Annotated in this window: 47 protein-coding genes (1 of these 47 cut by a window edge); 14 read left to right on the top strand and 33 right to left on the bottom strand. The window is 56.6% G+C overall.

Annotated features, from left to right (window positions below; all coding sequences use genetic code 11):
• Positions 1-1,316 carry the 3' portion of an ATP-binding protein gene (locus tag IGS16_RS10370; RefSeq protein ID WP_297085288.1) on the top strand. The gene continues 400 nt to the left of window position 1, outside the view, so the window shows 1,316 of its 1,716 coding nt (coding positions 401-1,716); its start codon lies off the left edge, out of view; it ends in the stop codon at positions 1,314-1,316.
• Here IGS16_RS10370 and IGS16_RS10365 read toward each other — a convergent pair.
• On the bottom strand, positions 1,305-1,979 hold the full coding sequence (locus IGS16_RS10365) for a Uma2 family endonuclease (RefSeq protein ID WP_297085287.1): 675 nt from the start codon (positions 1,977-1,979) through the stop codon (positions 1,305-1,307). The genes IGS16_RS10370 and IGS16_RS10365 overlap by 12 nt on opposite strands.
• A 1,024-nt stretch (positions 1,980-3,003) precedes the next feature.
• Here IGS16_RS10365 and IGS16_RS10360 point away from each other — a divergent pair.
• Together IGS16_RS10360 and IGS16_RS10355 are read left to right on the top strand one after the other, a co-directional pair.
• Positions 3,004-3,987, top strand: a complete 984-nt coding sequence (locus IGS16_RS10360; protein ID WP_068509309.1) for an RNA polymerase sigma factor, RpoD/SigA family — start codon at positions 3,004-3,006, stop codon at positions 3,985-3,987.
• A gap of 672 nt (positions 3,988-4,659) precedes the next feature.
• Positions 4,660-5,220: a hypothetical protein gene (locus tag IGS16_RS10355; protein ID WP_297085286.1), complete on the top strand. Its 561-nt coding sequence runs from the start codon at positions 4,660-4,662 to the stop codon at positions 5,218-5,220.
• Between the two features lie 74 nt (positions 5,221-5,294).
• On the opposite strand, the gene IGS16_RS10350 is transcribed toward IGS16_RS10355, so the two are convergent.
• A complete protein-coding gene (locus IGS16_RS10350; RefSeq protein WP_297085285.1) occupies positions 5,295-6,515 on the bottom strand; it encodes a URC4/urg3 family protein in 1,221 nt (406 codons plus the stop codon).
• A gap of 152 nt (positions 6,516-6,667) precedes the next feature.
• On the opposite strand from IGS16_RS10350, the gene speB reads away from it, so the two are divergent.
• Both speB and purN read left to right on the top strand, forming a co-directional pair.
• Entirely contained in the window at positions 6,668-7,573 is a 906-nt protein-coding gene (gene speB, locus IGS16_RS10345; RefSeq protein ID WP_297085284.1) for an agmatinase, read from the top strand.
• A 6-nt stretch (positions 7,574-7,579) separates the two neighbouring features.
• The gene (gene purN / locus IGS16_RS10340; RefSeq protein ID WP_297085283.1) at positions 7,580-8,296 is read left to right on the top strand and encodes a phosphoribosylglycinamide formyltransferase; all 717 of its coding nucleotides are present in this window, start codon (positions 7,580-7,582) and stop codon (positions 8,294-8,296) included.
• 228 nt (positions 8,297-8,524) lie between these two features.
• Here the strand turns inward: purN and IGS16_RS10335 are convergent, their stop codons facing one another.
• Entirely contained in the window at positions 8,525-9,646 is a 1,122-nt protein-coding gene (locus tag IGS16_RS10335) for an ABC transporter ATP-binding protein (RefSeq protein WP_297085282.1), read from the bottom strand.
• Between the two features lie 126 nt (positions 9,647-9,772).
• Between IGS16_RS10335 and IGS16_RS10330 the strand changes: the two genes are divergently transcribed.
• The 4 genes from IGS16_RS10330 (at position 9,773) to IGS16_RS10315 (ending at position 15,009) form a co-directional block, all read left to right on the top strand.
• A complete protein-coding gene (locus IGS16_RS10330) occupies positions 9,773-11,467 on the top strand; it encodes an iron ABC transporter permease (RefSeq protein ID WP_297085281.1) in 1,695 nt (564 codons plus the stop codon).
• A gap of 308 nt (positions 11,468-11,775) precedes the next feature.
• The gene (gmd, locus tag IGS16_RS10325) at positions 11,776-12,858 is read left to right on the top strand and encodes a GDP-mannose 4,6-dehydratase (protein ID WP_297085280.1); all 1,083 of its coding nucleotides are present in this window, start codon (positions 11,776-11,778) and stop codon (positions 12,856-12,858) included.
• A 172-nt stretch (positions 12,859-13,030) separates the two neighbouring features.
• Positions 13,031-13,972: a GDP-L-fucose synthase gene (locus IGS16_RS10320; RefSeq protein ID WP_297085279.1), complete on the top strand. Its 942-nt coding sequence runs from the start codon at positions 13,031-13,033 to the stop codon at positions 13,970-13,972.
• A gap of 191 nt (positions 13,973-14,163) precedes the next feature.
• Positions 14,164-15,009, top strand: a complete 846-nt coding sequence (locus IGS16_RS10315; RefSeq protein WP_297085278.1) for a hypothetical protein — start codon at positions 14,164-14,166, stop codon at positions 15,007-15,009.
• Positions 15,010-15,109: 100 nt separating this feature from the next.
• Here the strand turns inward: IGS16_RS10315 and IGS16_RS10310 are convergent, their stop codons facing one another.
• The gene (locus tag IGS16_RS10310) at positions 15,110-15,931 is read right to left on the bottom strand and encodes a tetratricopeptide repeat protein (protein WP_297085277.1); all 822 of its coding nucleotides are present in this window, start codon (positions 15,929-15,931) and stop codon (positions 15,110-15,112) included.
• Positions 15,932-16,004: 73 nt separating this feature from the next.
• On the opposite strand from IGS16_RS10310, the gene IGS16_RS10305 reads away from it, so the two are divergent.
• Positions 16,005-16,733 carry an SDR family oxidoreductase gene (locus IGS16_RS10305; protein ID WP_297085276.1) on the top strand — a complete coding sequence of 243 codons (729 nt, stop codon included), beginning with the start codon at positions 16,005-16,007 and terminating at the stop codon, positions 16,731-16,733.
• A gap of 445 nt (positions 16,734-17,178) precedes the next feature.
• Complete coding sequence (locus IGS16_RS10300) at positions 17,179-19,128, top strand: TolC family protein (protein WP_297085275.1); 1,950 nt, start codon at positions 17,179-17,181, stop codon at positions 19,126-19,128.
• A gap of 25 nt (positions 19,129-19,153) precedes the next feature.
• On the opposite strand, the gene IGS16_RS10295 is transcribed toward IGS16_RS10300, so the two are convergent.
• From IGS16_RS10295 to IGS16_RS10270, 6 genes are all read right to left on the bottom strand, one after another.
• Entirely contained in the window at positions 19,154-20,902 is a 1,749-nt protein-coding gene (locus IGS16_RS10295; RefSeq protein ID WP_297085274.1) for a peptide ABC transporter substrate-binding protein, read from the bottom strand.
• An 85-nt stretch (positions 20,903-20,987) separates the two neighbouring features.
• Positions 20,988-22,562, bottom strand: coding sequence for a B12-binding domain-containing radical SAM protein (locus IGS16_RS10290; RefSeq protein WP_297085273.1), 1,575 nt, complete (start codon positions 22,560-22,562; stop codon positions 20,988-20,990).
• 214 nt (positions 22,563-22,776) lie between these two features.
• A complete protein-coding gene (locus IGS16_RS10285; RefSeq protein WP_297085272.1) occupies positions 22,777-23,562 on the bottom strand; it encodes a nitrate ABC transporter ATP-binding protein in 786 nt (261 codons plus the stop codon).
• 147 nt (positions 23,563-23,709) lie between these two features.
• A complete protein-coding gene (locus IGS16_RS10280) occupies positions 23,710-25,713 on the bottom strand; it encodes a nitrate ABC transporter ATP-binding protein (protein WP_297085271.1) in 2,004 nt (667 codons plus the stop codon).
• Positions 25,714-25,862: 149 nt separating this feature from the next.
• A complete protein-coding gene (gene ntrB / locus IGS16_RS10275; protein WP_367185773.1) occupies positions 25,863-26,654 on the bottom strand; it encodes a nitrate ABC transporter permease in 792 nt (263 codons plus the stop codon).
• A 283-nt stretch (positions 26,655-26,937) separates the two neighbouring features.
• On the bottom strand, positions 26,938-28,296 hold the full coding sequence (locus IGS16_RS10270) for a CmpA/NrtA family ABC transporter substrate-binding protein (RefSeq protein WP_297085269.1): 1,359 nt from the start codon (positions 28,294-28,296) through the stop codon (positions 26,938-26,940).
• 492 nt (positions 28,297-28,788) lie between these two features.
• Here IGS16_RS10270 and truB point away from each other — a divergent pair, with 492 nt between their 5' ends.
• Positions 28,789-29,688: a tRNA pseudouridine(55) synthase TruB gene (gene truB, locus IGS16_RS10265; protein ID WP_297085268.1), complete on the top strand. Its 900-nt coding sequence runs from the start codon at positions 28,789-28,791 to the stop codon at positions 29,686-29,688.
• Positions 29,689-29,693: 5 nt separating this feature from the next.
• Here the strand turns inward: truB and fabG are convergent, their stop codons facing one another.
• From fabG to IGS16_RS10250, 3 genes are all read right to left on the bottom strand, one after another.
• A complete protein-coding gene (gene fabG, locus IGS16_RS10260; protein WP_367185772.1) occupies positions 29,694-30,392 on the bottom strand; it encodes a 3-oxoacyl-ACP reductase FabG in 699 nt (232 codons plus the stop codon).
• Positions 30,393-30,489: 97 nt separating this feature from the next.
• Positions 30,490-31,032: a ComEA family DNA-binding protein gene (locus tag IGS16_RS10255; RefSeq protein WP_297085266.1), complete on the bottom strand. Its 543-nt coding sequence runs from the start codon at positions 31,030-31,032 to the stop codon at positions 30,490-30,492.
• Between the two features lie 31 nt (positions 31,033-31,063).
• Positions 31,064-31,453: an NINE protein gene (locus tag IGS16_RS10250; protein ID WP_068509339.1), complete on the bottom strand. Its 390-nt coding sequence runs from the start codon at positions 31,451-31,453 to the stop codon at positions 31,064-31,066.
• Between the two features lie 746 nt (positions 31,454-32,199).
• Between IGS16_RS10250 and IGS16_RS10245 the strand changes: the two genes are divergently transcribed.
• Entirely contained in the window at positions 32,200-33,114 is a 915-nt protein-coding gene (locus tag IGS16_RS10245; protein WP_297085265.1) for a J domain-containing protein, read from the top strand.
• A gap of 70 nt (positions 33,115-33,184) precedes the next feature.
• Here IGS16_RS10245 and IGS16_RS10240 read toward each other — a convergent pair whose 3' ends face one another.
• From IGS16_RS10240 to IGS16_RS10200, 9 genes are all read right to left on the bottom strand, one after another.
• The gene (locus IGS16_RS10240; protein WP_297085264.1) at positions 33,185-33,619 is read right to left on the bottom strand and encodes an SH3 domain-containing protein; all 435 of its coding nucleotides are present in this window, start codon (positions 33,617-33,619) and stop codon (positions 33,185-33,187) included.
• 165 nt (positions 33,620-33,784) lie between these two features.
• Positions 33,785-35,296 (bottom strand): AAA family ATPase, encoded by a 1,512-nt coding sequence (locus tag IGS16_RS10235; RefSeq protein WP_297085263.1) that lies wholly within the window; start codon positions 35,294-35,296, stop codon positions 33,785-33,787.
• Between the two features lie 40 nt (positions 35,297-35,336).
• Positions 35,337-35,852, bottom strand: a complete 516-nt coding sequence (locus IGS16_RS10230) for a YceD family protein (protein WP_297085262.1) — start codon at positions 35,850-35,852, stop codon at positions 35,337-35,339.
• A 155-nt stretch (positions 35,853-36,007) separates the two neighbouring features.
• Entirely contained in the window at positions 36,008-36,496 is a 489-nt protein-coding gene (locus IGS16_RS10225; protein ID WP_297085261.1) for a R3H domain-containing nucleic acid-binding protein, read from the bottom strand.
• A gap of 3 nt (positions 36,497-36,499) precedes the next feature.
• The gene (yidC, locus tag IGS16_RS10220) at positions 36,500-37,642 is read right to left on the bottom strand and encodes a membrane protein insertase YidC (protein WP_297085260.1); all 1,143 of its coding nucleotides are present in this window, start codon (positions 37,640-37,642) and stop codon (positions 36,500-36,502) included.
• A 316-nt stretch (positions 37,643-37,958) separates the two neighbouring features.
• On the bottom strand, positions 37,959-38,342 hold the full coding sequence (locus IGS16_RS10215) for a PH domain-containing protein (RefSeq protein WP_172357849.1): 384 nt from the start codon (positions 38,340-38,342) through the stop codon (positions 37,959-37,961).
• Positions 38,314-38,754, bottom strand: coding sequence for a ribonuclease P protein component (rnpA, locus tag IGS16_RS10210; protein WP_297085259.1), 441 nt, complete (start codon positions 38,752-38,754; stop codon positions 38,314-38,316). The genes IGS16_RS10215 and rnpA overlap by 29 nt, the downstream gene beginning before the upstream one ends.
• A 130-nt stretch (positions 38,755-38,884) precedes the next feature.
• Positions 38,885-39,025 (bottom strand): 50S ribosomal protein L34, encoded by a 141-nt coding sequence (gene rpmH, locus IGS16_RS10205; RefSeq protein WP_084782327.1) that lies wholly within the window; start codon positions 39,023-39,025, stop codon positions 38,885-38,887.
• A 325-nt stretch (positions 39,026-39,350) separates the two neighbouring features.
• Positions 39,351-40,787 (bottom strand): DUF2927 domain-containing protein, encoded by a 1,437-nt coding sequence (locus IGS16_RS10200; protein ID WP_297085258.1) that lies wholly within the window; start codon positions 40,785-40,787, stop codon positions 39,351-39,353.
• A gap of 695 nt (positions 40,788-41,482) precedes the next feature.
• On the opposite strand from IGS16_RS10200, the gene IGS16_RS10195 reads away from it, so the two are divergent.
• Entirely contained in the window at positions 41,483-42,670 is a 1,188-nt protein-coding gene (locus tag IGS16_RS10195; protein WP_367185771.1) for a tetratricopeptide repeat protein, read from the top strand.
• A 10-nt stretch (positions 42,671-42,680) separates the two neighbouring features.
• On the opposite strand, the gene IGS16_RS10190 is transcribed toward IGS16_RS10195, so the two are convergent.
• The 11 genes from IGS16_RS10190 to IGS16_RS10140 form a co-directional block, all read right to left on the bottom strand.
• Positions 42,681-43,883 (bottom strand): sugar MFS transporter, encoded by a 1,203-nt coding sequence (locus IGS16_RS10190; protein ID WP_297085256.1) that lies wholly within the window; start codon positions 43,881-43,883, stop codon positions 42,681-42,683.
• Between the two features lie 20 nt (positions 43,884-43,903).
• On the bottom strand, positions 43,904-45,046 hold the full coding sequence (gene carA / locus IGS16_RS10185) for a glutamine-hydrolyzing carbamoyl-phosphate synthase small subunit (protein ID WP_297085255.1): 1,143 nt from the start codon (positions 45,044-45,046) through the stop codon (positions 43,904-43,906).
• A 206-nt stretch (positions 45,047-45,252) separates the two neighbouring features.
• Complete coding sequence (locus tag IGS16_RS10180; protein WP_297085254.1) at positions 45,253-45,531, bottom strand: hypothetical protein; 279 nt, start codon at positions 45,529-45,531, stop codon at positions 45,253-45,255.
• 197 nt (positions 45,532-45,728) lie between these two features.
• Entirely contained in the window at positions 45,729-47,147 is a 1,419-nt protein-coding gene (locus IGS16_RS10175; protein WP_297085253.1) for an O-antigen ligase domain-containing protein, read from the bottom strand.
• A gap of 122 nt (positions 47,148-47,269) precedes the next feature.
• Positions 47,270-48,247, bottom strand: coding sequence for a glycosyltransferase family 2 protein (locus IGS16_RS10170; RefSeq protein ID WP_297085252.1), 978 nt, complete (start codon positions 48,245-48,247; stop codon positions 47,270-47,272).
• The gene (locus tag IGS16_RS10165) at positions 48,204-49,427 is read right to left on the bottom strand and encodes a glycosyltransferase family 4 protein (RefSeq protein ID WP_297085251.1); all 1,224 of its coding nucleotides are present in this window, start codon (positions 49,425-49,427) and stop codon (positions 48,204-48,206) included. Before IGS16_RS10165 ends, IGS16_RS10170 begins: the two co-directional genes overlap by 44 nt.
• Before the next feature lie 20 nt (positions 49,428-49,447).
• On the bottom strand, positions 49,448-50,308 hold the full coding sequence (locus IGS16_RS10160; RefSeq protein ID WP_297085250.1) for a glycosyltransferase: 861 nt from the start codon (positions 50,306-50,308) through the stop codon (positions 49,448-49,450).
• Positions 50,309-50,385: 77 nt separating this feature from the next.
• Positions 50,386-51,450, bottom strand: coding sequence for a glycosyltransferase family 2 protein (locus IGS16_RS10155; protein WP_297085249.1), 1,065 nt, complete (start codon positions 51,448-51,450; stop codon positions 50,386-50,388).
• Positions 51,451-51,505: 55 nt separating this feature from the next.
• Positions 51,506-53,332, bottom strand: a complete 1,827-nt coding sequence (gene hepA / locus IGS16_RS10150; protein WP_367185768.1) for a heterocyst formation ABC transporter subunit HepA — start codon at positions 53,330-53,332, stop codon at positions 51,506-51,508.
• A 73-nt stretch (positions 53,333-53,405) separates the two neighbouring features.
• Positions 53,406-55,652: a polysaccharide biosynthesis tyrosine autokinase gene (locus tag IGS16_RS10145; protein ID WP_297085247.1), complete on the bottom strand. Its 2,247-nt coding sequence runs from the start codon at positions 55,650-55,652 to the stop codon at positions 53,406-53,408.
• 180 nt (positions 55,653-55,832) lie between these two features.
• The gene (locus IGS16_RS10140; RefSeq protein ID WP_297085246.1) at positions 55,833-56,954 is read right to left on the bottom strand and encodes a glycosyltransferase; all 1,122 of its coding nucleotides are present in this window, start codon (positions 56,952-56,954) and stop codon (positions 55,833-55,835) included.
• Positions 56,955-57,671 lie beyond the last annotated feature (717 nt).

Raw genomic sequence — 57,671 nt, 5'->3', positions numbered from 1 at the left:
CCAGCCACTTTAGCCAGGTGTTCGACGCGAGCGAGCGCGACTTTCGCGCCGTCTTTGGCTGGGAAGACGATCCGCATCGGCGCAACTTTTCCGTGGGGCAGCCCATTGATATGGACGTGCCCATTTGCATTGACCTGGATCGGTTTGTGGAGCGCAGCAACGGCGTGTTTGGCAAGTCGGGCACGGGCAAATCCTTCCTGACGCGGCTGCTGCTGTCGGGCATCATCCGCAAGCGGGCAGCGGTGAACCTGATTTTCGACATGCACTCGGAATATGGCTGGGAGGCGACCAGTGAAGGCGGTTCCAAATCTCGCGTGTCGATGGTGAAGGGGCTGCGGCAGTTGTTTCCCGGTCAGGTAAAAATCTTCACGCTTGATCCCCAATCGACCCAGCGGCGGGGCGTGCGCGATGCCCAGGAGCTATTCATCAGCTATGACCAGATCGAGGTGGAAGACCTGGCGCTGGTGCGCGGCGAACTGAACGTGTCGGAGGCGGCGCTGGAAAACGCGATTATTCTCCGCAATGAGTTTGGCAAGGCCTGGATTTCTCGGCTGTTGTCGATGAGCAATGAGGAAATTCAAGAGTTTTGCCAGGTGAAAATGGGCAGCCCAGCATCGATCATGGCGCTCCAGCGCAAGCTGACCCGGCTGGATGATTTGAAATATCTGCGCCCCGTCTGTCCGCATAACTATGTGGGGCAGGTGCTAGAGGCGCTGGAGTCGGGCAAGCATGTGGTGGTGGAGTTTGGCTCCCAGTCCAATATGCTGTCCTATATGCTGGCGACGAATATTATTGCGCGGCGGATTCATGCCAGCTACGTGCTGAAGGCGGAGCGCTTCTTGCAGACGAAGAATCCGGGCGATCGCCCCCACCAGCTCGTCATCACCATCGAAGAGGCGCACCGGTTTCTCGACCCGGCCACGGTGCGGCAGACCATCTTTGGCACGATCGCCCGTGAAATGCGGAAGTATTTCGTGACGCTGCTGGTGGTGGATCAGCGCCCGTCGGGTATCGACAACGAGGTGATGTCGCAGATCGGCACGCGCATCACGGCCCTCTTGAATGACGAAAAAGACATCGACGCAATCTTTACGGGCGTGTCTGGCGGGCAGGCGCTGCGGTCTGTCCTGGCGAAGCTCGATTCCAAACAGCAGGCGCTCATCCTGGGTCACGCCGTGCCGATGCCCGTCGTGGTTCGCACTCGTCCCTACGACGAAACTTTCTACGCCGAAATTGGCGAAACCGCCTGGGAGGAGATGCCCGATGCCGCCGTGTTCCGCGTTTCCGAAGCGGCCAAGGCCGATCTAGGCTTCTGATCGCAGCGCAGCCACCTTCTCCCTCGCCCAGGCCCGCAGCGCCAATTCTGCCTCCACTTCGTCCTGCTGTGCCTGTTCCAAAAAGCGGTAGAGGTCATCTTTTTCCACCCAGCCAAAGGTAGGGCTGTGGCTCTGCTCGACATACTCGCCCGCTTGCAGTTGATAAATCCGCCACTCGCGCCCGTTATATCGCCAAAACTCTGGCACGCCGAGGCTGGCATAGAAGCGATTCTTGTTGATGTCGGTGTGGGTGATATCGACTTCCACCACGAGGTCGGGCGGTGGGTCGGTGGCGAAGTCTACGTTGCGGCCGGCGACCTGCGGCTGATGCTGAATGTAGTAGGCGCAGTCGGGTTCTGATCCACGATTCAGATCTTCCCGATTCATAGTGGTGGAACCCATGGTCTTGATCTTCATGCCCAGTTCCACCACCAAGATTCTTATAAACAGTTCAATCAGCCTTAGCGCAAATTCGTGATCTTCCAGCGGCATCGTGATTTCGAGGGTTCCCTGATCATAGGTAAGACGGGCGGCGCGGCTCTGGGGCAGGGCATCCAGAATTTTCAGATAGCCGTCCCACGTTAGCCCGCGCAAGGTGACGCGCTTTTCGCCCAGGACGGGTGGGCGGGCGATCGCCGTTTCTGCACTGCTCACGGTCTGCATCTCACCCTCCTGAACCCATACCTCGACCATCAAAATCACCCCGTTGAAACTAGCCTGTTTGGTCTGCCTCTTTAACCCATTGATCTGTTTGATCTACTTGATCTACTGATGATTATGATCTACCGATCTACGCTGCCTTGCTCCAATCCAGACCCATCCAAGGAGTTCGGTTTTCCCCCCGTACTAGCCGAACCTGATCCTTCTGTAAATCGCTAGATGATAGGGAGACACGGTGAACATTTGTTTTGATTTCTTCGTCCTTTGTTAATGTCAAAGGTTTGATGTCAAGGGTTCTTACGAAAGCCGCTCACGATTCTTCACCTGAAAGCGCCACGCCATCCTCTCACCGTTCACCTGCAAAGTTCACCCGTTTGGATGAATGCTCAGCCCTTTACGGAAGCCTAAACTTGTATTATAGTCTTCCTACAAGAGTGAACTCATAACGACTTCGCTTTTGTGGCATGCCTGTCGTCTACTTCGTACTCTGGTTTCGCTTTTTGGCTTTCCGTCTTGGGCTTTCAGCGCCACGCCTAATCTGTCAGCGCTTTGACCATTGGTTTGACTGCCAGTTTTGACCGCCAAGAGTATTGGTCTTAAGAAAGGGTTACTACTTTCCTGAAGAATGCCGCTAGTCGTAGTAATATCTACATTCAACTCGCGTTTAAGCTGTTTTTAAGCTGCCCTGGGTTGGTTAAGAGGGAGTCGTCCAGAGAGACGCACCCAGGCAAGGGTTTAGAGATTTCACCTGTTTTTGCCTCACCTGTTTTCGTCTGAGCGTCGCTTCTTTCGTTCGGATTTTCAATTCCTACTTCGGACTTGTTCGCCAGCCCCAACATCGCTCCACTGGTTTCCTCAGTGGGTATAGTCAAGCCTCTTCATAAGGCGGTTTCCTGACCTAGAAACTGCACTGGAAGCTGGCTTATAAGTTAGTCTCTCTATTCTTTGCCAGGGCTGGTAGAGCGTCTGACCCATCCAGTTTACGTTTCCTGTTCGATTCAAGATTGTTCAACGGAGTCTCGCATTCATGGCAACCGCAAACACCACAGCTAAAACGACGAAACCGCTGTTTACCGCAGATATGGTGCGAACCTATCTGCACGAAATTGGTCGGGTGCCGCTGCTGACCCATGAGCAGGAGATTGTCTATGGAAAGCAGGTGCAGCAGATGATGGCACTCCTGGAGGCGAAAGAGGCTCTGGCCAACAAGCTGGAGCGGGAGCCTTCGCTGGCAGAGTGGGCAGCCGAGGTCAACCTGACGGAAGCCGAGTTGAGCCAAGCCCTGCGCGTGGGTCAGCGGGCAAAGCAAAAGATGATCGAGGCGAACCTGCGCCTAGTGGTGGCGATCGCCAAGAAGTATCAGAAGCGCAACCTGGAATTCCTGGATCTGATCCAGGAGGGCACGTTGGGTCTGGAGCGCGGCGTGGAGAAATTTGACCCCACGCGGGGCTACAAGTTCTCGACCTACGCCTACTGGTGGATTCGCCAGGCCATTACGCGGGCGATCGCCCAGCAGGCCCGCACCATCCGCCTGCCCATCCACATCACCGAAAAGCTCAACAAGATCAAAAAGGTGCAGCGCGAACTGACGCAGGAATTGGGCCGTGCGCCCACGCCTGCGGACATCGCCGAAGCGCTGGAGCTAGAGCCAGGACAAATCCGCGAGTTCTTGCTGATGGCGCGTCAGCCCGTGTCGCTGGATCTCAAAGTCGGCGACAACCAAGACACCGAACTGCAAGACCTGCTGGAAGACGACGGCGCATCGCCCGAAACCTTCACGGTGCAGGAATCCCTGCGGCAAGATATCCAAAACCTGTTGGCGGAGCTAACGCCTCAGCAGCGGGAAGTGCTGGTGCTGCGGTTTGGGCTGGAAGACGGCAACGAGCTATCGCTGGCAAAAGTGGGGCAGCGGATGAACATTAGCCGTGAGCGCGTGCGTCAGCTTGAGCGGCAGGCATTGGATCACCTGCGTCGCCGCAAAGTCAACGTTCGTGGATATTTGGCCAGTTAATTCCAGCCAGTTCGTCAAACTGTCCTTTCTTCCCGTTTGTTTAACGGAATGCATGGGATGAATAGAGGTGGAGCGGTGCATAACCCTTCCACCTCTATTTGATAGGTGATGATGTGAGGGTCAGACGAGGAGGTTATTTTTCTAAGCCTTCTGCGCCGCCTCAGGGTCATCACTTTTTGCTGCATGGATGCCCCAGCAAGCGGTGATTAAGATCACCTACTTGGGTGAGCGAATCGGGTGATTTGCCTCCTACTCTCGCTCTATAAAGTAAGGCCATAGCGGTTCAGATTCTCTCGCAGGGTTACGCACAGCTTCCGTCATCTCATTCCCAGGCTGGATCTCATCATCCTGTGGACTGGGCTAGGCTTCACTCAAAGCTTCTGGCGCAGCTTCTAAAAATGTTCAGCGGTGAACTTTTCTAAAAAGTTTTGCAATTTTTTGAAGCGAAATCTGGAATTTGAATCCTTGGCGGTGTAGCTCTTCGGAGAGACGGTGGACGTTTCAAACTCTCGAAATTAGCCCCCTTTTCTTCAAGAGTTGTGAAGCCCACCCAAAGCGTTAAATCGAAGCTCGTAAGCTCTATATAGGCAGCAAAATAGGCAGCGAACTATAGAGCGAATTTCTAACTGTAAATCTTCTATGTAATCTTTAGTTTTGTGAAGGAGGACTGCAATGCTGAGCTTGACCAACCGTTTCCCCCAAACGTCGCAGTCCCTTTGGAATCGTTTTGAAAAGCCCTTTACGGCGCTGTTTCTAACATTAGGACTGGCGGCTGCGGCACTGGCTCCAGCACATGGTCTCGAAGCATCCCGGTTGACGCAAGCAAGCGCCGCAACGGTTGCCCGCTTGGAAGGTGCAATTAGCCAGCGGTTTCCCAATGGCGTTTATTTGTATGGACAGTCTCAGCAGCCGGATCAGATTGGCTCTGCCTACATGGTGTTTGAAGTCACCGAGAATCAAGTCGTGGGTGCGTTCTATATGCCCCATTCCTCCTTTGATTGCTTTTATGGCGAGGTGCAAGCCCAGGAATTAGCGCTGAATGTGATTGATTCCTACGAGCAAACCGTGCATCCTTACTCGGTGGCGCTGCAAACGAATGCGTCGGTCGCGGCGACGGGCGGAGAGGCGATCGCCCCTCTGAACCTGGAAGGATTTCACCAGCTTTCCGCGCTGAGCGAAAACGACCAGCGCATTCTCAACACCTGCAAGATTGGCTCTGAGCGGGTGAATTAGAAGAGAGAAGAAAGAAAAAAGAAGAACGAAGAGTGAAGAATGTTTTTTTCGTTCTTCGTTCTTCTCTCTTCTTTTTAAAAGACCGTTCCATCACTTTGAATCGAGATTGGAGGATCGCCGCCCGGACGCAGTTCGGCGGCGATTTTTCGTCCGGCTGCCCAGGTTCCGCCTTCCAGGACTTTCACGAGCGGCAGTTCAGTGGCGCTGAGGCCGAGTTTGGCGCGGATGGCATCGGCGATTTGGTCGAGCAGAACCAGCGTGAGCGATCGCCATTCCACAATCACCTCGGAACTGGGCAGGTGCGGCCCGCGCAGCACATCGTCGTGCTTTGGCTCCAGTAGCCCCAGGTCTACGCAGAGGCCGCCGTTGCGATATTCTGCCAGGCCGGTGAGTTGGTCGAGATGGGTAATTTCTAGCCCCAAGTCTTGCAACGGTTCTAGTAAGGAATAGGTGAGCCACTGCGACAGCTTGTGTAACGGCACGAGGTTTGACCCCGGCTCGGTGTCGGGGAGGGCGGGATGGGGCCAGACATCGCCCAGATTCACGCCATCGAGCGTGATGCGGCCGGGCCAGATGTCGCCGAGTCCTTGCAGCACGGCCGTTAACACGGTGGGCGCGGGCAACTGGCGATCCTCGGCTTGCGTTAGCAGGTAGTCCACCAGGTTGCCCGGTCGGGGCGTTTCAGCGCCAAAGAAGCCTGGCTTTTGGGCGAGGGTGTGGCCCAACTGTTGCAATAGGGCCACGCGCCCCGCCAGCCCGATTAGCGGATTGTCTGGGCTGACCTGGAACGCTTGAGCCAGATCGGACTCGGTGATCTGCTGGAGGGCAGCGGCGGTTGCCTGGAGGGGGGCAGCGCGATCGCCCGAAAATGCGCCCTCGCAGCACATGCAGAAGCTCGCCACCGCCAGCCCTTCTGACCGCTGAAACACCTGACCGCTACTGGCTTCGCGATAGCGCCACACCGCACCCGCACCCGCATCCAGCAGCACGCTGAGAATCACCAGATCGAACTTGGCCCGCGCTTGGGCCACCGGATCAAGCCCAGCCAGCCGCGTTTGCAACTCGGCCGCCCGATCGACCTTGCCCACGCCAAAATGTCGCCAGCGGCTATGAAACGGCACGTTTAGGTCGGGATAGTTTTCTCGCATCACCTGAAGCACGTAGTCGGCCGTGGGCTGGAGGCGATCGCCCCGATAGCGAAAGTGCGTTAGCTTGTCGGCGCGGGCCAGTTCAAAAAGCTGCTGAGTGCGATCGCGAATCGCCTGGGGACTCTGGAGATAGATAGCGATGGACATGATGGAACCCGTGGAGGCAAATGCAGATAAGCGTTTAGCCCCCTCAGCTTAACTGTTATCGCAGCCCAAGAAATACCCAGCCAGCAAGAACACCTCCTCGCCGCTGTAAGTGTGTCAGAATTTATAACTGCTGCTGTTCTGGATTTTTGCCCATGTTGACCACTACGCCGATTGCCGAGATGCCCTTTTTGGGCGAAGAGGTCGCCGCCGACTATGACACGGCGCGGGTCGTGATTTTGCCGATCCCCTACGAGGCGACGACGACCTATCGCAAGGGCTGTGAGCATGGCCCGGCAGCGATTTTGGAAGCATCGCATCAGGTGGAATATTATGACGAGGAGCTAGAGCGGGAGATGTGGCCCGTCGGCGTGTATACCCACGGGGCGATCGCCGACACGCGCAGCGGCCCGGTGCCCGCCGAAGCCATGCTGAAGGTCGTCGAGGACACCACCGCCAAGCTAATCGCCGACGGCAAGTTCGTCATTGGGCTAGGCGGCGAACACAGCATCACGACGGGTCTGGTGCGGGCTTATCGAGCCGCGTCTACGGAGCCGTTTACGGTGGTGCAGATCGATGCCCACGGCGACCTCCGCCACGAATACGAAGGCTCGATCCACAACCACGCCTGCATCATGCGCCGAGTCGTGGACATGGGCATTCCCACGGTGCAGATCGGCATCCGCAGCATTTGCAAAGAAGAGGCGGATTTAATTAAAGAAAAAAATCTGACCGTATTTCGGGCGCGAGAAATTGCCACCCAGCCCGACTGGGCCGAGCGGGCACTGGCTGCCATCCCCACCCGCAACGTCTTTCTCACCATCGACCTAGACGGCATTGACCCGACGCTGATCCCCGGCGTGGGCACGCCCGAACCCGGCGGGCTGAACTGGTATTCCCTACTGGGCTACTTGCGGTCGGTGTTTGAGCATCACCACGTCCTCGGCGCAGACATTATGGAGCTTGCGCCCGTCAGCGAGTCGGTGGTGTCGGAATTTACTGCCGCCAAGCTAGCCTACAAGCTGATTGGCTATCAGGCGATCGCCCAGGGCTGGAGCTAGTTCAGAATGCAGTCTCCTGACCCGTCGCCCCTTTCCCCAAGCGAACCCGCGATCGCCCAGAACGTTGCCGCGCCGGGGTTTATTTCACCAGAAGTTCCCCCCGAAGTATGGCAGCGCCACCTCGCAGGCGCACCGCTGCGGCTGGGCGTGCTGGCCTCTGGCAGCGGGTCAAATTTTGAGGCGATCGCCCAGTCCATCGCCCAGCGCCAGCTCAACGCCCAAATCCAGGTGATGATCTACAACAATCCCCAGGCAAAGGCGGCGACGCGGGCCGAGCGGCTGGGCATTCCAGCAGAACTGCTGAATCATCGCCAGTTTTCCAGCCGCGAGGCGCTGGATCAAGCCATCATCGACCAACTCAAGCGCTACGACGTGGAATGGGTGATCATGGCGGGCTGGATGCGTGTGGTAACGGACGTGCTGATCGCCGCCTTTCCCGACCGCATTTTGAACCTGCACCCCAGCCTGCTACCCAGCTTTCCGGGGGCCCGCGCCGTCGAACAGGCCCTCGCCGCCGGGGTCAAGGTGACGGGCTGCACCGTCCACTACGTCCGTTTGGAAGTAGACCGCGGCCCGATTATCATGCAAGCCGCCGTGCCCATCCTGCCCGACGACACACCTGACACGCTGCACCAGCGAATTCAGGCGCAGGAGCATCGTATCTTTCCGAGGGCGATCGTGCTGGCTAGCGGCGGCGAAGAGAAAAACGAAGAACGAAGATAGAAAAACGAAGAAGGAAGAGGGAAGAACGAAGAATAGAAGAACGAAGAGGGAAGAGGGAAGAACGAAGAGGGAAGAACGAAGAGGGAAGAGGGAAAAGGGAAGAACGGGTTTTCGGTTTTTCTTTACGAGAGAAGAACGGATTTTTCGGTTTTCTGTGCGAGGGAAAAGCAATTTTTCGTTTTTCGTTCTTCGTTCTTCGTTTTTCGTTCTTCGTTCTTGTTTTTTCCTCTAGATGACGGGCAGCGATCGCCCCTTTGCCCCATTTACCGCCTCCTCTGTCGTAGGAAAAAGTCGCAGGGCAGTGGGGTGGATGGTGAGATGAACGGGGGTTCCGGGGGGGAGGGGCGCGGCCCCGTTGGCGGCCGAGGTTCGGTCGGCGGGGATGCGGGCGTAGAGCTTTTTGCCGCTGGGGGTGAGCAGCGTGTAGCGATAGTCGCGACCGAGAAACTGGCGATCGCCCACCGTCACGTGGCCCGACGCGCTGGGCTGAAGCTGGATATCTTCGGGACGAATCATCAAATCGGCGGTGTCGCTTCCATCTACCAGGCGGGCGGGGGACGGTTCTGGCGCAAAGCTGCCGATTTCTGTTTCCCAGACCTGCCCATTCCAGCGGGCAGGCAGCACGTTCGCCTGGGTGACAAACTCCGCCACAAACCGGGAGGCGGGCGACTGATAGAGCGCCTCCGGCGGCCCCTGCTGCTCGATATGCCCCTGCCGCATGACGGCGACCTGATCGGCGATCGCCATTGCTTCTTCCTGGTCGTGGGTCACAAATACTGCCGTCGTGCCCGTGGCTTTCAAGATTTCCCGCACCTCTTGCCGCAAATAGAGCCGTACCTGCACGTCTAGATTGCTCAGCGGCTCGTCTAGCAGCACCAGCGACGGGCGCGGGGCCAGGGCGCGGGCTAGAGCGACGCGCTGCTGCTGTCCACCCGACAGTTCGTGCGGATAGGCGCGTTCATATCCGGTCAGTCCGACGAGGGCGATCGCCTCGGCCACCTGGCCCCGCGAGTCGCCCTTTCCCAGCCCAAAGGCAATATTTTCCTGCACCGTCAGATGGGGAAACAGGGCAAAGTCTTGAAACACCATGCCCACCGAGCGCTGTTCCGGCGGCACCATGCCGTCTGCATTGGCGACTATTCGGCCAGCGATCGCCACTTCCCCCTGCTGGGGCTGCTCAAAGCCCGCAATCAGCCGCAGCAGCGTCGTTTTGCCACAGCCCGACGGCCCCAGCAGCGCCAAAATTTCACCCGGACTGAGGCTAAGGCTGACGCTATCCACCGTAGGGACAGGGCGATTGGGAAACTGGTGCGTCACCTGCTGAAGCTGCAAAACGGGTGAGGAATTCATGCTGGCGCTCATAGAAAGTCCACTACAAGGGCATTATTGAGACTTAGAATCAATTAATATCTTCTCAACAACTCGGCGATTCGAGCGAGCAATGCTGAGAAATTCGGGTCGATTCCTTATCATGCCATGAGCTTTGTTGCAAAACCGGCGGACATCGCCGTCTCCAAAAAATTGCATCTTTCTCGCAGTAAGTCTGGGCTAGACCTGTGGACGCTGGCGGTGGGGGCGATCGCCCTGCTAATTGCTGCGCCCGTGCTGGTGGTGGCCGCTAGCCTGTTCACGCCCGCCTGGGATGTCTGGCAACACCTCGCCTCCACGGTGCTGGGGCGCTACGTGGCAAATTCTCTGGCGCTGCTGCTGGGCGTGGGCGCGGGGGTAGTTGTGCTAGGCACGGGCACGGCCTGGCTGGTGACGATGACGCAGTTTCCAGGACGCGGCATTTTCAGTTGGGCACTGCTGCTGCCGCTGGCCTTTCCGGCCTATCTCCTGGCTTACACTTATACCGAACTGCTGGACTATTACGGCCCGGTGCAAACGGGGCTGCGATCGCTCTTCGGGTTCCAGTCGGCGCAGGACTACTGGTTTCCGCCAATTCGCTCCCTGGGCGGGGCGATCGCGCTGCTGGTGCTGACGCTCTATCCCTACGTCTACCTGCTGGCGCGGGTGGCCTTTGGGGAACAGTCGGTCTGCACGCTAGAAGCCAGCCGTAGCCTGGGCTGCGACCCCTGGCAGAGCTTTTGGCGGGTGGCGCTGCCGCTGGCCCGGCCGGCGATCGCGGCGGGCACCGCGCTGGCGCTGATGGAAACCCTGGGCGACTTTGGCACGGTGCAATATTTCAGCGTAGACACCTTTACCACAGGCATCTATCGCACCTGGTTTGGCATGGGCGAACGGGCGGCTGCGTCGCAACTGGCGGCGCTGCTGATGCTGTTTGTGCTGGCGCTGATTGTGCTAGAGCAGTGGTTTCGCCGGCAGGGGCGATATTACCAAAAACGCGGCAAATCCCAGAGCCAGAGCCGCTTCCGGCTAAGGGGCTGGCGCAGCGGACTGGCGATCGCCGCCTGCGTGGTTCCCCTGCTGCTGGGCTTTCTGGTTCCCGCCGGATTGCTGCTGCACATGACCCTGCGAAATTTGAACCAGCTCACTGACCCGCGCCTCTGGGGATTTGCCAAAAACAGCTTCTTGGCGGCAGCACTGACGGCAGCACTGGCAGGGGCGATCGCCCTCCTGCTGGCCTACGGCGTGCGGCTGCGGCCCAACGGGTGGATGAACCTGTCGCTGCGAACGTCGGCCCTGGGCTACGCCATTCCCGGCTCGGTGATTGCGGTCGGCGTGCTGGTGCCCCTGGGTGCGTTTGATAATTCCGTCGATGCCTGGATGCAGCGCACCTTTGGCATTTCCACCGGGCTGCTGCTGAGCGGCACGATCGCGGCGCTGGTGTTTGCCTATCTGGTGCGGTTCCTGGCCGTGGCGCTGAATTCGGTTGAGTCGGGTCTAGAGCGAATCAAGCCCAGTCTGGACAATGCCGCGCGATCGCTCGGCGAAAATTCCCTTGGCGTGCTGCGGCGAGTCCACGCGCCCCTGATGGGCGGCAGTCTGCTCAGTGCAGCGCTGCTGGTGTTTGTGGACGTGATGAAGGAGCTGCCCGCCACGCTGATCGTGCGCCCGTTTAACTTCGACACGCTGGCGGTGCGGGTCTACCAGCTTGCGTCCGACGAGCGGCTGGCAGAATCTTCGGCAGCGGCGCTGGTGATTGTGGCAGTGGGGCTGGTGCCAGTGATTTTGCTGAGTCGGCAGATTGCAGGGGGCGATCGTGATTAGTAAAGCTCAACTCAAGAGGGGCGATCGCCCCCAGCACATTTGCAAAAAACCTGCTGTGACCCAATCTCAGACGGCTCTATTTCATTGCACTCGCTGAATACGGTACGCTGTAACAGATATTTACACGAATATTTACATAGACATTCGGCAGCAGGCTTGGCGGCAGCGCAGGTCATCCACTTGCGGTAAAATCAGCCGACAGCGCGATCCTTGCCATCTAGCTCAATCCAGGCAAAAGCGTTGAGGGCGATCGCCCACTGAATCGCCCACTCCTGTCATCCATCACCTTAGTAAGGCGTTAGAGTACTATGTCAGAGCGGAAACGGGCACTGATCACCGGCATCACAGGACAAGACGGGTCATACCTAAGCGAGTTGCTACTCGAAAAAGGCTACGAAGTCCACGGCATCATCCGCCGCACCTCCACCTTCAACACCGACCGCATCGACCATATTTACGAAGACCCGCACAACGAAAACGCCCGCCTGTTTCTGCACTACGGCGACCTGACCGACGGCACCACCCTGCGTCGCATCCTCGAACAAGTGCAGCCCCACGAAATCTACAACCTGGGTGCCCAATCCCACGTCCGCGTCAGCTTCGATGCCCCCGAATACACCGCCGATGCCGTCGGCATGGGCACCCTGCGAATCCTAGAAGCCCTGCGCGACTACCAGCAGCGCACCGGCAACGAAGTCCGCTTCTACCAAGCTGGCTCCTCCGAAATGTACGGCAAAGTGCAAGCCGTGCCCCAAAGCGAAAGCACCCCCTTCTACCCTAGAAGCCCCTACGCCTGCGCCAAAGTCTACGCCCACTGGCAAACCGTCAACTACCGCGAATCCTACGGCTTGTTCGCCTGCAACGGCATCCTGTTCAACCACGAATCTCCCCGCCGGGGCGAAACCTTCGTCACCCGCAAAATCACCCGCGCCGTCGCCCGCATCGTCGCCGGTCAGCAAAAGAAACTCTACATGGGCAACCTGGATGCCAAACGCGACTGGGGCTACGCCAAAGACTACGTGCAAGCCATGTGGCTGATGCTGCAACAAGAACAGCCCGACGACTACGTGGTTGCCACTGGCGAAACCCACGAAGTGCGCGAATTCCTGGAACTCGCCTTTGGTTACGTCAACCTCAACTGGCAAGACTACGTCGAGTTCGACGAACGCTACCTGCGCCCCGCCGAAGTTGACCTGCTGATTGGCGACCCCACCAAAGCCAAGACCCAACTCGGCTGGCAGCCCAGCGTCAGCTTCGAGCAGTTGGTCTACCTGATGGTGGAAGCCGACCTCAAAGCCCTGGGTCTCATCCCGCTCAACGGCAACAGCGCTCAGCCCGTGCTCGACCACGCCACCATTCGGCAAACCGCAGGCAGCAGCACGTCGCTGTAAAGAAAGAAAAACGAAAAACGAAGAACGAAAAACGAAAAACGAAAACCCGCTCTTCCCTCTTCGTTCTTCCCTCTTCCCTCTTCGTTCTTCCTTCTTCCCTCTTCCTTCTTCGTTCTTCCCTCTTCCTTCTTCGTTCTTCCCTCTTCCTTTTTCCCTCTTCCCTCTTCCCCCCATGCCCCTCTCCTTCTCTAACCAACGAATTCTCGTCACGGGCGGTGCCGGATTCCTCGGCAAGCAAGTGGTTGACCAACTGGTCAAAGCTGGTGCAGACCCCGCCAAGATTACCGTGCCCCGCTCTCGCGACTATGACCTGACGCAGATGGAGGCGTGCCGTCGCGCCGTTGACCAGCAGGACATTGTGATTCATCTGGCAGCCCATGTCGGCGGCATCGGACTGAATCGGGAAAAGCCTGCACAACTGTTCTACGACAACCTGATGATGGGGGCGCAACTGATTCACGCCGCCTATGAAGCGGGGGTCAAAAAGTTTACCTGCGTGGGCACGATTTGTGCCTATCCCAAGTTCACGCCAGTGCCGTTCAAAGAAGATGATCTGTGGAATGGCTATCCCGAAGAAACCAATGCCCCCTATGGCGTGGCCAAGAAGGCGCTGCTGGTGCAGCTTCAGGCGTATCGACAGCAGTATGGCTTTGATGGCATCTATCTGCTGCCAGTGAATCTATATGGGCCAGAGGATAATTTTGACCCGCGCAGTTCTCATGTGATTCCGGCGCTGATTCGCAAGGTGCATGAGGCGCAGTTGCGGGGGGATAGGACGATTCCGGTGTGGGGGGATGGTTCGCCGACGCGGGAGTTTCTCTATTCCACCGATGCGGCGCGGGGAATTGTCATGGGGACGCAGTTCTATGCGGAGAGTGAGCCTGTGAATTTGGGGACGGGCTATGAGATTTCTATCAAGGACCTGATTACGCTGATTTGTGAACTGATGGACTATGACGGGGAACTGGTCTGGGAGACCGATAAGCCCAATGGGCAGCCCCGCAGGTGTCTCGATACGCAGCGGGCGAAGGATAAGTTTGGCTTTACTGCGGAGGTGGAGTTCCGCCAAGGCTTGAAAAATACAATCGAGTGGTATCGGCAGCACGCGGCGTAGATAGGGAACCTTGAGGCCGGCAGCCGACACCCCTTTGCGTGAAGACTAGGAAGCGAGGGGCGATCGCCCTCTGAAATCTCCCGTAATTTCACAGAACCGCTGATTCGGCTTGCTGGGCTAGGGTCTGAACTGGAAGCTCATAGTGGGTGCGTCTGCCCCTCCCACTCCTTCCAATCAGTCACCCCAGTTTTATGCCAACCGATCATCAGCACGTCCCTAAGCACGCTCTCCATTGCCCTGGTGTGGCGATCGCCCCTTGTCCGTCGTCTGAGAAGCGTTTCCCGCAGTCTTTTCCGCTTGCCCCATTTACCCGCTGTGCTGCCCGCGTTGCCAGTCTGACCGTCGGACTGTTGCCCCTGTGGTGGGCGATCGCCCTGCCTGCCCAGGCCACCGTCTCGGCCTCTGTGGGGGAGTCCGTCGAGTTTTCCTGCCAGGACTCAGAATCCGTTGTGCGGCAAAAGGGCGGCCCCGTGGTCACGATCGGGCGATCGCGCATCTACATTGGCTATCGCCAGGTGTCTGCCAACAACAAAAACCCAATCGTCGTCCGGTTTAACCGGGGGCAGCGAGCTTGGTGCCGTGCAGATTACGAAATCACAGCCGACGATGGCGAAGGCTACGGGCTACTGTGGGACGGCAGCAGTGCGCTCTATGCCGTGTTTAGCGCTACTGGAACCCAGGGCACGCCCAGCCAGGACTATCGCCGCTTTACCAGCCAGGGCTGGCTGACCAGCTACGGCAATGGCGGCGGCCCCAAGGTCGCAGTGTTGGCGCGGCTCAACCCCAGCAACGGCGCACCCACCGCCGGGACGTTTCTGACCGCTCAACTCAGCACCGGTCGCAGCAACTCGCTAGAAGTCACCGGCCTTTCCTGGACAGGCTCGCGGCTCGTCGTCACCGCCAACTCCTGGTTTTCGCCCCGCCGCGCCAATCGCCAGCCCATGAGCTGCAACGGCTCGTCGCCCTTTTTCTATCGAGTCGTGTTTTCGGGAGATCTGCGCCAGGTCTTTCGCGCCCAGAGCGATCGCTGCTCGTAGGGCTTCCGGTTCAGGTTGTGCGCGTCGCCCATGACCTGAACCGTTTCTCGATACGCCATTTCTCAATACGCCGTTTCTTAATATCTTAATACGCCGTTTCTTAATACATGGTTTGCATCAACTGTTTGCGATAGCTGCGGGTCAGCGGGTGGTCGTCGCCCAGCAGGTCGAATAGCACGATCATCGCCTTGCGGGCCCCATCCTGCCGAAACTTGCGATCGCTCGCCACGATTTCCAGAAAGCCCGCAAGCGCCGCTTCGTAATTGCCTTCCAGGGCGTGCTGCTCTGCTTGCCGATATTTCGTCTCCAGTTCGCCCGGTTCCGCAGGACTAGCCAAGTCTCGATGAAACGCGATCAGCCCGCGCACCGCCTGCGCCCGCCGAAACAGGTCTTTATCCCGCTCAGGAATCGGCGACAGCAGCTTCTCTGCCGACTCGATTTGCCCCTGGCTGACCAAAAATTCTGCCGCCTCCAGCATCAGCCGCGCATCGGTCGGATAAGCCTGAATCAGGTCTGCGAACCGTTGCTTCACCTGGTTTACATCGCCCGCAGCCCTCGCCGCCCGAATCTCTGCCAGCCCTTGCTCCAGCGTCGAGTGCAAATTCAGCTTGCCCAATAGCTCGCGCAACTGCGGTTCTGGCAGCACGCCGACAAAACCATTCTGCATTGCGCCATCCACCACAATCCGCACGTCCGGCACGCCTTCTACACCGTAGGCATTGGCCAGGTCAGGATTTTGGTCAATATCCACCTTTGCCAGCACGAAATCGTACTCTTGCGACAGCTTTTCTAGCATTGGCTTGAGCAACTGGCAGGGCCCGCACCAGGTTGCAAAAAAGTCCACCAGAACGGGTTTTTCGTAAGATTTTTGCACGACTTCATCAGCGAAGTTTGCAGCGGTAATTTCAACAGAAGTGCCCATAAGCAAGCAGTTAAGAGAGTGGTAGGGTGTTGAGGGTGCGTGTTCTCGCCCTATCATGCCTGAGAATGAAGCCATGACCGAGCAACCTTATGTTTTTTTAGCAGGTGCCAGCCGGGGCGTTGGGTTTGAGCTGGCGTGCTGGCTCTTGCAGCGGGGCATTTCCACCCGGACGTTGCTGCGGCTGCCGCCGGATACGGATGGAACACCTTCGCCCGCGCAGGCAGAGTTGGAGTCTCTGGGCGCGGCGATCGCCATTGGGGATGCGCTGGATGCCGAGGCGGTCAACCGTGCTATGCAGGGGCCACCCTTCAACGCGCCACCCTGGGCAGTGGTCAGCACCATTGGCGGCATCGGGCCGGACGGGCGGCGGGCCGATTTTTTGGGCAATAAGGTACTGATCGACGCGGCCGTGCAGGCGGGGGTGCAGAAATTTGTGCTGGTGTCGTCCATTGGCGCGGGCAAAAGCGCGATCGCCCTGCCGCCGCAAGTGCTGCAAACGCTGGGGCCGGTTTTGGCAGAGAAGGAGCAGGCGGAGCAATACCTGATGGCCAGCGGGCTGCCCTATACTATTGTGCGGCCGGGTGGACTGAAGTCGGAACCCGCCACGGGAAACGCCGTGCTAACGCCAGATGTGGCGATCGCCGGGAGCATTCACCGGGCCGACGTGGCGGATCTGGTGGGGCGCTGCCTATTCTCCGATCGGGTCAACTGCTGCATCTTGTCGGCCGTCGATCGCGGGCTGCTGTATGGCACAGCGGAGTTTGAAATGGTGCCGCTAGAAGACTTTAACCCCAACGGCTGAGTTGCCTCCGTAGTTTTTGCAAAACTCGTTTTTACGGCCTTTCAAATACCTAAAGCGGGAGATTGATCAAGCCCCTTTCGGGTGAATCTCAAGGCTATTACAAGGCTATTGTTTAAGGGATTTAAACTTACGGATCAGCAGGCATTAGTTATTTTGTCGATTTTAGAGATTTCCGTTAATCTATCTGGGAGGCTGCCGATTATTTTCAAACAAACCTTGAAAAAGCTTGGGATAGCCTGCTGGATGCGTCTTGCAAAGATCAAGTTTTTGGGTCAAAGATTGCCCTGTTATTACCCGCAATGATCTTTTCAAAAAGTCCGATCTTTTCAAAAAGTTTAGAAATTAAGGTGTTTGGGTGATGCAGAAAGGGTTTGCACTGCCCAGAATTCTTATTTGAAGATATTCTCTATATTGGTCTAGGCTGTTTCCCATTTGTGAGAAGGTTATGCGATCGCTCTCAATTTTTTTGTCTGCTACCGTTAGCGTTACCGCGACCCTGTTCTCTGCCGAAGCCATCCGCGCTGAGGCCCAGCTTCCATCCCAGGTATCCCCAGAGACTTCATCGGGGAGTGCGCCCGATGGCGGCGAAACCTCCCAGGCCCTAGCCCCGTCCCTCTCGGTTCGACCCGCGCTAGCACGACGCCGGCAGCAGGCAGACCGAGCTGCCGACTGGGAAATCCTGGCGGAACAGGTGGGGGGGCGACGAGGTGCTTCGGGCAACAGAGACGCGAGCGAAATCAACGGAACGATGGCGGTTGCCCAGCCCGCTGAACCCCAAAAGGCGATCGCCCGGCTGGCTGCTGGTAATCGACTCGATGACGAGGGGCGATCGCCAGCCGCAACCACATCTGAAACGCCTCTACAGGTTGCCCAGACCGAGCCAGTTCCCTTTCCCCCCGCCGCAGATCCTGAGCCTGCTCCGGCTCAACCCATCGCTCCTGCTGAAGTTCCAGCAACTCCAGCAGAACCAGACACTGAAGCGCGACCCCTCCAGCCCATTACAAATACTTTTACAGATGGCTTCCCAGAGAACCTGGAACCCCGTCCCAATCCTCTGCTGTTTCCCACTCGCCCCGAAGAAGTCCGCACTGGCGAACCGCAGCCGATTACCCTCCAGCAGGCGATTGAGCTAGCCCGACGCAACAACCGCCAGCTTCAAATTGCCGAACTGGAGCTAGAACAGGCCCGGGCGCAACTTCAAGAAGCCCGCGCTGCCAACTTGCCGACTGCTCAGCTCGGAGCCGACTTGACGTTTACAGAGAACACCGATCGCCCTCAGCCCTCTATCTTTAACCCCAATCCACCCCAGGAATCGGATATCACCACCAGCTTGGGAGGGAGCGTTCGGATTGACTACGACCTGTTTACCTCTGGGCAGCGCTCTGCGACGATTCGGGCAGCCGAAGGTCAGGTGCGACTGCGAGAGCTAGAGGTCGAGCGCCTGTCTGAGCAACTGCGCCTAGATGTGAGCAATGACTTTTACGATGTGCAGGAGGCGGATGAAAACGTCCGGATTGCTCAGGATACGGTGCGGCAGGCAGAGCAAAGCCTGCGGGATGCGCTGGCGCTTGAGCAGGCTGGTGTAGGGACTCGGTTTGATGTCTTGCAGGCACAGGTTGAGCTGGCCAATGCTCAGCAAGAACTGGTGCAGGCGCTGAGCGATCAGCAGACCAATCGACGGCGACTAGTACGCCGACTTGACCTGTCCCAAACGGTGAATCTGGTGGCGGCCGATGCGGTGGCTCCAGCCGAGGACTGGACGCTATCTCTGGAGGAGAGTATTGTCCTGGCCTACAAAAATCGAGCAGAACTGGAGCAGCAGTTAGTTCAGCGCGATATTGCCCAGCGGCAACGGCGGGCGGCTTTGGCTACGTTGGGGCCTCAGGTGGCGCTGTTTGGTCAATATCAGTTTGAAAATCCCACCAACGATCAAAACTCAGACTTTAGAGATATTTACCAATTTGGGGTACGGGCTTCGATGACGCTGTTTGATGGCGGCCGGGCCAGGGCGCAGGCTCGTCAGCAGGAACTGAATATGGCGATCGCCGAAGCGTCTTTTGCCGACAACCGCGATGCCATCCGGCTGGAAGTAGAGCAATCTTTTTACTCGCTTCAGGCCAACAGAACCAACATCAGTACCGCCGAAGCGGGTGTGGAACAGGCGCGAGAATCGCTGCGACTGGCGCGTCTCCGGTTTCAGGCAGGCGTGGGCACTCAGACTGAGGTGCTGCAAGCCCAAACTGATCTGACGCGGGCAGAGGCAAACCTGGTGCGGGCAGTGTTGGGCTACAACCGCTCTTTGGTCGCGCTCCAGCGGGCGATTAGCAACCTGCCCGACGGCTACCTGGCCGAAGATCCCCTGGGGCGGGGCGATCGCATTCGGAATACCCGATGATCGCTTCGCAATACCCGGTGATCGCCTATTTCCGCTGCCATTCGGCAATGTTCCAGGTGTTCAGATCCCACGGGGTCAGGTTTACCCCAGCAAGGCGATCGCCCACCCCGGCAGTTTCCGCCCGATGCACTAGGGGAATGACCGCGATATCGTTGACCAGCAGATCGTTCATCTGGACAAAAATCTGCCGTCGCGCGTCTGGGTCGAGTTCGCTAGCCACCTGCTGCCACAGGGCATCGTAGGCGGGGTTGCAGTAGCGCGAAACGTTGTCTTTGGACCAATTATTGGCTTTTTGGGCGATTTCGCTGCAAAGGTAGGTTTTCATGTAGGAGCCGGGGTCGGGGTTGGTGTTGCCCGTGGTGTACATTTGCAGGTCGGCATAAAAGTGGCCGGTATTGTCGGGGTTGGTGGGGCTGCTGTCAAAGAAAATGCTGGCATCAATGCTTTTTAGCTCCACCCGAAAACCAATGGATTCCCACGCCTGCTTCAGGATTTCCTGGGTCTTTTGGCGCAGCGGGTTGACGGAGGTCTGAAACAGCAGTTGGAGGGGCACGCCGTCTTTGTCGCGGATGCCGTCGCCATTGGTGTCTGTCCAGCCTGCGCTATCTAGGGTCTGCTGAGCGGCTGCCAAGTCAAACTGGTAGGCAGTGTTGGGGGAACTGAAGGATTCTGGAGCCACCAGGAAATTGGCCGTGGGCTTGCCGGTGCGGCCATAAAGCTGGGTGGCGATCGCCTCTCGATCAATTGCTAAGCTCAGCGCTCGCCGCACTGCGGGGTCCGTGAGAAACGGGTGGGGACGGCTGGCGTGCGATCGCTCTCCGTCTACCTCCACATTGGGATCAGAGAAGTTAATCAAAATTCGCTCCATCAAGGAGCCAAAATTCGCCACCACTTCGCCCCGCCCTGCCCCGGCCAACTGCTCCAAGATCGGCGCTTCCACTTGCAGGTTATAGGCAAAGTCCACATCGCCCGTTTGCAGCACCGCCCGCGCCGCCGACACCGCATCGCCGCCGCCCTTCAGTTCAACACGAGAAAACCCCAGCGAGTCTGCCCCGCGATAGTTGGGGTTTGGCTCATAAATCACGACGTCACCGGGTTTGAACTCCACCACGCGATAGGGGCCCGTACCCACAGGCATCAGGTTGGCCGGAGCCTCCCGCGACTGTGCGCCCAGATACTCGGCAAACGAATGCTGGGGCAGCACCATCCCCTCTGTGCCTACAAACACATTGCTCCAGGCAGGATTCGGCTCTTTGAAGGTGATTTTGACCGTCGTCTCGTCCAGCGCCTCTACGGACTCGATGATTTCGTAGGTCGCCGCCGAAATCGCCGCCACCTCTGGATTGGTCACAAACTGGTGCGTAAACACCACATCCGCCGCTGAAAACGGCTCCCCGTCCGACCATTTCAGCCCCGGCTTCAGCTTCCAGGTGACGGATCGGCCGTCTGCTGCTACACCGCCGTTTTCTAGCGTGGGCACCTCTGCCGCCAAGATCGGAATCAGATTGCCCTCAGCATCGTAGCTAGCCAGCGGCTCCAGGGTAATGCGGCTGGCTTCCGAGTCTTTGAACCCGTTAGACAGGTGCGGGTTCAAAATCGTTGGCGCTTGCCAATAGAGCAGCTTGAGCGTGGTCGCAGAGGTATCCGCCGCTGGGCTGGCCGTTGGGCCTTGGGAGGCGGGTGGAGAAGAGTCGCAGGCGATCGCCAGCACCAGGCACAGCAGGGCGCTGCAAAGAAACGGCAACAGGCGGCGCTGCCAACGGTTTGGGAACATGGAGCGGGGGATAGGAAATCGAAGTTTCTACTAGGGAAGCACGGTTTCTGGAGCGCTGTGGTTAAGGCGAATACGCTCTGGGCGCTCAGGCAGAGGCAGGCAGCGCGGTCTGCTTTAGCTCGACCGGTGAATAGGTCGCCAGTTGTGCTTCGATTTCGTCACGCACGATCGCCCGATAATCCAAGAAATGCTCCAGGTGGGCGCAGTTGATCAGGTAGTGGTCATATACACGGGGGTTGTGGCGCAGGATAGAGAAGAGTTGTCGCCAAAACTGCCAGCGGGTGCTGCGCTTGATGCCCTGCCGCCAGAATAGGATGAACATGGCGCGGATCTCAATCGGCGTGAGCATGGTCGGCTTTTTCTTGCGGTTGGGGCTGGGGCGCATTTCGATGAAATGGCGATAGACCCGCGCCAAGTAGCGATGCGGGTCATACAGTTCCCAAAAACAGCGGATATATTCCTGCGCGATGTCTTCGATGGGGCGCGTGGGCACGAAGTTGATCAGCGTGGACTGGTGGATGCCAGCAGCTTCGTCGGGATTAATCAGCCGCCCTTCTTTTTCGAGCCGCTGAGACAGGGCCGTGTTGGGCAAAGCTTGCAACATGCTGAATAGCGCCTGGGGAATGGCAGTGGCTTCGACGAAATTAATGATGCGATCGCCCGCCCCCGGTTTCTCCCCATCAAAGCCGATAATGAACCCCGCCATCACCCGCAGCCCAGAGCGGTTAATCGTCTTGACAGCATCAATCAGCGGGTTGCGGGTATTTTGAAACTTCTGCGTCAGCGAGAGGCTGTCGGTATCTGGTGTTTCAATGCCCAAAAACACCGCATTGAAATTCGCTGCAATCATCAGATCCAGCAACTCCTGATCCTGTGCCAGATCTACCGATGCCTCGGTGACAAAGCTGAAGGGATAGTCGCGCTCCTGCATCCAGGGCACCAGTTCTTTCAGCAGCAGCTTTACATTGCGCTTATTGCCGATAAAGTTGTCATCCACGATAAAGATGGATCGCCGCCAGCCCTGGTCATATAGCGCTTGCAGCTCTGCCAAAAGCTGGGCAGGCGTTTTGGTGCGCGGCTTGCGCCCGTACAACACGATGATGTCGCAGAACTCGCACTGGTAGGGGCATCCGCGCGAAAACTGAATCGACATCTCGCTATAGTCGTCCAGATTGAGCAGGTCAAAGCGCGGAATCGGTGTAGTCGTAACATCGGGCTTTTCACCGTTTGCACGAAAAATGCCGGACGGCTCGCCTCGCTCCAGCGCCTCCACAAACATGGGCAGCGTGATCTCCCCTTCGTCTAGCACTAGGTAATCTGCGCCCGCTTCCAGTGCAGGTTCAGGAACCGAGGTGACGTAGGGCCCACCCACAGCCACGGGCTTGCCGCGCCGTTTAGCCTCCCGGACTCGATCCAGCAGGTCGTCTTTTTGCACGATCATCCCAGAGATGATCACCAAATCCGCCCAGTCCCAATCCGCCTCCGTTTCGGGGCCCGCGTTGCGGTCTATCAGGCGAAATTCCCAGGTTTGGGGCAAAATCGCTGCCACGGTGATCAAGCTGAGCGGTGGTAAAGACACCTTGCGTCCAATCAGTTCCAGCGCCTTGTCGTAGGACCAGAAAGATTTGGGAAAGAGCGGATAGAGCAATAAAGCACGCATAGCGGTCGGGTTAGGGTGACAGTGCTAGCAAACTGGGAAACCTCAGTTTCCAAAGCTTCCGACCTGGGATAGGTCGAAAACCTAGTCGCAGCATACCCCACCTTCTAAACAGGGGACAACCGCATCTGAGACAGCCCTGATAGGAACCGCCGCAGCATGAAAAACTGACCGCTCTCTCGATTCCTTCTGTATCCTCTTCTGCTGCTCCTATCAGCTACACCTCGTCGTGGGCGAAGCGGTTGTAAAGGAAATCCAGCGCATAGTTTCGCAGCTTGTAATATTCCGGATCTTCCATAATCAGCTCCCGATCTCTGGGACGCGCAAAGGGAATGGTCAGAATTTCGCCGATATTCGCAGCCGGGCCGTTGGTCATCATCACCAGGCGATCGGCTAGAAACAGCGCCTCGTCAATGTCGTGGGTGATCATCAGCACCGTGCAGCGATGCTCGTTCCAGATGGTCAGCAGTTCTTCCTGCAATTCCTCTTTGGTGATGGCATCCAATGCGCCAAAGGGTTCATCCAGAATCAGCACTTCAGGGCGCGTGGCCAGGGCGCGGGCGATCGCCACTCGCTGCTTCATTCCCCCAGAGAGTTGGGGTGGCTTCTTATCCATCGCGTCGGCCAGACCCACCAGCGCCAGGTGGTCACGGGCGATCGCCCGTTTCTGAGCCTCCGGCTTCTCAGGATAGACAGCATCCACCGCCAGATAGACATTTTCAAACGCCGTCAGCCAGGGCAGCAGGGAATAGTTCTGAAACACGACCATCCGATCGGGCCCCGGTTTCACGATGGGCACACCCTTCAGCAACACATTACCCGTCGTCGGCGTGCTGAAACCCGACACCATATTCAGTAGAGTCGATTTTCCACAGCCAGAATGCCCAATCACACAGATAAATTCACCAGCCTGAATCGACAGATTCACGTCTTCAAGAACTGTGTAGGGCCCGTTAGGTGTAGGGTAGACCTTGCTGATGTTTTCAAGGGAGAGAAGCGGCATATCTCTTGCAATGGAATGAACTTTGGAAAGCGGTGAAGCACTAGCGATAACTTGCATAGGAAGCCTGGCAGGAATACTAGAAGGATAAGGAAGGAACTCGTTTGGAAGTCCCCTCAACAAGATGACGGGAAGACGAGCTACCAATCTCTAAGCCGCAACAAGCGGGCGCGAATCGATTGCGACTTCGGCAACGCTGAAATCACGCTTGATGTCGAGACTGTTCAGATAAGCAATCGGATCTTCGGCATCAAATGTTATGCCATCAAATAGGGTGATTGGCCCGCGATGATACTTGATATCCAAAATGCCCAGTTCGCGGGCGGCAGTGCTGAATACACTCACGCGACAGACGCGCTCCAGAATTTCCATCCAGTTGCGGGGAAAGGGAATTTCGCCCCAGCGGGCCATTTGCGTCATCATCCACAGATGCTCCGTCCGGCTGGGACGATTCACCCCGTCGCCAAAAAACAGGTGATGGGCATACTCGCGCATGGGCCGATCCAGGTTGCACACAAATGTATTGGGATCGCCCAGATGGATGTAATCGATATTCGTGCTGATGTATTCTCGCCGGGCCAAGAGCGATCGCACTTCGGGTTCATTTTCTGGATCGGCGCAATACCGACAGGCTTCCAAAAGCGCTTTCGCCAGCGCGATGTGTGTGTTCGGATGGGTATTCGCCCAGTCTTCGCGCACACCCAGCACTTTACCGGGATGTCCCTGCCAAATTTCCAGGTCGGTTGCAACGGTGAAGCCTGCGTCTTCGATGGCAGCCCGCAGATTCCAGGGTTCGCCGACACAATAGCCGTCAATCGTTCCGGCTTTCAAATCCGCAATCATCTGCGCCGGTGGAATTGTCTTCAGCGACACGTCGCAATCCGGATCGATGCCACCGGATGCCAGCCAGTAGCGCAAAAGTAAGTTATGCATCGAGGACGGATGCACCATGCCCAGAGTATGCTGCTGCTCGGTTGATTCCAGCAGCATCCGCTTAAAGTCTGTGGCGGTATACACGCCCTGTTCGTAGAACTTTTTGGCAAGGGTGATGGCGTTGCCGTTGCGGGTCATGGTGAGCGACGACACAATCGGCAATGGCGTGTCCTGATGTCCGCCAACTGTCAGCCAGACAGGCATTCCCGCAGGCATTTGGGCTGCATCCAGATAGCTGCCTGCGATGCCGTCTACAATGCCGCGCCAGCTACTTTCGCGCACCAGCGACACCTCGTCCAGTCCGTGCTTGGCAAAGAATCCTTTTTCCTTGGCCACCACCAGCGGTGCACAGGCCGTCAGCGGCACAAAGCCCACTTCCAGGTTGACCTTTTCTAAACCATGACGGGCGATCGCCGTCGTTTTCTTAGCCCGCAGTTTCTTAATCCGCTTCTGCTGATTCAGGAAGTAGATAATCTCCGAGCGCAGGCTGTAATAGCTGGGATGGTTCACGACTTCCATACGGCGACGCGGACGGGGAATATCTACCTCCAGGATGCCGCCAATTTTCGAGGCAGGGCCGTTGGTCAACATGACAATGCGATCGCTCAGCAGCACCGCCTCGTCTACGTCGTGCGTCACCATCACTGCCGTCACCTGGTTTTCCTCGCAGATCTTCATCAACTGCTCTTGCAGATTGCCGCGAGTCAGGGCATCCAGCGCCCCAAAGGGTTCATCCAGCAGCAGCAGCTTAGGGCGAATGGCCAGGGCACGGGCGATCGCCACTCGCTGCTTCATTCCACCCGAAAGCTGCGCTGGAGGCTTGTCGGCTGCGTGCTGCAACCCCACTAGATGGATATGCTGTTCAACAATCTCCCGCCGCTCTGCCTTGGGCAGATCCGTCAGCACCTCATCCACCGCCAGCGCAATGTTTTCGCGCACGGTCAGCCACGGCAACAGCGAATAGTTTTGAAACACCACCATGCGATCGGGGCCAGGACGCGATACCTTCTGCCCCTCCAGCGTCACCACACCATCCGTCGGCAAATCCAGCCCCGCAATCATATTCAGCAGCGTAGACTTGCCACAGCCAGAGTGACCAATCAGCGAAACAAACTCACCTTTTTTGATTTCTAGATCAATGCCCTTCAGCGCGACATATTGCCCGCCACCAGAAAGCGAAAAGACCTTTTCGACCTGATCAACCGCAACAAAGAGAGACATAGGACATTTTGAGAAATAAGTGTTGGCGTGTTGGGAGGTCGAAGGAAGGAAGTGTTGGCGTTGGAGTGAGACGACTCCATCCCTCCATCCCTCCGTCCCTGCAACCTAGAACCCGATACTCGAAACCTGAAACCTGTCGTCTGAACCCTCTAAGCGTTCGGCACAATCTTGCGCTGAATAAAGGCCATCAGGCGATCGAGCGCCAGACCAACCGCGCCGATATAGATCACCGCCACGATAATTTCAGTCACGTAGTTCTGCTGATACGCATCCCAAATAAAGAAGCCAATTCCCGCCACACCCGACATCACAATCTCCGCCGCAATAATCGCCAGCCAGGCCAGACCGATGGCAATCCGCAGTCCAGTAAAGATATAGGGCAGTGCCGAAGGCAGCAGCACCTTAAAGAAATACTTTTGCTTGGAAATTTGCAGCACGCGGGCCACGTTTTTATAGTCTTGGGGAATTTCCCGCACGCCGACTGCGGTGTTGATCAAAATCGGCCAGATCGCCGTAATGAAAATCACGAACAGCGCCGCCGGTTCGTTTTGCCGCAGCGCAGCCAGCGCAATGGGAACCCAGGCCAGCGGCGCAACCATCCGCAAAAACTGGAAGAGGGGATCGAGCGACTTGTCAATTACCTTGTTGCTGCCCACGATGATTCCCAGTGTGATTCCGACAATCGCCGCTGCGATGTATCCCCTTGCCACACGACCCAAGCTAATCATCGTCTGCCGAAACAAGCCCTGATCCAGGTCGCTGTTGTAATAAAACGGATGCGTGATCAGATAACGACTGCGCTCATCCGTGATCACCTGAAGCGGCCCCGGTAGGGCAATCAAGCCAGCGCTGGACAGAATCTGCCAAACTGTCAGAAATGCCAAAATGCCCAGAACAGGTAAGACAAAGTTCGACGCAGAACCTTTCATAAAAGACTGCATCGTTCTTTGCCAGCCCGTAGCACGAGAACGAGAATGAATACCAACTGCCATAAAACCTCCCGAATGAAACGCTAGATTGACGGAATTAGATGGACGGAATTAGCCCGGATCTGCCGTTGATCAAAGCCAGCGGAAATACATAGTTAGAATGCTTAAGCAAAGATAGGCGTGAACATAGGAGAAACAGGGCGTTTTGAATCAGGGGTCAGGGCTGCGCTTTTCGCTCTTCGCCCTTCGCTTTTCGTGCTTCCAATCTTCCACCCTAACCCCCAACTCCTAACCCCTAAGCAGCCTTGATCTTGAGGCTCTTGAGGTAAGCTTCAGGATTCTCCGGATCGAATTTCACGCCGTCAAAGAAGGTTTCTACGCCCCGGCTGGTTCCACTGGGCACGTCCGCAGTGAATCCGGCTTCCTGAGCCGCTTCACGCCACAGGTCTTCCCGGTTCACCTCGTCGATGATGCGCTTAGCCACATCCAGATCCGTCAGCGCGTTCTTATGGAAGCCCCAGCGCAGCGATTCCGTCAGGAACCACAGATCATGGCTCTTGTAGGGGTAGGAAATGCTGTCGCCGTTGGGGTCTTTCCAGTAGAGCGGGCCAGCATTGAAGTCGTTGAAATCTGACTTTCCATCGCCCATCTTGTACGTGCCCTTGAAAGGCGGCGTAAGAATTTCGTTCGTGGTGTTGAAGAACTCGCGGCCAGCGCAGATGGTCACCAGTTCCTCGCGGTTGGCGGGGTCATCACACCACTGCTGCGCCTCCATCACCGCTTTGAGAATTGCCTTGGTGGCTTTCGGGTGTTTTTCGACCCAATCAGCCCGTATGGCCAGATATTCTTCTGGGTGATACTTCCACATTTCGTGGGTCAGCGTCGCCATGAAGCCGATGCCATCGTTGACAATGCGATAGGGCCAGGGGTCGCCTGTGCTGAAGGCATCCATCGTGCCGTTCCGCATTCCCTGCACGGTTTCTGCTGGGGGCACGGCCAGTAGCTCAATATCTTTATCTGGATCTACGCCGCTTGCCGCAAACCAGTAGCGAATCCAGAAATCCTGGTTGGCATTGGGGAAGGTGTAGGCTGCTTTGAACTTGCGCCCGTTCTTGGACTGGAAGCTCTTGACGTAATCCAGGTCGTTGATCTTGAGGCCCATGCCTTTGCCCTGATGCAGACCCGCAACAGCAATGCCGTTTCCTTGGGTATTTAGCTGACACAGCACCGCCATCGGCACCTTTTGATTGTTCAGCGTGATAATCCCTTCATGAATTAGATGAGGCATGGGCATTTGCCACTGCCCTCCGTCGATGCCGCCTGCTTCGGAACCAATGGTGACGTTATCCCGCGCACCGGCCCAGTTGGCTTGCTTGGCGACGGTCACGTCGGTCATGCCGTACTTGTCGAAAAAGCCCTTCTGCTTGGCAATGATCAGTGGTGCAGATTCAACGATTGGGAGATAGCCCAGAACAGCTTTGGTAACTTCGGGCGTATCGTTGGCTGCGACTGGGCTAGCCGCTGGCGATGCGCCAGATCCTGTAGCAGGGCCGGAAGAAGATGTGGTGCAGCCTTTGAGGAGAACTGCACCAGCCGCCGATGCCCCAGCGGTGAGCAGAAACTTCCGACGAGACAAGCCAGAGAAATGAGACATAGATCCTCCTAAGACGATTTTGAAGATCGTCACTTTGTGAACGTTGAGTTGAACTTTGGGTTGAACGTTAAACCGAAGGAAGATAGCACAACCTTAGCCACTCTGTGTCAGAGTAGGGAGATTGGGCGATCGCCTGGGTGATGAATCGAGCGATAGCGAAAGTTCGTACCGTTCCTTAGCTCCATCTTCCTGAGAAGCAGGGCTTGCCACACTTGCAGAAAGCAAGCATTAGGCTGAATCGACAAAGCTGCGGAATACTAATCGAAACCAGATAAGACAAGTAAGAACTGATATAGCCATCGGTATAGCCATGCATCTCTGGTCGAAGCCAGTAACGCCTGTGCAACTTTCGATGTTGAATTGAGTGTACTCTGTTTTCGCGATAATCATATATATAAACTTATGATTCTGGATATAACGATAGTCTTATGGCTATGATTACCCAATGCTCTGCCTTTCCCCGAAAGCCCTCTAAAGTGAGCGAATTCCTTGATGGACGGTTTTTTGAACCTGCATAAGCCTGCCGGACTGACTTCCCACGACTGCGTGGCGTGGGTGCGGCGATCGCTCAAGATGAAGCGCGTCGGGCATGGCGGTACGCTCGACCCGGCGGCAACGGGCGTATTGCCGATCGCTCTCGGTCGGGCCACCCGCTTGCTGCAATTTTTGCAGCAGGACAAGGTGTATTGGGCGATCGCCCGCTTTGGCATCACCACGACCACAGACGACCTGGAGGGCGACATCCGCACCCAAGCCCCCGCTGCCCATCTCACCCGCGATCAGGTCGAGGCGCTTTTGCCCAAATTTCTGGGCACAATTCAGCAGTTGCCGCCTGCCTATAGCGCTATTCAGGTCGGCGGCCAGCGGCTCTATGACCTGGCGCGGGCGGGCGTTGCCGTAGACGTGCCCGTGCGAACCGTAACGATTTACCAGATTGACCTCCTGGACTGGCGGCCAGGTGACTTTCCCGAAGCGGAACTGGCGATCGCCTGCGGAGCCGGAACCTATATTCGCTCCATCGCCCGCGACCTGGGAAACCTGCTGGGCACAGGCGGCACGCTGGCTAGCCTGATTCGCACCCAGAGCCACGGGTTTGACCTGGCAGCCAGCCTCACACTAGAAGATCTGGCGGCACAGGCCGAAGCGGGAACTTTTGAACCCATTCCGGCGGCGATCGCCCTGGCTCACCTGCCTGCCCTCACGCTAGCTCCACCTGACGCACTTCGCTGGACGCAGGGCCAGCCCATCGCCACAGACCCCGTGACCGACCTCGACGCACCGCTGCGAGTTCACGATAGCTGCAACAAGTTTCTGGGCATTGGCAAATTTCGCGCCACCCAGCAAGGCATTTGCCTGGTGCCGTGGGTGGTGCTGGCAGGACAGATGGACTAGCGCCGCTACACGTTGCCGTAGACTGGGACCACTGCCCCCCGCAAATCCCGCGCCGCTTCCGAAGCCAAAAAGCAGATCACCTGCCCCAGCGATTCTGGTTTCACCCACTGGGCAGCGTTTTCTGCCCCCATCGCGGCTCGGTTTCCGGGCGTGTCGATGATGCTGGGTAGCACGATATTTGCTGTAATGCCCGTGCCTCGCGTCTCGTCGGCGATCGCCCGCGTCAGCGCCAGCACGCCCGCTTTGGAGGCGCAATAGGCCGCAAGCTGTGCGCCTGGCTCCACTGCACCCCGCGACCCCACCGTGACAATCCGCCCGTAATCTTGCTCCAGCATTCGTCGCAGACTGTGCTTACACACCAAAAACGTCGTGCCCAGGTTCAGGTCAAAATCTTTTTGCCACTGATCATAGGCATATTCATGGGTCGGCCCCATCGAAAAGCCACCAACGAGATGAATCGCCGCATCCACCCGCTGCATTCCGTCTATCAACTGCTGCACCGACTGCTCATCGTTCAGGTTCGCCGACACAAACCGAATCCGCACCAAATCTGCCGGAGACAACAGCCCCTTCATCCGCTCCACTTCGCGGGCGTTCATATAGGGAATGGTGATCGACGCTGCCCCCTGGGCCAGCAGAACAGGCGTTACGCCCTGTCCCAAACCGCCTGTGCCACCCGTTAACAGCACTTCCTTACCCGTCAAATTCATAGACGCTTCTCGCTTAATGTTTATTAATGTTTCTTCCTTGATAATTTCCGAAACCTGCTGAAAAGCGTAGCGCCTCAAGATGACAGCAGGATTAAAATCGGAGATAGTGCATTAGCTCGGCAACCAGGCCCGGCGGCAAAGCAAGTCGCTGCTGAAAATCTGCCAAGTTTCGATAGGGGCCGTAGCGCTGGCGGTGGTGCAAAATTGCCCGTGCCAGAAATAGGTCTATGGCAGGAACGCGGATCAGGGCCTCTAGCGATGCAGTGTTGGGGTTGGTGGGCTGGATGGCGCAAAGACTTTCGGGGTCATAGTAGCAAAATTGCAGCACGGGTTCTAGCGGGCGGAGGCGCTGCACAGGCAGGCTGAGGGCGGCAGCGATGTCTTCTAGGCAGTGAAGCTGAACGCCAGACTGGGTGAGGGCTGAGAGCGATCGCGCTTGGTGAATCGATAGCCCTGGTAGCCGCAGCCAGTCATCTACACTCGCCTGGTTCACGTCAATCGCTACGCCGAGCCGCGCCGCAAGCTGCAATTCCTCTACGGACTGAAAGCGGTAGTAGGGGTCTTTGGCCAGGCGCGATCGCAGCGCTTCCTGAGCGCTATTCCTCAAGCCCATCGACCACCAGTTTCCGCTCATTCGCTGCCTGCTGTCGGGTATTAGTCGGGTATTAGTCAATTTGATCGAGCAGCCGCCGCCGCTTTTGCTCAAATTCGTATTCAGAAATTAAGCCGTCCTGCCGCAGCCTGTCGAGCTGGCGCAGCGCATCGGCGATCGCCCCCACTTGGGCCGGGTCAATCCGGGGCGCAGCGGGCTGGGGTGGCAGCGGAGTGCCCCCGTTAAACGCGGCATCAAACGCAGTTTGCCCCTGCACCAGAAACCAGATTCCTTCAAAAAGGCTGGCGATTCTGGGAATGCCGCTCCAAAAGAACAAAAGATAGGCAATGCCCCAGCCGCGCTGCCCCAGATAAAACTTGTGTAGTCCTGGAACGACGATACCAGCAAGGGCAAGCAGGATGGCAGTGCGGCGATTTCGGGGGGGATAGGTTTGGCTGAGCATTGCTGGGATTTGGGCGATCGCAGAGAACTCGCGAATTCCTAAAACCTCTCCATGATATCGATTCTGGCAGGCAGCGGACACGATTTCTGCCCACCTGCCTTCATCAAGTCTTTGCGGAATGCTCAAAAAGACTCTATAGGACTCCCGCGTTTTGGCCTATGCCGCGCCTGCGGAAATCGCCATAATATTGAATAATTGAATAGCCCCCAACTCAATAGCCCCGGACGGCTGAATTTTTTTGAGTTCTGTGCAAATTTTTTGGCTGTGTATCGCGTCTACTGCTGTTCATTCACGATTCCAGGATTTTTCTCGTCTGTCGATAGACAGTCTATTTCCAGCGCCTGACCAACTTGTAAGAACAAGATCAGTATCCGGGGTAACGCAGCCCCCGTGAAAATACTGATACCCTAGAAGTTCACCAGGACAAAATTGCGTCATGAGTGGGCATCTGCCGCCTGATGGCGGCCTGAATGAGGATTCTTCTCCCCAGAAATACGGGTAGGAGGCTGCTATCCTTTACTAAGAGGTAACTCTACGGCAGACCAACCAAGAGTCAACCCTAGGTCAAGAGTCAACTCGTCAACTCTAGGTTGATAAGTCACTCCAATGGCTCAATCTTTGTTCCTGGCGATCGCTTCTGGTGCATCCGAGCCTAACGCAGGCCAAACGAGAGGAAACGGGCAGGCAGCCATGCTGTTCTGCCACGGTTTACGTGATATCCGACTTTGCTGAAGAGACGCACTTGAATGTGGCAGAGGTCTTTTTCACCCGACTGGCTGACGCAATTTACCGACCCCTACGCGGTGCTGGGGTTGTCGGTGACTGCGGACGAGCGACGTGTCCTCAAGCGCTATCGGGCGATCGCCAAGCTGCTGCATCCCGACAGCTTTGCCCAGGCCGATGCCGCCAATCGCGAACTGGCCACTCAGCTATTTGCGCGATTGGTTAGCCCGACCTATCAAAAAATTAAGCAAGACAAAGGGCGGGCCGAGCATCTAGCGCTGCTGCGGTTTCGGGTGCGCCGCATGAGCCGAGAGGAGCCGATGCATCCCAAAAGCGCGATCGCCCAGTCCCTCATCAAAACGTCTTTGGCCAACATTGACGTGTTTTATGAACAGGCCGTTACTGACCTGGCCGCTACGCAATATACCCCGCTGGATCGATTCGAGTCCGTCACCGAGCAGTTGGGCGAACTGAATCTCGTTTACCTGCGGCTCAAGATGGGTGAGCCGATTATTCGGGAAAAACGCACGGGGATTGTGTCTACGGCCGCCCCCGCGCCTGCTACCTTTTCTCCGGCTTCCCCTGCTGATGACGAGAAGCCTGCCATCGACTATGCCCAGCGCCACTACCAGCGGGCGCAGGAATATGTCCGCAAGAATAATCCCGGCCTGGCAGTGCGCGAACTGAAGGATGCCATCAAGATCGACCCCAAAAAGAGCGAATATCACTCGCTGCTGGCGGCGGCTTATCTGATGCAGGACTTGCCCACAATGGCCAAGGTTCACTGCCGTCAGGCGCTCAAGCTCAACCCCAAAGACCCCCTGGCGCTGCGCTATGCGCCCCGGCTCAATATTTCCCTCGAAGCGCCCGACGCACCCAACGCAAAGCCCGAAACTCCGGGGGGCGGACTGTTTGGGCTGTTTGCCCGCAAGCGCTAATCTCTGAATCTCTACGACTCTCTGCAATTAGGCTCGCGCAATTAGGCCCGCAAGACTGCCGAACTCGTGATTACTGAATTCGCTCGGTGTTGCCCGCTTTGACCCAGCCTTCGCTGCCGTCGTTCAGGCGCACCCGCAGCCACCCGCCGTCGGCGCTGGTTTCCAGCACGGTGATTTCCTGGTTATAGTCGATGCCGCCAATTTGCGCGGAGTCCAGGCTGGGGCCGTCTCGCAGCACAATCCCAACTGCCGGGAGAACGCGGGCAGTGTAGACCTCTCCAGACGCAGCAGCCTGGACAGGTGTGGTGTCTGGCGGTGGCACAGTACCATCCGCAGCGGGCACTGCGCCTCCAGGAGGGGCGGTGTCGTTGGGGAAGACGGGTCGAGGCGGCAGTTCGGTGAGGCGGTTGATTAGATAGCGGGCCGCGCTGACCCCTGCAAAAAACAGGATGGCGATCGCCAGCGAAACCCCAATTACGCCTTGTGCCAGCCGTTGCAAACCCATAGTGCGACTCATCTTTGGAACTTGAAAATCTTTGGGGAAATTGTTCGACGGGGAAACTGTTCGAGTAGGAAACTGTTCGAGTGGGAAACTGTTCAAGGACTCTTGCAGGATACCTGAGCCAGTCAGAGGATGAACACAAAACCTCGCAGGAATTTAACAGCAAGGCTAGGAAGATTGGGACTGGGATCGCAGAAATAAACTGCCCTGGCGAGAGGCCAGGCGGGCCCGCCCTTCGGCGGCAAAGCGCTGGAGCTTTTCGATTTGCTCTTGGGCAGTCCGCGCTAGGGGAATCATCTGGCTGGCTGCTTCTAGCACGTCGTCGGTCGTAAAGTCGCGCCCCTGGCTAAAGCCAAGATGCATCGCCTCGGTCAGGATTTGCTCAATCTCTGCCCCAGAGAATTCCGGCGTTTCATAGGCCAGCCGCTCTAGGTCGTAGCTTTGGAGATTGTGCGGCCGTAGGCGCATTAAGTGTACCTCAAAAATCGCTTTACGCTCTTCCTGGCTAGGCAGCCCCACAAAGAAAATCTCGTCAAATCGTCCCCGCCGCTTGATTTCGGGTGGCAGCGCCTCAATGTCGTTGGCGGTAGCGACCACAAACACGGGCGAAGTTTTTTCTGCGAGCCAGGTGATGAAGGTGCCAAAGACTCGGTTGCTGGTGCCAGAGTCGCCGCGTCCGTCCAGCCCAGCAAAGGCTTTGTCGATTTCGTCGATCCAAAGGACGCAGGGTGCCAGCGCCTCGGCAAGCTGAATCATCTGGCGGGTACGCGATTCGGACTCGCCCACCAGTCCAGCAAACAGGCGGCCCACGTCTAGCCGCAGCAGAGGCAGGTGCCAGTGGTGGGCGATCGCCTTTGCCGTCAGCGATTTCCCTGTGCCCTGAATGCCCACCAGCAGTAGCCCGCGGGGGTGCGGTAATCCGTACTGTCGGGCTTTTTCGGAAAACGCACCGCCGCGCCGCAGCAGCCAGTCTTTCAGATTATCTAGCCCGCCAATGTCGGAAATGCGCTCGGTGGCGGGATAAAAGTCAAGGATTTGCGTCTGGCGGATGGTCTGCCGCTTTTCTTCGAGAATCAGGTCTACGTCTTCGGCTTGCAGTTCACCGTGGGTGGCGATCGCCCGCGCCAGCACCCGCCGAATCCGCTCCATCGACAAGCCTTGGCAGGAACGCACCAGATCATCCAAGACCCGGCTATCGAGCGATCGCCCGGTCGCCATCGTCAGGCGCTCCAGTTCTTGCCGGATTTCGCTCGCGGTGGGCAACGGAAAATCCAGCACCGTCAGCACGTCGCTGAGGTCATCGGGAATCGTCACCTGTGGCGAAATCAGCACAATATTTTTGGGCTGAGACTTGAGCAATCGCGCCAGGTTTTTGAGCTTGCGGGCAACGGCAACATCGTCTAGAAAGCGATGAAAATCTCGCAGCACAAAGACGGCGGCGACGGTCGGCGGCAGCTTTTCGACCAGTTCCAGCGCCTGCACCGGGTTGCGTTTACCAGAGCCAGCATCGTTGGGGTTGCCCTGATAGCCATCGACAAAATCCCACACATAGAAGGAGCGGTTGCCCTGCTTGGCACATTGGGCGATCGCCCCTTCCACGCGCTCCTCTTCACGAGTCGGCACGTAGATCAGCGGGTAGCGGGCCCGCAGCAGCAGTTCAAACTCTTCTGCAAAACTCATGCCTCGTTCCTGCCAACCCCCTTCGTTTCATCTGCTGCACTCAGTTCAGCATTTGCTTTTTCAGGGCTTCTAGCGATGCCCATCGATGATCGACATTCACCGTCGGCACGGGCAACTCATCGCTTAGCTCAATACCTGCACACTTGGGGTCGCAGAGCTTGCGCGGAGGAATTTCCAGACAAAGCTGCTCGTAGAGCCACCGATCTGGCTCAAAATAGCCCCGCGGCGGCAGCGACTCGATCAACCCCTCCGTCGAGCTTAAATCCTGATCAAACAAATCCTCTTCGGCTGTGGGAGCCGTCTCTTGCAGCCAGATCATCTCCAACACGTCGATCGAGAGGCGATGGTTATACTGCTGCAAACAGCGATCGCACGTCAGGGTCACAATCGCCTCCGCCTTTGCAGACACGTCCAGATAGTTGCCCTTGTGCATCACGCGAATCGTGCCCTGCACGGGCATTAAGGTATCCAGATCGGGCAGGTGATCCTGCACCTCGATCGTTTCAGTCTGCTCGACCGCTCTCAGCAGTTGAGGAATATGAATTGCCTGCATCATAGCCGCCTCCTCTCGCACTCATTGCGATTGACGCTACGGAAAGAATAACCCGTTCTCAGTCCTGGCACTGTAGCCTGGGCCGCCCCACCCAAGAGGATCGGCTCATCAAGCAACTGCCAGCCAGAAGCAACTGCCAGCCAGCCGCATTGACCCAGCTACTTTCGACGCACCACCAGACGGCGATCGGGTTCCTGACCACGACTGGAGGTTTCCAGATCCTCATAGTCTTTAAGAAAGGTGTGTACCTGTCGCCGCTCAGCCGCCGACAGCGCCACCATCTCAAACTCTTCCCCCGTTTCGCGCACCTTTGCCGCCGCCTCTTCGGCCAGGGCCAGCAACTCCGCCTGACGGCGATCGCGATATCCGTCTAGCTCCACCGTAAACGGCTGCTGCTCACCCTCTGGCTTGCCCATGTTCAGCGTGGTGTTGAGCAAATACTGGATCGAGTCCAGCACCTCGCCGCGATCGCCCTGCAATGCGTGAATTTGTTCTACAGAGAGCGCATCCGCCGAAATCGTCAGCCAGCAGCTTTCATCCCCGCGAATGGCCACGCCGTCAGCCTCCACAGTGGCCGGCAACCGAGCCAGACTCAACAACCGGTTCAGCCACTCACGCCCCTGCTGCTGTTGCTCCACGCTTGCCATCTGCTATCCCGCCTTTTTCTTGGAACGTCCCGGCTCAAATGGCAGCGCTTCCCGCCTGCTGTCTCCACTCGCCTGCTTCTCTTGCTCGTCCAAAATCTTTTGCAGATTCTCCGGCAGCGGCTCTCGCGACAGAATAAAGGTTTGCAGCGTTTGGAAGATGTTGGCAATCACCATGTACATCAGTACGCCCGCAGGCAGCGGGAAAAACAGAAACATTCCCGAAAACAGCACTGGGGTCAGCTTGTTCACTGTATCCTGCTGGGGATTGTTGCTGGGGCCCTGACCCGACAGAAGCTGGTTTACATACAGGCTCAGACCAAAGAAAATGATCATGCCTACGATGTCCCAATGAATCGTGCCGTCGGCATCCCTCGCGCCCACACGACCCAGCTTGTCGATAAACAAAAAGCCCTTATTCGCCGCCAAGCCCTGCACCGTGCCCTGAATCGTGACATCCCCCGGCTTAATGGCCTGAATGTTACCGTCTTCGTCGATCTGGATATTTTCAGCGCCCTTGGTCACCTTCCAAACCGGGTTAATTACTGTGTCGGGGTACTCTGCCAGCACGTCTCGCAGTGGCTTACCCTCGGTGGTCTGGAAATCGATGCGAGTTTTTTCGCCGACAGACAGGCGAGTTCCACCAGGAACAACCGCTGCCACTGGCACATGCACCCCATCAGAAACGTAGATATTCTGAGGATTCGTGAGATAGGCCTGGGGCTGAATCTGCTCAATTTGCTCCTGCGGCAGAATTTGCAGATTCACGTTGTAGTTTACATCAGAGAATGGCGACCCCCGCAGCGTGGCAAACAGGGCAAACAAGATGGGCATCTGCACCAGCACGGGCAAACAGCCCGATAGGGGATTGCCAAACTCTTTGTAAACTTTGCCCATTTCCTCCTGCTGCTTAGCAGGATCGTCCTTGTAGCGCTCCTGAATTTCCTTAACCCGCTTTTGCATTACCGGGTTGGCAACCCGCATCCGGCGCATATTGCGGATCGACCCGGCGCTGAGCGGATACAGCGCAAATCGAATCACCAGGGTCAGAGCCACAATAGCCAGCCCGTAACTTGGCACGATCCCATAGAAGAAATCCAGGATCGGCAACATGACGTTGTTGGAGAGAAAACCGACACCAAAATCCATGTGCTTTGTGGGTACCTTGTGGCTCTGAACGTTTACGGCATGACTAAATCTGGAAACAATCTAGAAACAATCCGGGAATAAACTAGCTAGATGCTGTGCGTTTACCTTCACCAGATGTAATCACCAGACGCAACCAGACATCATTGTACGCTGCAAAACCAGTCGATTGCAGCCGAATTGAACGTCTGGTCAAGCGTCTGGTTGCAGTTGTCCCAATTCCTAAACGAGCAAACTGCCTAAGTGAATGGGGAGCTAGCTTGTGGGCTGATCCAACAGGTCTGACAATTCAGATCTATCGGGTCGGATCTAGTCGGGTCTAAGTGCTGGCTTTTTTGGAGGCCTTGGCTGCGATCCGCTCGCTGATGTAGTTGGCAACTTCTCGGAACTTGGGCATGGCGCGTAGCTCCAGACGGCTGCCGTCTTTCAGCGTAACAACCATGTCTCCCCAACTGCCTAGCCCGCGAGGTACGGCAACCACGCTAGCCATTTCGGAATAGATGACATCTGAGCGATCGCGCCCCATCCATCCACCCGTGACGGAAATCCGTCGGTCGGTAATCCGATAGCGGAGCCAGATGGCCCGAACGATCGCTCCCACCGTCAGCGGCAGGCACACCACCGTCAGCCCCAGCAGGCAGTTGAGGATCAAGTCCCCAATATGGGGGCCGCCTTCATAGTACACATCTTCCCGAATGCCCATCGAACACCTCGGCCTCTATCAGCAACTGCTTTAATTCTTGCAGAATTTCTTTATAGTTGCACTTTACTGCAACGGGTTGCACGATGACGACAATCATCCAGCCCGTTGTGAACCCAGGCAGCAACTCGCGCAGGGCCGCCCGGATACGCCGCTTGATGCGATTGCGAACCACGGCCCGCTTGCTGACCTTGGTGCTGACCGTGATGCCAATGCGCGTGGGCGATCGCTCTAGTTTTTCTGCCGCATCCCTATCAGGTTTATCAGAACTGGGCAAACCAGGCTTTCCCTGGCGGGCTGGAAACTGGCGCAATGCCCGCAGCGTGAAGTTGCGAGTGCTGCGCCGCACGCCGGCCTGATGAACCTTGCTAAATTCCTGCCGACGCTTGAGTCGATGGACTTTGGGGAGAGCCACAACACATCTATTCCGTAAGCCAGTAAGCCATAAGCCAATCCAGTCCAAATCCGTCCCTACGCAAACAAGCTAGCTCCAGGCAAACTGGTGGCTAGCTCAAACCCCTATCTGGACGGGACGCAGGTGGAGATTAGGAAACAGACAGACGAACCCGCCCTTTGCGACGGCGTGCCTTTAGCACTCGTTGCCCGTTTTTGGTACGCATTCGTGCGCGGAAGCCAGACGTGCGGCGGCGCTTGCGGGAGGTTCCACCCAGAGTACGTTTCGTCATAATTAGCTCTCCAACCGTTGCAGAAGGGGATGATACAGAATGTGAACTGCGAAAGCCACGGTCTACTATTGTATCACTCGCCATAGGACGCAAGACAAACGCAAAAGAAAAAACCCCAGAGGCGAACCTCTAGGGCTTGAATCAGGGTGCATCTACCATTCGTTTCTACGTCTGAGGACATAGAGCATCCGGAGAGGTTAAACAACTTCTGGGGAACTTCATCCCTTCTTCAGGCTCAATTGTCCCCCGCTTGTCTCTGTGCTTTATGGGTATAGGACTCATGCAGTTCTCCAGGCTTTGCCCCGACAAGATTAAGGAAACTTCGCTAGCGAGTTCTGGCAGCACGTGGATCAACTAGGGTTTGCAGGACGGCAACGGCCTGCGATTGCGTCATGCCCGGTCGAAGTTGCGGGTGGTAGAGCATCCGAATCAGTGTGCGATCGATTTCGGCGTACTCCGTTACGTCCGTCCAGCCCTGGTAGAAAATGCTGTTGGGATAGCGATTGGAGTCGCGCATCAAGCCCAACACCTGAGTCAGTTCTTCCCGCAGCAAGTGGCTCCGCTCTCGCTGCGTGACGCGGTTGGTGTTAGTAATCAAAATGCGGGCGTAGTTAATGACGCTGTTATTCCAACGCACCCAGAAAAAGCCTAGATTCCCTGGCACATAGTTGGGTTCTAGCTGGCGAAACTGGCTCTCTGGCGCGTAGATAATCTCGACATTGGGATTGCGGTCGTCGCGGACGAGCTGCACGCCGCTGCCGTTGAGTAGCTCGTTCAATTCTTGCATCACCTGGCGAATCGTCGCGTCATCCTCCGCAGTGCGGGTGCCCGTGACGCGAATTCTCAAGTTTGTATTCCATCTACGAATTAGCGGTGCGTTATTTCCCCATTCCGAGCCAAGCGCGACTTCCGTGAAGTAATCAATGTCTGCTTGCGTGATGGCTAGTGGGGCTGGCCCAGGATTTAGAATCGCACCCACGCGATTGCCAATGGCACTAATCCCACCCACGATGCGATCCACCAGTCCTGGCGGATCAGGGGGCTGGGGGCTGGGTAGGGGCTGGTTCACCGCAGGGTTCGCCGTTCCCTGGGTGATGTCGCGCTGCCCCTGCTGATCGACCACGACTTCACGCGAATAGCGCGGGAGATTGGTCTGCCCATTGGTTGGCACGCTGGCAGGCGGCACGGGTTGGACGGACGGATTATATGCAGGCAGATTAGACGTGGGGCTGGGCAAATCGCCGCGATTGGGCGCACTCGCTTCTGGGCGGGTTCCAGGACGCATCAGCGCCCCAGAGGATGGGTCGTAGATCGGCGCATCGGCCGCGGCATTCTGGAAGCCTGCGGCTTGCTGGGCGGGGGGTTGCGGTGCAGCAGGCGAAGAGGCGATCGCCCCAGAACCCGCCGTCACGCGCACCAAGTCGCCCCGCACCCAGCCCTCTACGCCGTTGCCCAGCCGCACCTGATACCAGGTAAACCCATCTCCGCCGGGGGCTTCCTGAAGAATCATGACGGGCGTGTTGGGAGTTCCCGTAAACACGAGTCGGGATTGGACACCGGGGCTGACGCGGATATTGATCAACGCCTGAGGATCGCGGGCACTCAGCATTCCGCTTCTGCCTGAGGCGACGGTGGCAGTGCTGCTGAGCAGGTGGGTGCCCGGTTCTACGGAGGGGGTATGGCCCTGGGAGCCAAGGGCTTGTGTGACCCCAAGCGCCACCAGGCTAAGTGCCGCCAAACTGAGAGGAAATGGAATATTCATGAATCGCTTCCGAAGCAACGTGAGGGATCAGACCAAACCATGCGAGGCAGATGCGTTTTGCGAATCAAACCGCTGGCGATGCTGAATAAGAGGCGATCGCCGTGCTACAAGACCACCCTGGTTCACTCAAGGGTTTGCGCTGTTGACGAGCTTTACGAGTAGTCTCCAAGGAAAATGTCTTAGTCTCTTAGAGAGGTTTTATGACAGGACTGTAAGCCGCAACAGCGGGTTCCTGATTCCGCAAGAATGCAGACGGTGAGCGATTTGCAGAAAATTCGATATGAATTTGGCGGCAATTTGGCGGCAATACCCAGTTCCCCACTATTATTCCCCATAATTTTCTAAGAATCCGTTTGCAAAACAGGTTTTAGCCAGATCGGGCGAGGGCAGGGTTTTACTTTTCGGCAAGCCTGTTGGTCAATATTTTGGTCAGCATTATTAAATCAGCTTTGACATTTTATCGTACTTTTGTACTATACAGAGGCTCGTGCGGAGATCCGTCCCCAACGTCATCGATGGCACGGCTACCCTAAGTTAGGATCGAGAGGTGTCGCGGTCAACGACCGATTGACGGGCTTGAGCAAGCCTTCTGTGAACATTCTTTGCGGGCATTTTTTGCAGACATTCTTTCTAGGAATTCCTTTAGGCGTTGGTGCAGAGGGGAAAAATCGGTGAAACCAAAGCTAAGCCTTTGCATGATTGTGCGCGATGAGGCGGAACGGCTGGGGCGCTGTTTGCAGAGCGTGGCGACTGTGGCTGACGAGCTAATTGTCGTCGATACAGGCTCGGTGGATGACACCGTGGCGATCGCCCAATCCTTTGGGGCAAAGGTATTTTCTACCCCCTGGCAAAACGATTTTGCGATCGCCCGAAACGAGTCCCTACGCCACGCCACGGGCGACTGGGTGCTGGTGCTGGATGCCGACGAGACGCTGGTAGCGGACTGTGTGCCAATAATGCAGCAGGCGATGCAGCATGACGAAACGCTGGTCATCAACCTGCTGCGGCAGGAGGTGGGCGCGGTGCAGTCGCCCTATTCGCTGGTGTCACGGCTATTTCGGCGGCATCCGGCCGTGACCTTTGCGCGGCCCTACCACGCCACGATTGACGATGCGGTGGCGGCGCTGCGGCAGCAGGAACCGGGCTGGGGCATTGTGGATTTGCCGCAGGTGGCGATTTTGCACGATGGGTATGACCCCGTGGCGATCGCCCGTCGCGACAAGCTAGAAAAAGCGCGAACCGTCATGGAGGGCTACTGGAAAGTCCACCCCGACGACCCCTACGAGTGCAGCAAGCTGGGGGCGCTGTATGTGCAGATGGGCGAGGTGGAGCGCGGCATCCAGCTTTTGCAGCAGGGGCTAAAATCGCCCTTGTTGAAAGCGTCGCAGACGGATGCGCCTGTGCGCTACGAGCTGCATTATCACCTGGGCATTGCCTTCACCCGGCTGAATCAGATCGAACAGGCCGCGCAGCACTACCAGGCCGCGCTGCAACAGCCCGTGCTAGAGCCGCTGAAGCTGGGAGCCTACAACAATTTGGGCAGCCTGTGCAAAACCACGGGCGATCTGGCCACTGCCCGCCAGCTTTATGAACGCTGCCTTGCCATCGACCCCAACTTTGCCGCCGGACACTACAACCTGGGCACGACGCTGCGGGCGCAGGGACAAATTACCAACGCAGTAGCGCACTATCAGGAGGCAATCCGGCTTCAGCCCGACCACGCCGAGGCGCACCAAAACCTTGGCGTGGCGCTGATCAAGCTGGGCCAGGTGGAATCGGGGCTGGCCTCATTTGGGCGGGCGATCGCTCTGCATTCCCAGTCCAACCCAGAGCAGGCGGAGCGGCTGCGGCAGGGGCTAAAGGAAATGGGGTTTGCGATTTAGCCGTAGGTTGCTAGCTCAACGAGCGATCGCTCGGACTGTGCTGCACCAGCCAGAGGTGGATCAAAATCATGGCGATCGCCAGCGGCAGCATTAGCACCGGAATGCTCTCCAGGCTGGTGGCATTGGCAATCCAGCCTGCGCTGGTGGGAATAATCGCCGCGCCAAAGCTGGCCGCGCTGGTGGAAAAGCTAATGCCGCCGGGGACGAGTTCCGCAGGTAGTCGCTGGGGAACCAGCCAGATCGTCGCCGGAAAAATCGCCGCCAACGCCAACCCAATCATCGGCAGGCTGAGCCACTGATCGGGCAGTTGCCACCAGGCAAATAGCCCGATGAGCAACAGCGTCAGCGACAGGCTGATCATCCGCACTGCCCCCACCCGCCGCAAACAATAGTCCAAACCAAACCGCCCCACCGTCAGCCCCAGCCAGTAGGCCGCCACGCCATAGCCTGCTGCCATTGCAGGCATATTACGCCCGACCGACTGCACCGTGTAGGCCCAGTTGCCGATCGCCGCTTCCGTGCCCACGTAGACCAGCAGCAGCAGCCCCGTCAGCAGCACCGCCGGATGTCGGAGCGATCGCCCCAGGTTTTGCGCCGCACTCGCTCCCTCGGAGGTGACCACACCTCGAAGATTCATCGGCGGATAGCGAATCACCATCACCGCCAGCAGCGCTACAATCAGCAGCCCCACCACCCCTGTCAGCACGCCATACACCTGTCGCCAGGTCACGCCCATCGCCAGCAGCGTCGTGGCGATCGCCGGGCCCGACAGCGCCCCCACGCCGTAAAACCCGTGCAGCGTGCCGATTAGCGATGCGCCGCGTTCGTCCTGCACGATGTAGGTGTTTACGCCCGCGTCGATCAGCCCGATGCCTAGCCCCAGCAGCGTCCCCGCCGCCACCATCAGCGCCCATATCGGCGCGGTGGCATAAATCGCCAGCGCCAGCGTCAGCGTGCCCGCTGCCATCAGCAGCATCCGCGCCAGCCCCAGCCAACTGCTGATCAGGCTGCTGGTAAACGCCGCAAAAATGTAGCCTGTAATCTGACTGACGAATAGCAGCGTCACGCTGGCGGGTGTCAGGCTATATTCCTGCAAAATCGATGGCAGCAGCACCCCCAGCCCGCCCTCGGCAATGCCAATGGCGATAAAGGCATAGAAGGCGATCGCCACCCCAATCCAGCGCGGAGATGGCTGAGAAAACAGTTGCGCCATGAGAGACTCTGAAAAGAGGTCTATCCCTTGCTCTCACGCATTTGGCGCACAAACTGCTCAAATAGATAGTCTGCATCGTGGGGGCCGGGGCTGGCTTCGGGGTGATATTGCACCGAGAACATGGGCAAGGTTTTGTGGCGCAGGCCGGCCACCGTGCGATCGTTCAGGTTCAGGTGGGTGATTTCTACCTCGGCATCGGGGAGCGACTCCTGGGCGATCGCAAAGCCGTGGTTTTGACTCGTGATTTCCACCTTTTGGCGCAAGCCCGCGGGCTGGTTTAGCCCGCGATGGCCAAACTTGAGCTTGAACGATTCGCCGCCCATCGACAGACCCAGAATCTGGTGGCCCATGCAGATGCCAAAGACGGGCTTCTGGGCCTTGAGCAAGGCTTTGGTGGTTTCAATGCCGTCGGTGTTGGCGGCGGGGTCACCCGGCCCGTTAGACAGGAAAATGCCGTCCGGGTTGTAGCTCAGGATGGTTTCGGGGGGCGTGTTGGCGGGCACAACAATGACCCGGCAGCCGTAGCTGGCCAGCCGCCGTAGAATATTGCGCTTCACGCCAAAGTCGATCGCCACAACAGTCAGCGGCTCTGCCGATTGTGAAACCCCTTCGCTAAATTCCCACTCTGGCGGGGTCGGCTCGCTCCATTCGTAAATTTCCCGCGTGGTCACGTCCTTCACCAGGTTTAGCCCGGCCATGCTGGGGGCTTCCTGCACCTGCATCAGCAGTTCCGCTGGGTCGAGGATTTCGGTGGAGAGGCCGCCGTTCATCGCGCCGACGGAGCGCAGTTTGCGGGTGAGGGCGCGGGTGTCGATGCCGTAGATGCCCGGAATGTGGTGCTGCTTGAGGTAGTCGGGGAGAGACTGGGTGGAGCGCCAGTTGCTCGGGCGGGAGCAAATATTGCGGGCGATCGCCCCTTTTACCTGAGGCCCGGACGATTCTTCATCCTCCGGGTTCACCCCCGTATTGCCCAGTTCGGGATAGGTAAAGGTGACAAGCTGCCCGCGATAGCTGGGATCAGTCAGAACTTCTTGATATCCCGTCATGCCCGTATTGAACACCACCTCGCCGATGCTGGTGCCCGACGCGCCAAAAGAAAATCCGCGAAACACCGTGCCATCTGCCAACACCAGCAGCGCCGGGGGAGCCGTTACCAAACCCATATCCCTTCTCCCAAACAAGACCGAAATTCCAGCAAATCATACACCGGGATCATCGGTTTGTGATAGCCGCTGCAAAATGATTGATGCTGCAATTTGAGACTGCTTTGGAGATATTTGAGACTACTTTGGAGATAAACGAAACAGGAGGTAAACCAAACAACCACCGCGCTGCCCAAAAGCGGTTCAGCAATAACACCCAAGCTGATTTAGCCCTCTGAAGACAAAGTGACCGGGATATCCTTCATGCCGTGTGCCAGTTTCATCTTCTCGTACTCCCGCGCTTGCTCTTCAGTCACATCTTCTTTTCGCTCCCCAGCAGACAGCCCGAACCAAACACCCACCAAGTCATTGTCTACTTTGTAACCATTTGCAGTGAAGTAGTAAAAATTCATCTCCTCCTCGTTAAAGTAGCAAACCTTTGTAATAAGAAATGCAGCGGGGTTAGGGGTATCGAGATCTTTTTCTAGGACTAGAAAATGCTTCATGTCTTCCTTGACTCTTTACGAAATTCCCACAGGACTTACGCACTTGCGATAAGCTCTATTGGGTCTTGGCGGATTTCTCGCGGGCGTAGCCCCCAAGAAATCCTCCAACAGCGTAAGTCCTATCCCAGTGATAGCCCAAGCATGTCCCCAAAGCGCCCCTCAAACATCGCAGCTCATGCAGGTAGCCCCCCAAAGCGCTACAGCACCTTGAGGAGATTTTTGCGATGGCGATGATAGCGGCTGGCGGCCAGAGCGATGCCCATAAAGCCCCACAGAATCATGCCCGACAGCCCCAGCATGACGCTGCTGAAGATGAACTGGAAAAACACCGCTAGCGAAATGCCCCGCGCGGCACTGGCAAACGAATCGGCGCGAGCGGCAGAGTCTTTGAACAGGCTGACAATCAAGAAGATCACGCCCCCCAAATAGGGCAGCGCTCCCGCCCAGCCCAGCGTAAAGAAGATATCGAGAATGGCGCTGTCTAGCACAATCATTTCCAGCTTGCCGTTGCGCTCATTCACAATCCAGGTACTGCCCATGCCGCGCCCCAGTCCTCGCGTGATGGCCACGTTGAAATCGCGGTCGTGATTTCGAGAGCGATCGCGGAAACTCTGGTCGCGGGCGAGGTTAGAAATCGACTCGACCCGTTCGCTAATCACCTCATCAAACGGCTCCATTGCCGTCAGCGGCGTGACGCACAGCACCAGCACCAAAATCGTGACCACCAGCCGCATTTGATATTTGGGCGTGGTGGAGGCAAAAGCCGCCAGCAGCCCTGCCACCCAGCCGCCCCAGGCCGAGCGCACCATGCTGAGCAGAATAGACAGATAGCCGCTGACGGCTGCGGGAATGCCCAATACGCTGCGCTCAGAAAACAGCAGCAGCAGCCCTGCCATCATCACCACGGCAAACGGGCCGGGCGAGTGCATGGTACTCCAGACCCGGATTTCAAACGGCTCTGGTTTGCCAAAGCTGACGAGCTTGGTGCGAATCAGCCAAAAACCGTCCCACGGCGGCGCAACCATAAACTGGTAGATGCCGTAGAGACCTGTGAGCAAGACACACCAGAGAAATACGCGCTGGAAGTTGCTGCGGTAGCTGGGATAATCGTGCCAGTTTGCAAATAGGTGAAAGCCAAATAAGATGGGGCAAATCCAGTCCAGGAAGGAACGGATCACCGCAAGCGGTGGATTATCGAGAATGAGTCCAATCAGAAAGGCATAGACCACGCTGGCGATCGCCAGCACAAAGGGCAGCCCACCCATTTTCGGCGTGCGGGGCAGATAGCGCACCAGAGTCAGCACGCTGACGAACGTGACCAGGTAAGGCGCCAGCAAAATCACGCCCTTTTCGTCCCAAAAGCTGTTGTAGTCGCTGACGCGCCGGAGGAGGGGCGTGAGGAACCAGATCCACCAGGCAAACCCAACGTAGAGCAGCGGATAGCGGAAGTAGAGCAACACCGCCACCAGCAGCGCCGAGGCTGGAAAAAACAGCCGCACCAAACCGCCTGCCCCAACTAGCGCCCCCAGCGTGGCAATACTAAACACCCCGGCGATCGCAATCCATCCGGGTAGGGACTGGTTGCCAGTCGGCTGTGGACTCGAAATGACTTCCATGTGTTTAAGACGGCGAATAAAACAGCGAAACTCTAAAGCACAAGAGACTCCTCAGTCAGCCCCTCAAACTCTTAAAGCAGTTACTCAAGGCACAGCCAAACCCAAAATCCAAACCCCTCTCCCTACCCTCTCAGTCCCCATTCCTGTCCTCCAAGCCCTGCCTTTGACCCCTGCTTCCGGCTGGCCCACCAGGTTTGAATGCCCTGCCATCGCCCCTGCATGGCCGCTGCCCACTGACGCATAGCCAAGTCGCGCTGCTGGGGAAAATATCGGACTAGCTGGGCCAGCCCGAAAGCATCCCGATGCCCCAGCAGTAGCGCATAGAGCAGGAATATTGCCTGCTGCACAGGTGAAAAGTGTTCCAGCAGGGCCAGAGTTTCGTTGTGAACCGCGTTTTGGCGGGCGATCGCGCTGAACTGGTGGCGCTGGTCTTCGTCATGCCGGGGGGCAGGGTAGTGATCGACCAACACGGCTGGATCATAAACTAACCGCCAGCCGTCGCGCCGCAGCGCCAGACTCATGGCCAGTTCAAAATGAGCCTGGGCCCCGGAGCCGCGCATTCGGGTATCGAACGGTCGATGGGCGATCGCCGCTCGTCGAAAGCTCATGTTCACGCCTTTGAGAATATCGACCTCTCGCGCTGCGCCCATGCCCAGATGATGATTGCCAATGGGCCGACCAAACCATTGCAGCTTTCCCACGGTGCAGGGTCGTCCGGCCAGAGATTCGGGCAAGTGCTGGATGCGATCGCGCCCGCCCAGTCCGCCCAAGTGAGGATCGGCCAGGAAATGCTGCTCGATGCGAGCCAGCCAGTCCGGGTGAGGCGCAGCGTCGTCGTCTGTAAAGCAAATTACGTCGCCCTGGGCAGCTTCCAGGCCCCGGTTCATCGCCGCTACTACTCCCGGAACAACCACGCTTATGGTTTGCAGCGGCAACCCCGATGGCACACTCGTTTCCAAAAACTCCCAGGTGTTTCGATCCGTATCGCGCACTACTACAATCACCTCATCGGGCGATCGCACTTGCTCAGCCAGGGCCGCAAGACAGCGCCGCAGGTCATTCACGCGACAGTAGGTAGGAATGATGACAGTCAGCTTCATGATGGGCGACTTCAGGGTTAGCGGCGGCAGGCTTGGCAGCAGCATAGGGGCACAGAGGATCAAACAGGTCTAGATATTGCTGAGCCATTGCGCTCCAGGTGTGGGCTTCGGCGCGGCGACGGGCCGCCTGGCCCAGTTGCGATCGCCGCGTGGGGTCAGTAATCAGGGCGTTCAGCGTTTGAGCCAGCTGATCCACATCGTTGGGGTCGGGCAGCACCACGCCGCAATCGGGGGTGACGATTTCTGCGCCGCCCGTGGTTGCCGCAGTCACCACAGGCAACCCGGTGGCCAGGGCTTCTAGCAGCACGAGCGAACAGGCTTCGTAGCGGGATGGAAAAATGAACAGATCGACAGCTTTCATCAGGTCTTTGAGGTCGCGGCGATAGCCCAAAAAATGAACGCGATCGCCAACGCCGAGTCCCTCTGCCAGTTTGGGATAGGGGCTGCCCTCTGTGTCGCCTGCGACTGCCAAATGCAAAGCTGAAACCTGAGTCAGAGCGTGCAGCACAGTATCCAGGTTTTTTCTAGGGGTTTTAATATCTCCAGCAAATAGTCCCAACGGCACTTCTGCGGGTAGGTTCCACAAATCGCGACTGACCTTGCCGGGTGAAAACTCTACCGTATCGACCCCATTCAAGATGACCCGAATCTTTTCTTCTGGCACTCCAATACTCAATAGGCTTTGCTTGACCTGCTGAGAAACTGCAATCAGAAGCCCAGAGCGACGAAACGCCTGCTTTTCCCAATGGGCATTGAGTACTGTATAGAGCTGCTGATATAGCCCCCGCAGACCAGAGATGTGATTGGCGGGCGATTCCCGCAGGGATCGCTTCGCGAATCGCAGCCAGTCATGGTGGACAAAATGCACGGCATTGATGTCTGCCGGAAAATCAGTAATCGCGCCATTGAGCTTGACCAAATCGAACTCAACGGCGTGCTTTGCCAACCAGCGCCGACTCTGCCAGGAAAACATCAAGTTTCTCAGCAACTCGGTCGGCAGCCCATTGACCGGAATCGCCACCCAAGCTAATCCTGGATGCTGCACCAGGTCTGGCGCAACCTCGCTGGCCAGCAGCGTCACCCAATGCCCCGCCGCCAGCGCGTGCTGCACGACGGCGTAGTTGACGCGCCCCTGCCCGTCTCCTGGAATCACCCGATGCGTCACAATGCAAAGCTTCACTCGCGCTGCCTCCAGCCATGCTAAAGCGGCAAATATCGGTGTTTGATGCAGCCATAGAGTTCGCCGCCGCGCCAGCAGCCTTCCATCAGAACCCTACACAACGAAGCGCGATCGCGCAGCGAGGCAATCAGGCGGACTGGAAACAGGGCAGCCGTTTTGACAATCGACTTCCAACTCAAGATTTGCGGCATCCCTTTGTTCCGGTGCTTCTGGTAAAGGAACGGTTCAGTGTATCCAAACTTGAAGGCTCGGCGACACACACTCCGAATGCTGCCACGCAGTCGAAAATGAACCATCGCATCAGGTGCGTAGCTCAGCTTAAATCCAGCCTGTTGAACGCGCCAGGAATAGTCCACGTCTTGAAGTCGCAACAGGGTTTCATCAAACCCGCCCACCGCTTCATGAACAACGCGACGAATTCCCAAATTACACCCGCTAGCAAACTTCAAGTATCCCGACTCAAACAGCTTCAATCCATTTTCGTAACTATAAGCCCGTACCAGCCAGGGTTCGTTGAGCCGCCAATATTCCATATACCCGCCGACTAGATCGGCGTTCTCTAGGGCAGAGACCATCGCAGCAACCCAGCCCGCGCCCACCTCATCATCTCCATCACAAAACAGCAGGAACTCGCCCCGTGCTGCTGCCGCTGCCACGTTGCGGGCGTGGGCGCTGCCGCCGATTCGCGAAGCATCTAATACACGCAGATTGGGGAGGCGATCGCCAAACTGCTTTGCGATGGCCACGGTGTCGTCTGTAGACCCATTGTCTGCCACGATCACTTCCCACGGAGCGGCATACTGCTGGGCTGCCAAGGCCGCCAGTTGGGTGGCAAGGGTAGACGCATTGTTCAGGCAGGGAATGATGACGCTAACTTTCATGGGCCAGAATTCGTGAGAAGGGTAGATGCTAAAGGTAAATCTGTCAAAGTAGGCGGCAGCTTTGGGGTTAGAAGGCGCTAGGAGGCATTGTTGCTGAACGTGTCCCGAATGCTCTGAGAGATACGGATCGATTCAACTCGATTAAGACTTAGAAAGTGATCTGAATCATCTTCGTGCGATCGCTCCATCAGCACCAGTGAACACAACAGACTCAGCAGCAACGCCGCCAGAGTTCTCAAGCTAAAGAAACGACCCCTGAGGGATTGAAACAAATGAATTCGCGCCTCAGAAGGACGGTTTGTTAACAACAACCCAATCCCTAGTGTTGTTTGAGCGTGCAGCAGTTGCTTCTTGAAATGGAATCTAAGTGGACGAAGATTGCTGTCTTGAATAAAGCGCTGGTAGCAGAAGATTTCTACTTTGGCTTTAGAAATCTTGGACAGTCCGTTTCGTCGTCCGCTCAAAAATGTATCGGCGTTTGGATGTTCTCGATGGTAAGCCAACCTGTCAGCAAGATAGTAAGCGGCTTGCCCGTCTTTGCAACACAAATAGGTAAGGTAGAGGTCATACATTCTATCCACTTCGGGTGGAATATTTGCCCAATCGACTGATTCTCTTCGGATTACAGCACCAGCAACACTGGGAACAGCTCGATAAATTAAGCCGATTTCTGTGAAGGGCTGATACAGTCCACTTTGAAGGCGATCGCGTCGATAGATTTTTGTCGTCTTGCGAGTGATTTGACTATTGATATTCCCTGATTCATCAGTTATGAACTGATCGCAAAACGCAATCGTCACCTCAGGATATTGCTCTAATGCTGGAATCAGGCTTTCTAAGAAACGCTCATCCCACTCATCGTCATCATGCAAAAATGAAAGGTATTTCCCACGCGCTAGGCTGACTGCCTGCATGGCATTCCCAAACATTCCTAGATTGGTTTCATTTCGCCAAAACCGAATTCGAGGGTCGCAGAACGAATCAATCAGTGGTTTAGGATTTTCGGGACTACAATTATCAGAAACAACTATTTCGATATTCTTGTAAGACTGCTGCAATGCACTTTGAATTGCCACCCGCAGGAAATCTGGGCGATTGTAGGTGGGAATAATAACGCTCACGAGTGCATCTTGGTTATTCATGCGTCATTTACTCAGAGAAGTCATGGCTAAATTACGTTGCGATGGTTTTGAAATATCAGGATGCCTGTTGAATTTGGTAGTATTTCCAGAAGCGATCGCGCCGATCAATCAGTTCTCGATAGCCACCCTGCTCGACAATTTTGCCTTGTTCTAGCACCACAATTTTGTCTGCTCCTGAAATGGTCGAGAGTCGATGGGCGATCGCCAGCACGGTTCGCCCTACCGAAAGCTTTTCCAGCGCTTCCTGAATCAGTCTTTCAGATACCGAATCCAGAGCGCTGGTGGCCTCGTCCAGAATCAGAATTTCAGGGTTTCTGAGCAGCGCACGGGCGATCGCAATTCGCTGGCGCTGCCCGCCCGATAGCCGAATGCCGCGATCGCCCAGCGTGGTTTCAAACCCCTCCGGCATCTCTAGAATAAACTCCAGCGCATTTGCCAACCGTGCGGCTTCATACACTTCGGTATCAGTCGCGTGTTCTGAACCATAGGTAATGTTGCTCCGCACAGACGCATTGAAAATAAACGTATCCTGACTCACAATCGCCAAACGATGGCGAACAGAATCGATCTCGAACTCTCGTAGATCAACCCCATCTAAAAGCACCCGCCCAGTGGTCGGATCATAGAAGCGAGAAATCAAATCTGCTAGCGTAGATTTGCCAGAACCCGATGCCCCAACCAGGGCCGTAGTCTTGCCTTTTTCGATGCAAAGATTGATATCTTTTAACACCAGATGATCGGGGTCATAGCCAAAATCGACATCTACAAACTCAATCGCATGAGATAACCCTGGAAAAGTGCGCGTACCGTTTTCAAAAAATTGCTTGCCTTCGTCGCTCAGGAGCCGCTTGATATTTTCTACAGACCCCATCATGGTGCTGAGGTGAGAAAATACGCCCAGCAAGTCCTGACTGTAGGGAACCATGCGAAACAGAATGAATAAAAACGTCAGCAAGGACGCGACGGGCATGATGCGATTGGTGAGCGCCAGGATGATCATGCCCACCAGCACAAAGGTTGCGGAGGCTTCTGCCAGAGGACGCACCAAGCAGGATAGGCGATAGACCGTTTTCCATTCTTGAACCAGGCCCGTACTAGCCTGATAAAACCGCCGCCGTTCAAACTCTTGTGCAGAAAAGGCCTGTACAGTGCGGATTCCGTTGATGAATTCGATGGCGATGGAAGTCAGTCGTCCGCTGGCTTGAGAGGTTCTGGCACTGCGCCGCCGCACCCGTTTGTTCAGCTTAGAAAACCCAAAGGCCAGCCCGCCAAAGAGGAGAATCGAAATGAGTGAAAGCTGCCAGGATAGCAAGAGAATGGCGATCGCATACACCAGCAGTGTAAAGGCACGAGTCATTAGAAACGACATTGCCCCAAACGCATTTCTGATCCGCTCCATCTCGCTGGTCAAGACATCGACCAGTTCCCCCGATCGAGTCTGAGAAAAATAGCTGAGGCGCTGCGATTGAAGCTGTTCAAATACTCGCTTGCGGAGTCGATCAATGAGGGTGACTTCACTCGTCAGCGTGTAATATTGCGCCAGATAGTTAAACACGGCCCGGATGCAGGTCGCCACCACAATCAGACCAGACACGCGATAGAGACGCTGAGTCACCGGAGCATTAATTCCTAATACCCAAACATCAAACCATTCAATTCCGGTTTGAACAGGCGGTGCATTCGGCGAGGTGAGACTTTGCAGAAACGCCAGCAAAAAACCCAGCCCAAATCCTTCTGTAATAGATGCCAAAAGTGCAAAGCAAACTGCGGCGATCGCCAGCCAGCGAAAGCTTTTAAATTCCCTCAAGATCAAGTAGTTTTCTTGCCAAAACCGAGTTGCTCTCAGGGGCTTGCGAACCAGTTGAAGCAGTTTGAAAAACATGGGCGGAGCAACAAAACAGCTTAGTTATCTCGATCTCTACGCAGTCCTTAATAAAGCTCCTTAACCTCCTTTGCTAGGCGGCATCCCGTCCTGCGGACTCAGCAGTTTCGCGGTTAGAAACGGACTCAGCAAACAGCGCACCCAATCCCGACGGACGACCGTAAGCAACCTGAGCGCCCTTCACATCGTTGGCAATCATTCCAATCACGTTCAAGCCGTTCAGCGCTGTTGCTGCCTGAATCAGGCTGGCTTGGGAAACGCTGTCGAGCCGAGCGACGACGGCAACACCTTCACACAGCGAGGCGGTTTGAATCGCATCCACCACGCCCAGCACCGCGCAGGAATCCAGAATCACCAAGTCATAGTCTTTTTCAAACGCTCGAATCCAGTCCCGAAGTTCGTCGGAACTGAGCAGGCGCACGGGATCGCTGGACAGCGGCCCCGCCGTCAGCACATCGGTATTTGCGCCAATGCTGTGCAGCAGGGGTTGCCGATCTTCGCCGCTGAGCAGGGTGGAGAGTCCCTGACGGTTGGGCAGGTTGAGCTGGTGGTGCAGGCTGGGCGATCGCAAATTAGCATCGATCAGCAGCACCCGCTGATGCAGTCGCGCCGCGCTCAGGGCAAGACCAATCGAAACCAGCGTTTTGCCTTCATTCGCTAGGGCAGAGGTAATAGCGAGCGATCGCAGGGCCGATGCCGGGCTGCTGCGCCGCAGGCTCTTGTAGACCAAATCCATCGACTCTCGAAACAGCGGCCACTGGGTGGCTTGCAGCATGGGCAGGGCGGCGGGCGATCGCCCAGACGGTGACAACTGAACCCCCAACGGCCAGCGCCGACCGACAATGCTGCGCGGTAACCTTGGTACCATGCCCAGCGGCGGCAGAGCGACCGTTTCTGTCAGCTTTTCGGGCGAGTGGATGACATCATCCATCGACTCGCGCAGGAACACCGCCATCGCGCCCAAAAACAGTCCCAGCACCGTACCCAGCAGCAGGTCAGTCAGCACCCGTGGGCCTGTTTTGATGCCCTGCTCTGGCGCTTCCACGACCTGCCAGTTATAGCCCCCGCGCCCAATTTCAATGGCCAACTCCTGACGCGCCTTCAAAAGCTGCTGGAGGGTTTCGCGCTTGGTCGTGATGTCGGGCTGGAGGCGGTTGTATTCGGCAATCAGTTGCGGAAACTGGTTTAGCTCGTTGCGAAGCTGGGCTTCGGCCTGGGCCAGGCTTTGATCGCGAGCCTGCAAGCCCACTAGGTTGGTCTGCGTGGCCACCAACTGCCCAGCCAGTCCCATTTCCACCTCGCCCATCTGGGCTTCGGTATAGAGTTTGTCTTCAGAAAGCTCAGCGCGATCGCCCAGGATGCGTCTGGCTTCTTGCTGGAGCAACGCCCGCTCTCGGTCAAGCTGCTGCGTCAGGCTGCGGACTGTAGGCGATCGATCGGTATAGGTGACCAACTGCTCTGCCAGCGCCAGTTCAGTCTCTTGCAGTGAGGTCAGCAGGTTGCGAAACCGCTGCGACTGGCTCAGGCGCGACGCGACAATCGCCCCTTGCGGCGTGCGGGCAAGCTGCTGCTGGAGGTCGCGAAACCGCATCTGATTATCTTGAAACTCAGCCTGGATGGCGCGGCGCTGCTCGGCGATCGCATTCAGCGCCTTCGCAAACTCCGTGGCCTGCTGCTCTGGGTCAATAATGCCCTGCCCTTCGCGGAAATCTTCGAGCGATCGCTCTGCCTTCGCCACCTCCTCGCGCACCGTCGGCAGTTGCTCGTCAATAAACGACAGACCGTTGCTCAGCCGCAGCTTTTGCTGTTCTAGGTTATAAGCCAGATAGACATTTTTCATCACCTCCAGCACCCGTTGCGACTTCAGCGGATCGCCGCTGGTATAGTCCACCTGGAGAATTTTCGTCTCAATCTTGTCTTCGGTTTCCAGCACACGGCTCACCGCCAGACCCCGCTTCAAGTCCTCCAGTCCCAGGTCAGGATACTCAGAGCGCAACGCCTCCACCGCCCGCCCCAGCAGGATTGGACTCTGCATCAGGCGAATTTGTGTGGCGTAGTCGATTTCGACCGCAGCTGGAGCCGTGAACAGCGTCTCTGGCACAGCCCCCCGCAGATTCGCCTTCTGCTCGTAGTTCGACTCCACCAAAAGCTGCATTGAACTGCGATAGGTCGCGTCCTTGCGGGCCGACAGTAAGGTTGAAACCGCCATCGTACTCAGCAACACCCCCAGCAGCAATAGCCGCCGCCGCATCAGTGTGGCAAAAAGCTGCCCATAGCCGAGTTCCGAGTCGGCTGCCCCATTCAGTTTCGCCTCAAGCATGATTCTTCATCCCGCATGAACTCAAAATCTGGAACTCCGGTAGTGACCTTTATGACTGACCTTGATGACTAAATGATGACTAAATCTAGACAAACACCCTAAATGAACACCCTAGACGAATATTTTTGAAGCACACGCTGAAATAAAAGAACACGTTGAAACAAACCCCTTCAGCTAGGCTTATCGAGCCAGACTCACCGAGCTAACCGCAATTGTTCGGTGATCGCACACCCCGTCGATAATTTCCCCAATCTTGTCAAAAAAGACCTTCTTGGTAAATCGACTCAGCGCGTGATCCCGAATCCTGAAATAATCCCACTGCATCCGCACCGCCTCTCGCAGTGTCGCCTCCAGCGAAGCAGCCGTCTGCTCTTGAAAGAATAACCCCGTCAGCCCTGGAATCTGCGTATCCAGAACGCCACCCGCGCCATAGGACACCACTGGCGTACCGCTGACATTCGCCTCCACAGGCACTAGACCATAGTCTTCCAGCGCCGCCACCACCACCAGCTTTGCCCGCGCCAGCAGGCTAGCCCGCTCCTCATCGCTGACATAGCCCAAGAACTGGATATTTCTGGCGCTCATACTTTCCAGGCGCTTGCGATCCGGCCCTTCCCCCGACACCAGCAGCGGCCAGCCCAGCCTGCTAAACGCTTCCACGATGACATCCACCCGCTTGTAGCCTAGCAGCCGTGCCGAAGCCAGATAAAAGTCATCCTTTTTGTCCGAAAACTGAAACAGGCTGGCATCAATTGGATAATTCACCGTCACTGCTGGGCGGTTATATAGCGCCTCAATTCGTCGAGCCACCGTGTTGGAATTGGCAATGTACAAATCTGGTTCCTGAGCATAGGCCAAGTCTGCCTTTCTCAAAACCTTAAACACCACATCGATAGCAGGATAAAACGTCTGAAAATCTCGATATTCGCGCAGATAGTTTTGCGTATCCCAAAGGAAGCGAGGGACGTTGTGACAAAAGCAAATGTGCTTTGCGTGGGCTCCTTTTCGCACGGCTTTTGCAAAGCTGGTGCTGCTGCTCACGATCAGATCGTAATCTCGCAAATCGAGCGCTCGAAAAGCTGGGTAATAAAACGGAGCCAGCAGCCTGAAATATTTGGAAGCGTTGGGCATTGCCTGCAAAAGAGTAGTCCGCACTTCGCGATCGCCCAGTTCGATCGTGCGCTCCGGGTCATACAAAGACGTGTAAATATCTGCGTCTGGAAAATATCGGCATAGCAGTTCAAAAACTCGCTCCGCCCCACCCCGCTGAGTTAGATAGTCGTGTACCAGCGCAACTTTCATGGTTAGAAACTCTGTATCTAGCTAGTTCAATATCCCAGCCATGAGCAAAACGGGAAGCATTTACATAACAGTCAAGGCATCGATAAAACACGGATTGTTCAACCCCAATCAGCAACCTGACTGATTTCAATATTTTTTAAGTCGTCAAAGTTTTAGATCACCATTTAGAACGCTATTGGAACCCCGATTTAGACCATTAAGGCCAGCGTCATAGAACCTGCACAGTAGGCTGTAGAACAGATGCACTTTCCAGCATTATTTCCAGTATTAATATCATTTGGTGCTAGAAGTTATGTAGACTAACCGGAACTCGTAAAAGTACGATGTCGTCGCCAACAAAGGTTTACATAATCTTCATACATAAGGGCAAAATCATGAATTTTTCATGAAGTTATCAAGAAGGTACGACTCTCTTTAGAGGTTCAAAGTCCTGAGAACAGACACTTTCAGCTTCTATCACTAGTTTTTATCTTTCAGTCTGAAGTTCATGTTTTTTTAACGGGAAACGACCGGGTATATCCGAGTAATTACTGAGATCATCAGATACATCCTCAATGGCGATCGCCCCAATTTTCTAGTTTTGTACTAGTCCAATGCATAGCCCATACAAAAGCGGCCAGGGAAAACCGTCTGCTCCCCGGCCGCTTTTTGGCACTGTTTTTGACAGTGTTTTTGACAGTTATTCTGAGTTACTAATCGCTGCCGTATCCTATCCAG

Source organism: Thermoleptolyngbya sp. C42_A2020_037 (assembly GCF_015272455.1).
In the GTDB taxonomy this organism is placed as follows: domain Bacteria; phylum Cyanobacteriota; class Cyanobacteriia; order Elainellales; family Elainellaceae; genus Thermoleptolyngbya.
Note: the sequence above shows the minus strand (reverse complement) of the source record. Positions and strands in the feature narration are given on the sequence as shown.

Coding starts and splice junctions, on each gene's coding strand:
- IGS16_RS10365 (WP_297085287.1), bottom strand. CDS start 1,979: ATGCAGACCGTGAGCAGTGCAGAAACGGCGATCGCCCGCCCACCCGTC.
- IGS16_RS10160 (WP_297085250.1), bottom strand. CDS start 50,308: ATGAAAGTTAGCGTCATCATTCCCTGCCTGAACAATGCGTCTACCCTT.
- purN (WP_297085283.1), top strand. CDS start 7,580: ATGCAGTCTCCTGACCCGTCGCCCCTTTCCCCAAGCGAACCCGCGATC.
- IGS16_RS10280 (WP_297085271.1), bottom strand. CDS start 25,713: ATGTCTCTCTTTGTTGCGGTTGATCAGGTCGAAAAGGTCTTTTCGCTT.
- IGS16_RS10285 (WP_297085272.1), bottom strand. CDS start 23,562: ATGCCGCTTCTCTCCCTTGAAAACATCAGCAAGGTCTACCCTACACCT.
- IGS16_RS10360 (WP_068509309.1), top strand. CDS start 3,004: ATGGCAACCGCAAACACCACAGCTAAAACGACGAAACCGCTGTTTACC.
- IGS16_RS10140 (WP_297085246.1), bottom strand. CDS start 56,954: ATGAAAGTTGCGCTGGTACACGACTATCTAACTCAGCGGGGTGGGGCG.
- IGS16_RS10145 (WP_297085247.1), bottom strand. CDS start 55,652: ATGCTTGAGGCGAAACTGAATGGGGCAGCCGACTCGGAACTCGGCTAT.
- IGS16_RS10155 (WP_297085249.1), bottom strand. CDS start 51,450: ATGAATAACCAAGATGCACTCGTGAGCGTTATTATTCCCACCTACAAT.
- IGS16_RS10240 (WP_297085264.1), bottom strand. CDS start 33,619: ATGGGTTTGCAACGGCTGGCACAAGGCGTAATTGGGGTTTCGCTGGCG.
- IGS16_RS10190 (WP_297085256.1), bottom strand. CDS start 43,883: ATGGCGCAACTGTTTTCTCAGCCATCTCCGCGCTGGATTGGGGTGGCG.
- IGS16_RS10320 (WP_297085279.1), top strand. CDS start 13,031: ATGCCCCTCTCCTTCTCTAACCAACGAATTCTCGTCACGGGCGGTGCC.
- gmd (WP_297085280.1), top strand. CDS start 11,776: ATGTCAGAGCGGAAACGGGCACTGATCACCGGCATCACAGGACAAGAC.
- IGS16_RS10170 (WP_297085252.1), bottom strand. CDS start 48,247: ATGAAGCTGACTGTCATCATTCCTACCTACTGTCGCGTGAATGACCTG.
- hepA (WP_367185768.1), bottom strand. CDS start 53,332: ATGTTTTTCAAACTGCTTCAACTGGTTCGCAAGCCCCTGAGAGCAACT.
- rpmH (WP_084782327.1), bottom strand. CDS start 39,025: ATGACGAAACGTACTCTGGGTGGAACCTCCCGCAAGCGCCGCCGCACG.
- IGS16_RS10195 (WP_367185771.1), top strand. CDS start 41,483: ATGATTGTGCGCGATGAGGCGGAACGGCTGGGGCGCTGTTTGCAGAGC.
- truB (WP_297085268.1), top strand. CDS start 28,789: ATGGACGGTTTTTTGAACCTGCATAAGCCTGCCGGACTGACTTCCCAC.
- IGS16_RS10270 (WP_297085269.1), bottom strand. CDS start 28,296: ATGTCTCATTTCTCTGGCTTGTCTCGTCGGAAGTTTCTGCTCACCGCT.
- IGS16_RS10355 (WP_297085286.1), top strand. CDS start 4,660: ATGCTGAGCTTGACCAACCGTTTCCCCCAAACGTCGCAGTCCCTTTGG.
- IGS16_RS10235 (WP_297085263.1), bottom strand. CDS start 35,296: ATGAGTTTTGCAGAAGAGTTTGAACTGCTGCTGCGGGCCCGCTACCCG.
- IGS16_RS10245 (WP_297085265.1), top strand. CDS start 32,200: ATGTGGCAGAGGTCTTTTTCACCCGACTGGCTGACGCAATTTACCGAC.
- IGS16_RS10295 (WP_297085274.1), bottom strand. CDS start 20,902: ATGTTCCCAAACCGTTGGCAGCGCCGCCTGTTGCCGTTTCTTTGCAGC.
- IGS16_RS10250 (WP_068509339.1), bottom strand. CDS start 31,453: ATGCTCAGCCAAACCTATCCCCCCCGAAATCGCCGCACTGCCATCCTG.
- IGS16_RS10335 (WP_297085282.1), bottom strand. CDS start 9,646: ATGAATTCCTCACCCGTTTTGCAGCTTCAGCAGGTGACGCACCAGTTT.
- speB (WP_297085284.1), top strand. CDS start 6,668: ATGTTGACCACTACGCCGATTGCCGAGATGCCCTTTTTGGGCGAAGAG.
- IGS16_RS10225 (WP_297085261.1), bottom strand. CDS start 36,496: ATGGCAAGCGTGGAGCAACAGCAGCAGGGGCGTGAGTGGCTGAACCGG.
- IGS16_RS10330 (WP_297085281.1), top strand. CDS start 9,773: ATGAGCTTTGTTGCAAAACCGGCGGACATCGCCGTCTCCAAAAAATTG.
- carA (WP_297085255.1), bottom strand. CDS start 45,046: ATGGGTTTGGTAACGGCTCCCCCGGCGCTGCTGGTGTTGGCAGATGGC.
- IGS16_RS10290 (WP_297085273.1), bottom strand. CDS start 22,562: ATGCGTGCTTTATTGCTCTATCCGCTCTTTCCCAAATCTTTCTGGTCC.
- yidC (WP_297085260.1), bottom strand. CDS start 37,642: ATGGATTTTGGTGTCGGTTTTCTCTCCAACAACGTCATGTTGCCGATC.
- IGS16_RS10315 (WP_297085278.1), top strand. CDS start 14,164: ATGCCAACCGATCATCAGCACGTCCCTAAGCACGCTCTCCATTGCCCT.
- IGS16_RS10305 (WP_297085276.1), top strand. CDS start 16,005: ATGACCGAGCAACCTTATGTTTTTTTAGCAGGTGCCAGCCGGGGCGTT.
- IGS16_RS10200 (WP_297085258.1), bottom strand. CDS start 40,787: ATGAATATTCCATTTCCTCTCAGTTTGGCGGCACTTAGCCTGGTGGCG.
- IGS16_RS10230 (WP_297085262.1), bottom strand. CDS start 35,852: ATGATGCAGGCAATTCATATTCCTCAACTGCTGAGAGCGGTCGAGCAG.
- IGS16_RS10215 (WP_172357849.1), bottom strand. CDS start 38,342: ATGGGCATTCGGGAAGATGTGTACTATGAAGGCGGCCCCCATATTGGG.
- IGS16_RS10175 (WP_297085253.1), bottom strand. CDS start 47,147: ATGGAAGTCATTTCGAGTCCACAGCCGACTGGCAACCAGTCCCTACCC.
- IGS16_RS10310 (WP_297085277.1), bottom strand. CDS start 15,931: ATGGGCACTTCTGTTGAAATTACCGCTGCAAACTTCGCTGATGAAGTC.
- ntrB (WP_367185773.1), bottom strand. CDS start 26,654: ATGCAGTCTTTTATGAAAGGTTCTGCGTCGAACTTTGTCTTACCTGTT.
- IGS16_RS10180 (WP_297085254.1), bottom strand. CDS start 45,531: ATGAAGCATTTTCTAGTCCTAGAAAAAGATCTCGATACCCCTAACCCC.
- IGS16_RS10300 (WP_297085275.1), top strand. CDS start 17,179: ATGCGATCGCTCTCAATTTTTTTGTCTGCTACCGTTAGCGTTACCGCG.
- IGS16_RS10350 (WP_297085285.1), bottom strand. CDS start 6,515: ATGTCCATCGCTATCTATCTCCAGAGTCCCCAGGCGATTCGCGATCGC.
- IGS16_RS10255 (WP_297085266.1), bottom strand. CDS start 31,032: ATGAGCGGAAACTGGTGGTCGATGGGCTTGAGGAATAGCGCTCAGGAA.